This window comes from Candidatus Planktophila sp. (assembly GCF_036734405.1).
Taxonomy (GTDB): Bacteria; Actinomycetota; Actinomycetes; order Nanopelagicales; family Nanopelagicaceae; genus Planktophila.
Genome location: NZ_DAIMYR010000005.1, coordinates 1 through 57,671 on the forward strand (window position 1 = coordinate 1; position 57,671 = coordinate 57,671).

At 46.4% G+C, this 57,671-nt stretch carries 53 protein-coding genes, 1 tRNA gene, 1 other RNA gene and 1 pseudogene (1 of these 56 running past the window's edge); 31 read left to right on the forward strand and 25 right to left on the reverse strand.

Going from position 1 to position 57,671, the window contains the following annotated elements; translation table 11 throughout:
• From AC9UC2_RS06360 to AC9UC2_RS06370, 3 genes and pseudogenes are all read left to right on the forward strand, one after another.
• Positions 1–530, forward strand: a pseudogene (locus AC9UC2_RS06360) (translational GTPase TypA); the annotation flags it as partial.
• 161 nt (positions 531–691) lie between these two features.
• Positions 692–1,378, forward strand: coding sequence for a hypothetical protein (locus AC9UC2_RS06365; protein WP_509526599.1), 687 nt, complete (start codon positions 692–694; stop codon positions 1,376–1,378).
• Positions 1,378–1,836: a hypothetical protein gene (locus AC9UC2_RS06370; protein ID WP_509526601.1), complete on the forward strand. Its 459-nt coding sequence runs from the start codon at positions 1,378–1,380 to the stop codon at positions 1,834–1,836. The genes AC9UC2_RS06365 and AC9UC2_RS06370 overlap by 1 nt, the downstream gene beginning before the upstream one ends.
• 8 nt (positions 1,837–1,844) lie before the next feature.
• Here the strand turns inward: AC9UC2_RS06370 and AC9UC2_RS06375 are convergent, their stop codons facing one another.
• A complete protein-coding gene (locus AC9UC2_RS06375) occupies positions 1,845–2,948 on the reverse strand; it encodes a sensor histidine kinase (protein ID WP_509526603.1) in 1,104 nt (367 codons plus the stop codon).
• On the reverse strand, positions 2,948–3,613 hold the full coding sequence (locus tag AC9UC2_RS06380; protein ID WP_509526604.1) for a response regulator: 666 nt from the start codon (positions 3,611–3,613) through the stop codon (positions 2,948–2,950). The genes AC9UC2_RS06375 and AC9UC2_RS06380 overlap by 1 nt, the downstream gene beginning before the upstream one ends.
• Before the next feature lie 146 nt (positions 3,614–3,759).
• Here AC9UC2_RS06380 and AC9UC2_RS06385 point away from each other — a divergent pair, with 146 nt between their 5' ends.
• From AC9UC2_RS06385 to AC9UC2_RS06400, 4 genes are read left to right on the forward strand one after another with little or no spacing between them, the layout of a single operon-like run.
• Complete coding sequence (locus AC9UC2_RS06385) at positions 3,760–9,633, forward strand: leucine-rich repeat protein (RefSeq protein ID WP_509526606.1); 5,874 nt, start codon at positions 3,760–3,762, stop codon at positions 9,631–9,633.
• A gap of 29 nt (positions 9,634–9,662) precedes the next feature.
• Positions 9,663–10,094 carry a nuclear transport factor 2 family protein gene (locus AC9UC2_RS06390; RefSeq protein WP_509526861.1) on the forward strand — a complete coding sequence of 144 codons (432 nt, stop codon included), beginning with the start codon at positions 9,663–9,665 and terminating at the stop codon, positions 10,092–10,094.
• Positions 10,095–10,145: 51 nt separating this feature from the next.
• Complete coding sequence (locus tag AC9UC2_RS06395) at positions 10,146–13,250, forward strand: ATP-dependent helicase (protein ID WP_509526608.1); 3,105 nt, start codon at positions 10,146–10,148, stop codon at positions 13,248–13,250.
• On the forward strand, positions 13,247–16,483 hold the full coding sequence (locus AC9UC2_RS06400; RefSeq protein WP_509526610.1) for an ATP-dependent helicase: 3,237 nt from the start codon (positions 13,247–13,249) through the stop codon (positions 16,481–16,483). The genes AC9UC2_RS06395 and AC9UC2_RS06400 overlap by 4 nt, the downstream gene beginning before the upstream one ends.
• Before the next feature lie 39 nt (positions 16,484–16,522).
• Here AC9UC2_RS06400 and AC9UC2_RS06405 read toward each other — a convergent pair whose 3' ends face one another.
• Positions 16,523–17,362 carry an endonuclease/exonuclease/phosphatase family protein gene (locus tag AC9UC2_RS06405; protein ID WP_509526612.1) on the reverse strand — a complete coding sequence of 280 codons (840 nt, stop codon included), beginning with the start codon at positions 17,360–17,362 and terminating at the stop codon, positions 16,523–16,525.
• A gap of 27 nt (positions 17,363–17,389) precedes the next feature.
• Here AC9UC2_RS06405 and nudC point away from each other — a divergent pair, with 27 nt between their 5' ends.
• The 4 genes from nudC (at position 17,390) to AC9UC2_RS06425 (ending at position 20,829) form a co-directional block, all read left to right on the forward strand.
• A complete protein-coding gene (gene nudC / locus AC9UC2_RS06410; protein WP_509526614.1) occupies positions 17,390–18,373 on the forward strand; it encodes an NAD(+) diphosphatase in 984 nt (327 codons plus the stop codon).
• Complete coding sequence (locus tag AC9UC2_RS06415) at positions 18,361–20,040, forward strand: ATP-dependent helicase (protein WP_509526616.1); 1,680 nt, start codon at positions 18,361–18,363, stop codon at positions 20,038–20,040. The genes nudC and AC9UC2_RS06415 overlap by 13 nt, the downstream gene beginning before the upstream one ends.
• Positions 20,041–20,175: 135 nt before the next feature.
• Positions 20,176–20,334, forward strand: coding sequence for a hypothetical protein (locus AC9UC2_RS06420; RefSeq protein ID WP_509526618.1), 159 nt, complete (start codon positions 20,176–20,178; stop codon positions 20,332–20,334).
• A 96-nt stretch (positions 20,335–20,430) separates the two neighbouring features.
• Positions 20,431–20,829, forward strand: coding sequence for a WhiB family transcriptional regulator (locus AC9UC2_RS06425; protein ID WP_509526620.1), 399 nt, complete (start codon positions 20,431–20,433; stop codon positions 20,827–20,829).
• Here the strand turns inward: AC9UC2_RS06425 and AC9UC2_RS06430 are convergent.
• The 4 genes from AC9UC2_RS06430 to AC9UC2_RS06445 are packed head-to-tail and all read right to left on the reverse strand — an operon-like array spanning position 20,826 to position 23,864.
• Positions 20,826–21,638, reverse strand: a complete 813-nt coding sequence (locus AC9UC2_RS06430; protein WP_509526622.1) for a type II secretion system F family protein — start codon at positions 21,636–21,638, stop codon at positions 20,826–20,828. The genes AC9UC2_RS06425 and AC9UC2_RS06430 overlap by 4 nt on opposite strands.
• Positions 21,635–22,351, reverse strand: a complete 717-nt coding sequence (locus AC9UC2_RS06435; protein ID WP_509526624.1) for a type II secretion system F family protein — start codon at positions 22,349–22,351, stop codon at positions 21,635–21,637. Before AC9UC2_RS06435 ends, AC9UC2_RS06430 begins: the two co-directional genes overlap by 4 nt.
• Positions 22,348–23,388: a TadA family conjugal transfer-associated ATPase gene (locus tag AC9UC2_RS06440; RefSeq protein ID WP_509526626.1), complete on the reverse strand. Its 1,041-nt coding sequence runs from the start codon at positions 23,386–23,388 to the stop codon at positions 22,348–22,350. Before AC9UC2_RS06440 ends, AC9UC2_RS06435 begins: the two co-directional genes overlap by 4 nt.
• A gap of 29 nt (positions 23,389–23,417) precedes the next feature.
• The gene (locus tag AC9UC2_RS06445; RefSeq protein ID WP_509526628.1) at positions 23,418–23,864 is read right to left on the reverse strand and encodes a nucleotidyl cyclase domain-containing protein; all 447 of its coding nucleotides are present in this window, start codon (positions 23,862–23,864) and stop codon (positions 23,418–23,420) included.
• Between the two features lie 30 nt (positions 23,865–23,894).
• Here AC9UC2_RS06445 and AC9UC2_RS06450 point away from each other — a divergent pair, with 30 nt between their 5' ends.
• Entirely contained in the window at positions 23,895–24,272 is a 378-nt protein-coding gene (locus tag AC9UC2_RS06450; protein WP_509526630.1) for a hypothetical protein, read from the forward strand.
• 15 nt (positions 24,273–24,287) lie between these two features.
• On the opposite strand, the gene AC9UC2_RS06455 is transcribed toward AC9UC2_RS06450, so the two are convergent.
• A complete protein-coding gene (locus tag AC9UC2_RS06455) occupies positions 24,288–25,007 on the reverse strand; it encodes an SDR family NAD(P)-dependent oxidoreductase (RefSeq protein ID WP_509526632.1) in 720 nt (239 codons plus the stop codon).
• 145 nt (positions 25,008–25,152) lie between these two features.
• Between AC9UC2_RS06455 and AC9UC2_RS06460 the strand changes: the two genes are divergently transcribed.
• The gene (locus AC9UC2_RS06460; protein WP_509526634.1) at positions 25,153–28,902 is read left to right on the forward strand and encodes a multifunctional oxoglutarate decarboxylase/oxoglutarate dehydrogenase thiamine pyrophosphate-binding subunit/dihydrolipoyllysine-residue succinyltransferase subunit; all 3,750 of its coding nucleotides are present in this window, start codon (positions 25,153–25,155) and stop codon (positions 28,900–28,902) included.
• A 37-nt stretch (positions 28,903–28,939) separates the two neighbouring features.
• Here the strand turns inward: AC9UC2_RS06460 and AC9UC2_RS06465 are convergent, their stop codons facing one another.
• Positions 28,940–29,275, reverse strand: a complete 336-nt coding sequence (locus AC9UC2_RS06465) for a S26 family signal peptidase (protein WP_509526636.1) — start codon at positions 29,273–29,275, stop codon at positions 28,940–28,942.
• A gap of 55 nt (positions 29,276–29,330) precedes the next feature.
• On the opposite strand from AC9UC2_RS06465, the gene sodN reads away from it, so the two are divergent.
• Entirely contained in the window at positions 29,331–29,720 is a 390-nt protein-coding gene (gene sodN, locus AC9UC2_RS06470; protein ID WP_445822115.1) for a superoxide dismutase, Ni, read from the forward strand.
• Positions 29,721–29,765: 45 nt separating this feature from the next.
• Here sodN and AC9UC2_RS06475 read toward each other — a convergent pair whose 3' ends face one another.
• The 4 genes from AC9UC2_RS06475 to AC9UC2_RS06490 are packed head-to-tail and all read right to left on the reverse strand — an operon-like array spanning position 29,766 to position 32,000.
• Positions 29,766–30,179 carry a thioesterase family protein gene (locus tag AC9UC2_RS06475; RefSeq protein ID WP_509526638.1) on the reverse strand — a complete coding sequence of 138 codons (414 nt, stop codon included), beginning with the start codon at positions 30,177–30,179 and terminating at the stop codon, positions 29,766–29,768.
• 2 nt (positions 30,180–30,181) lie between these two features.
• Positions 30,182–30,637 (reverse strand): anti-sigma factor family protein, encoded by a 456-nt coding sequence (locus tag AC9UC2_RS06480; RefSeq protein ID WP_509526640.1) that lies wholly within the window; start codon positions 30,635–30,637, stop codon positions 30,182–30,184.
• Positions 30,634–31,239 carry a sigma-70 family RNA polymerase sigma factor gene (locus AC9UC2_RS06485; RefSeq protein ID WP_509526642.1) on the reverse strand — a complete coding sequence of 202 codons (606 nt, stop codon included), beginning with the start codon at positions 31,237–31,239 and terminating at the stop codon, positions 30,634–30,636. Before AC9UC2_RS06485 ends, AC9UC2_RS06480 begins: the two co-directional genes overlap by 4 nt.
• 17 nt (positions 31,240–31,256) lie before the next feature.
• Positions 31,257–32,000 carry an SOS response-associated peptidase gene (locus AC9UC2_RS06490; RefSeq protein WP_509526644.1) on the reverse strand — a complete coding sequence of 248 codons (744 nt, stop codon included), beginning with the start codon at positions 31,998–32,000 and terminating at the stop codon, positions 31,257–31,259.
• 44 nt (positions 32,001–32,044) lie between these two features.
• On the opposite strand from AC9UC2_RS06490, the gene aroA reads away from it, so the two are divergent.
• The 4 genes from aroA to AC9UC2_RS06510 are packed head-to-tail and all read left to right on the forward strand — an operon-like array spanning position 32,045 to position 37,515.
• The gene (aroA, locus tag AC9UC2_RS06495) at positions 32,045–33,346 is read left to right on the forward strand and encodes a 3-phosphoshikimate 1-carboxyvinyltransferase (RefSeq protein ID WP_509526646.1); all 1,302 of its coding nucleotides are present in this window, start codon (positions 32,045–32,047) and stop codon (positions 33,344–33,346) included.
• The gene (gene rsgA / locus AC9UC2_RS06500) at positions 33,343–34,362 is read left to right on the forward strand and encodes a ribosome small subunit-dependent GTPase A (RefSeq protein ID WP_509526648.1); all 1,020 of its coding nucleotides are present in this window, start codon (positions 33,343–33,345) and stop codon (positions 34,360–34,362) included. Before aroA ends, rsgA begins: the two co-directional genes overlap by 4 nt.
• 12 nt (positions 34,363–34,374) lie before the next feature.
• Entirely contained in the window at positions 34,375–35,172 is a 798-nt protein-coding gene (locus AC9UC2_RS06505) for an inositol monophosphatase family protein (RefSeq protein ID WP_509526650.1), read from the forward strand.
• 24 nt (positions 35,173–35,196) lie between these two features.
• Entirely contained in the window at positions 35,197–37,515 is a 2,319-nt protein-coding gene (locus tag AC9UC2_RS06510) for a heavy metal translocating P-type ATPase (RefSeq protein ID WP_509526652.1), read from the forward strand.
• 109 nt (positions 37,516–37,624) lie between these two features.
• On the opposite strand, the gene AC9UC2_RS06515 is transcribed toward AC9UC2_RS06510, so the two are convergent.
• From AC9UC2_RS06515 to AC9UC2_RS06530, 4 genes are all read right to left on the reverse strand, one after another.
• Positions 37,625–37,698: transfer RNA gene (locus AC9UC2_RS06515), tRNA-Met, on the reverse strand.
• 141 nt (positions 37,699–37,839) lie between these two features.
• The gene (locus tag AC9UC2_RS06520) at positions 37,840–40,695 is read right to left on the reverse strand and encodes a UPF0182 family membrane protein (protein ID WP_509526654.1); all 2,856 of its coding nucleotides are present in this window, start codon (positions 40,693–40,695) and stop codon (positions 37,840–37,842) included.
• Between the two features lie 132 nt (positions 40,696–40,827).
• Complete coding sequence (locus AC9UC2_RS06525) at positions 40,828–41,604, reverse strand: S16 family serine protease (protein ID WP_509526656.1); 777 nt, start codon at positions 41,602–41,604, stop codon at positions 40,828–40,830.
• 41 nt (positions 41,605–41,645) lie between these two features.
• On the reverse strand, positions 41,646–41,855 hold the full coding sequence (locus AC9UC2_RS06530) for a hypothetical protein (protein WP_509526658.1): 210 nt from the start codon (positions 41,853–41,855) through the stop codon (positions 41,646–41,648).
• A 100-nt stretch (positions 41,856–41,955) separates the two neighbouring features.
• Here AC9UC2_RS06530 and AC9UC2_RS06535 point away from each other — a divergent pair, with 100 nt between their 5' ends.
• The 13 genes from AC9UC2_RS06535 (at position 41,956) to ssrA (ending at position 52,011) form a co-directional block, all read left to right on the forward strand.
• Positions 41,956–43,275, forward strand: a complete 1,320-nt coding sequence (locus tag AC9UC2_RS06535; RefSeq protein WP_509526659.1) for a zinc-dependent metalloprotease — start codon at positions 41,956–41,958, stop codon at positions 43,273–43,275.
• Positions 43,276–43,557: 282 nt separating this feature from the next.
• On the forward strand, positions 43,558–44,214 hold the full coding sequence (locus AC9UC2_RS06540) for a M48 family metallopeptidase (RefSeq protein ID WP_509526661.1): 657 nt from the start codon (positions 43,558–43,560) through the stop codon (positions 44,212–44,214).
• Positions 44,215–44,315: 101 nt separating this feature from the next.
• A complete protein-coding gene (locus AC9UC2_RS06545) occupies positions 44,316–44,480 on the forward strand; it encodes a DUF5679 domain-containing protein (RefSeq protein ID WP_445821468.1) in 165 nt (54 codons plus the stop codon).
• 237 nt (positions 44,481–44,717) lie between these two features.
• A complete protein-coding gene (locus AC9UC2_RS06550) occupies positions 44,718–46,004 on the forward strand; it encodes a hypothetical protein (protein WP_509526663.1) in 1,287 nt (428 codons plus the stop codon).
• Positions 46,005–46,216: 212 nt separating this feature from the next.
• Positions 46,217–46,450 (forward strand): hypothetical protein, encoded by a 234-nt coding sequence (locus AC9UC2_RS06555; RefSeq protein ID WP_509526665.1) that lies wholly within the window; start codon positions 46,217–46,219, stop codon positions 46,448–46,450.
• Complete coding sequence (locus tag AC9UC2_RS06560) at positions 46,451–46,810, forward strand: hypothetical protein (RefSeq protein ID WP_509526667.1); 360 nt, start codon at positions 46,451–46,453, stop codon at positions 46,808–46,810.
• Positions 46,811–46,868: 58 nt separating this feature from the next.
• Positions 46,869–47,285, forward strand: coding sequence for a hypothetical protein (locus AC9UC2_RS06565; protein ID WP_509526669.1), 417 nt, complete (start codon positions 46,869–46,871; stop codon positions 47,283–47,285).
• Positions 47,254–47,856: a Tad domain-containing protein gene (locus AC9UC2_RS06570; protein WP_509526671.1), complete on the forward strand. Its 603-nt coding sequence runs from the start codon at positions 47,254–47,256 to the stop codon at positions 47,854–47,856. The genes AC9UC2_RS06565 and AC9UC2_RS06570 overlap by 32 nt, the downstream gene beginning before the upstream one ends.
• Before the next feature lie 107 nt (positions 47,857–47,963).
• Positions 47,964–49,058 (forward strand): peptide chain release factor 2, encoded by a 1,095-nt coding sequence (prfB, locus tag AC9UC2_RS06575; RefSeq protein ID WP_509526673.1) that lies wholly within the window; start codon positions 47,964–47,966, stop codon positions 49,056–49,058.
• 280 nt (positions 49,059–49,338) lie between these two features.
• Complete coding sequence (gene ftsE, locus AC9UC2_RS06580; RefSeq protein ID WP_509526675.1) at positions 49,339–50,028, forward strand: cell division ATP-binding protein FtsE; 690 nt, start codon at positions 49,339–49,341, stop codon at positions 50,026–50,028.
• Positions 50,029–50,045: 17 nt separating this feature from the next.
• The gene (gene ftsX, locus AC9UC2_RS06585; protein ID WP_509526677.1) at positions 50,046–50,948 is read left to right on the forward strand and encodes a permease-like cell division protein FtsX; all 903 of its coding nucleotides are present in this window, start codon (positions 50,046–50,048) and stop codon (positions 50,946–50,948) included.
• A 28-nt stretch (positions 50,949–50,976) separates the two neighbouring features.
• Positions 50,977–51,480, forward strand: a complete 504-nt coding sequence (smpB, locus tag AC9UC2_RS06590) for an SsrA-binding protein SmpB (RefSeq protein ID WP_509526679.1) — start codon at positions 50,977–50,979, stop codon at positions 51,478–51,480.
• A 160-nt stretch (positions 51,481–51,640) separates the two neighbouring features.
• Positions 51,641–52,011, forward strand: a transfer-messenger RNA (tmRNA) gene (gene ssrA / locus AC9UC2_RS06595).
• Between the two features lie 6 nt (positions 52,012–52,017).
• Here the strand turns inward: ssrA and AC9UC2_RS06600 are convergent.
• From AC9UC2_RS06600 to AC9UC2_RS06635, 8 genes are all read right to left on the reverse strand, one after another.
• Positions 52,018–52,413 (reverse strand): hypothetical protein, encoded by a 396-nt coding sequence (locus AC9UC2_RS06600; protein WP_509526681.1) that lies wholly within the window; start codon positions 52,411–52,413, stop codon positions 52,018–52,020.
• Positions 52,414–52,971: a GNAT family N-acetyltransferase gene (locus tag AC9UC2_RS06605; RefSeq protein WP_509526683.1), complete on the reverse strand. Its 558-nt coding sequence runs from the start codon at positions 52,969–52,971 to the stop codon at positions 52,414–52,416.
• A gap of 62 nt (positions 52,972–53,033) precedes the next feature.
• Positions 53,034–53,276: an HNH endonuclease signature motif containing protein gene (locus tag AC9UC2_RS06610; protein WP_509526863.1), complete on the reverse strand. Its 243-nt coding sequence runs from the start codon at positions 53,274–53,276 to the stop codon at positions 53,034–53,036.
• Positions 53,277–53,387: 111 nt separating this feature from the next.
• Positions 53,388–54,347, reverse strand: a complete 960-nt coding sequence (locus AC9UC2_RS06615) for a DUF222 domain-containing protein (RefSeq protein WP_509526685.1) — start codon at positions 54,345–54,347, stop codon at positions 53,388–53,390.
• Between the two features lie 86 nt (positions 54,348–54,433).
• Positions 54,434–55,513, reverse strand: coding sequence for a pirin family protein (locus AC9UC2_RS06620; protein ID WP_509526687.1), 1,080 nt, complete (start codon positions 55,511–55,513; stop codon positions 54,434–54,436).
• Positions 55,514–55,575: 62 nt separating this feature from the next.
• Complete coding sequence (locus tag AC9UC2_RS06625) at positions 55,576–56,967, reverse strand: NAD(P)(+) transhydrogenase (Re/Si-specific) subunit beta (RefSeq protein ID WP_509526689.1); 1,392 nt, start codon at positions 56,965–56,967, stop codon at positions 55,576–55,578.
• Positions 56,964–57,245: an NAD(P) transhydrogenase subunit alpha part 2 gene (locus tag AC9UC2_RS06630; protein ID WP_509526691.1), complete on the reverse strand. Its 282-nt coding sequence runs from the start codon at positions 57,243–57,245 to the stop codon at positions 56,964–56,966. The genes AC9UC2_RS06625 and AC9UC2_RS06630 overlap by 4 nt, the downstream gene beginning before the upstream one ends.
• Positions 57,245–57,671, reverse strand: the 3' portion of a protein-coding gene (locus AC9UC2_RS06635) for a Re/Si-specific NAD(P)(+) transhydrogenase subunit alpha (protein ID WP_509526693.1). The gene runs 695 nt beyond the window's last position; only the last 427 of its 1,122 coding nucleotides appear in the window; its start codon lies off the right edge, out of view; it ends in the stop codon at positions 57,245–57,247. Before AC9UC2_RS06635 ends, AC9UC2_RS06630 begins: the two co-directional genes overlap by 1 nt.

Genomic DNA, 57,671 nt, shown 5'->3' on the forward strand with positions numbered 1-57,671 from the left:
GGATCCGTCTTGATTACAAGGTTCCATCACGTGGACTTATTGGTTTCCGTACCGAGTTCTTAACTGAAACTCGCGGAACTGGTTTGCTACACCACGTCTTTGATGGTTACGAGCCATGGTTCGGAGACATTCGTACTCGTGCAACTGGATCACTTGTTTCAGACCGCATGGGAACAGTTACTTCATATGCTCTGTATGGAACACAAGATCGCGGAACTATTTTCGTAGAACCAGGCGATGAAGTGTACGAAGGTATGGTTATTGGCGAGAACTCTCGTAACGATGACATGGATGTTAACTGTGTCCGCGAAAAGAAGCTAACAAACATGCGTGCTTCAGGAACTGATGAATCAGAACGTTTGATTCCACCTAAGAAGCTCAACATGGAAGGTGCACTTGAATTCTGTCGCGAAGATGAATGCGTCGAAGTAACACCTGCAGTTGTTCGTATTCGTAAGGTTGTTCTAAACGGCGACGAGCGAGCACGTGCTACTTCTCGTGCAAAGAAGGCAAACCTCAACGTTAACTAACAGGTAATTCACAGAGAAAGCCCCGCACTGATAATTAGGTGCGGGGTTTTTTCACTGTTTGAGCATTCACAATTGTTCCCTGGTTCCAGGATCTTTCAGGGTTGATCCCTAATATCTAGTTCAAAGTACTTGATAATCAATTCGTGGAAAGAGATGAAAAAATGAAGAAGAAGCAACTTCTACCAGTCGCAATAGTCGCCGCAGTATTGGCTATTGGTGCAGGTGTAATCACCGCCGACACACTTATCTCTTCGCGGATCCAATCGCGCGTGTATCAACAACTGCCGGATGCAGCAGATGTATCTGTATCTATTCCGCTTCAAAATATTCCAAGTGATCTGACTTCAGATACGATCAAGTTAGCCAAAATCAATGTTGGACGTGGCGATACTGGAGATGCCAAGTTCAAGCCATCACTTTCGATTGCAGCCCGCAATATTGCGAAGAAACAACCAAACATTGTTGGTTCCCTTGAAGTTACCGCAACTATCCCTGCAGCCACGATTACACAGCAAGCCGAGTTTGAAAATGCTCAAATTGTCGGCAACACCTTACAAGTTTCAGTTGGATCAGGTGGTTTAGGTAGAGCCATATTAATGCCTAAGTTTTCAAATAATCAGTTGTACTTTGAACTCAAAAGCGTCTCGCTTTTTGGAAGCGAAATCCCAGCCTCTTCCTTACCTGCCGATGTGCAAGCACAGATCAAGAGCCAGAGTTTGCGAGAGCTCTCAATCCCTAAAGGTATGAAAGTAAAATCAGTCTCATTAAGCAGCAAGGGGCTTGCACTGAAGTTGTATGGAAACAATATTGAATTTGGTAATTTAGGAACAATCTTTAAGGAGAGCTAATGAAACTGGACATCAAGAAAGTTCTTCCAAAGGATCCATTTACATATCTCGGTCATAAATCTATTCGCATCATTACTGCTGTGTATCTGCTCATTGTTGTAATCCGCAGTTGTGTTCATCTATTTGCATCAGATGGTGGGGCAAATAGCATTGCAGGTATAGATGTTTCGGTGGAGGGTGGAGACAACATCATCGCCATCTTCCACCAATGGGGAGCTATTCAATTAATCCTTGCAGGCCTTCTTGTTGTGTTGTTTTTCCGCTACCCGGGATTAACCCCATTGGTTGTGTTGACCCTTGCGATTGATCCGATAATGCGCGCACTAGCTGGACAGATGATGTCTGTGACCTCACAAAGCACACCACCTGGTGAGGCTCTGAACTGGCCAGCCTTCTTCACCCTTGTGCTCTTATTTGCTGCCGCCATTGCGGAAAGAAGATCTTCTAAGGAGAGATAGTCAGATGACTATTGAGGAAACGCAACCTGTAGTCGATATCCGTGCCCCGGCACGGTATCGACCGTTTTTTTACCATTTAAAATTCCGACCCATGAATCAATTACAGCCGTACCAACGCCTGAATCAACAAAATCTAAATCAGTACCAGGACCATCATCTGAGATCAGAATCTCTGTCTGACTTGATGCGTTTGTTGTGACAGACACAAATGCATTCTTTGCCGGTCCATGAACAAAAGAATTAAGTAGCCCCTGTTCAATGATTCGGTAAGTACCTAACAAAAATAGAGAATCTAGTTGCTCGCTGCTTTCATCGATTTCAATCAAAACAGCCATACTTGATTCATACTGCACAACCAGAGATTCGATCGAACCCTTTAATCCACCAGTCTCAAAATTTGGCGACAGGACTTGAATAAGGTTCTTTAAATCTGCGCTACGTGTATTTTCTAGTCGCGCTAGGGCTCGGTCGATAACCTCATTTACTTCAGCAGATGAAGCGCCCTGAATAGATTTAAGTTTCATTCCAACAACCATGAGGTCGGATTGCACCCGATCATGAAGAAATGTCGAAGTCTGACGTCTAATCGCTTCATCAAGATTAACCAACTCTTCGCGGTCAGCTTTAAGTTGCTTTACTAAGCGATTTGCTTCCTGGAGACGATTTGCAATGCTTCGTTCGGCTCTATGCATCACATAAAGTGCGAAAAGACTTAACACCAAAGACCCAATGAATAAACCTGGAGTAAGAGTCAATGCTGGGGGGAAGTCATAATCAAAGCGCTCAACGAGAATTGGTCGGGTGATTGGGAAATATAGAAACTGGAATGACTGAGCGAAAGCAACTTCAAGAATGTATGCAATGAGGCTTTTACTGCTCCAAAAACGGTATCGGCCACACAGATAGGCCAAAATCGCAAAACTTAATGCAGGTGGTATTGAAAGTAAAAGGATGAAAAAAGCCGCCTCGTATCTAGCTATACCTTGTGGCTCTTCCAACATCAATGGTGCGAATCGAGAGAATTGAAGCGAGAAAAACAGGAGGAAGATCAGATACGGGTTATACGGATATGGACCGATCAGAGCCAGCAGCCGCTTGATTTTCAGGGACATTAATTCATTCTCATCAATTCCATATAGCGAAGCACAGCAGCTGTTTTTAAATCATCACTTGGAGCAGAGTCGGGTAATAACACAGCGTATGAACGTGACAACTCCTTACGGACATATGAATAACTGAGGTCTAACTGCAGAGCAATATCTTGTGCGCTTTTACCTTGGGCGCTCAGGGACATAATCGATCGTTGACGCGGAGTGAGTTGGAAGTAGATAGAGGATTTAACCTCTGCATTCTCAACTTCACCTGCCGATACTTGCTCCCAGTTTCCCTTACCTGATGAAGTTAACTTAATGATGTCCACATAATCTTGTAGGGCCATATCAGCAGACTTATCAAAAAAAGACCATCCACTGCGCATCGCTTTAGGAACGCGACCTACCATTTGCGAGACTGAGTACTGTGAGTAAATAACAATGCCGATGTACTCATTAATGTTTCGTAGTGCAATACCTAGCTCGATTCCATTCAGGCCATTTTGATCTAATGCAAAATCAATAAGTGCCACATCGGCTTTGCGAACCAAAGTTCTATTCAGTACCTCATCAGAATTTGAAAAAGAACCAATAATTTCTAAATCCTTCGATTGCCCAAGCATCTCACCCAAGATTCTGCGCAGCGCAGAGTCATTTTCTACGTAGAGCAGACGGGTTGATCTCATGTCTGATTTTCTCATAGCCGAAGTAAAGCAGAGCAAATGACTGTCACATTTGTTCTCTTTTCTAAATCAAGGTCACAGATGTATTGACTTGAATACCTTCCAAAGGCATTTTTTCGTGGGCCTAATTATTTATTTACGCTGTGTTTATGAGTATTCCAGCCAGCACCCGTCGTAAATACATAAGTAATTTCCTTGCAATTGTGTTAGCAGTAACTGGTTTACAAGCCATTGCAATTAGTTCTGCCCCGACTGCATCAGCTCTAACTTGGACAAATGTTACTGGTCTTACTGTGCGAGGGAACTTGAACCATATTAGAACAAGCAACGATGGCTCTGTTATTGGTGCCGTGTCAAAGGGGCAAAATAACTCAAATCTTGGAGATCTCTACTTGTCGCGAGATTCTGGTGCAAGTTGGACAACTACAACTTCGGATCGAACTACATCCAATGGGCTTTATAGGCTTGCAATTAGCGGAGATGGAAGCCTAGCTATCGCCGGCGATGATGCATACATTCTTCGAGCTTCTTACTCGGGCTCAACTTGGAGTTATTCCAACCGTACGTGGAGTAGCCCAACAGGTTCAGGGACAAATCAACGCTGTGCTGGATATGGCCCCAATTTTAACTCCTTTGCAACCAGTACTAATGGTTCAAAATGGGTTGCAGGTGCTCGCGATGAATCGTGTGTATATACATCGGATAACTCTGGTGTGGATTGGTCTAACTCAAATACCGGTGGAACCAACTTTGGATCTGCGATCAGCGCGGACGGCACAGTTAGGGTTACATCAAATTCAAATGGAAACCTGTATAGAAATTCCGGGTCCGGTTGGTCTGCGATTACTACTTCAGGTCTGCCAACATCAACAGGTTGGTCCGGTATAGCTTGCGATTCAACATGTACAAAAATGGCTATTTACACCTATGGCGGGAGGGTCTATACGACATCAAATTCAGGCGCAAACTGGAGCGCCGGGGGCTCTCCTAATCGGAATACTTCAGATCTCTCTATGAGTTCAGACGGAAGCGTAATTGTATCGACCGATGGCGCGGAAATATATATATCAAAAGATTTGGGCGCTACTTGGTCTAGCGAAGGGCAGACGGGTAAATCTTGGACTGGTGTGACAGTTAGTGGAGATGGCACGAAGATTTATGCCTCAGCACTTGATGGAACTATTCGTAAGGCTGATATTCCACCCACTATAAGCGTGGCGTGTAGTGGTGGTGGCTCATTTAGCATTGAGAACAATGTTGTCATGACAAGCACATTAGATTGTGCTGGTGCGGTAGTGATACCTGATGGGGTAACTTCTATTGCAACAAATGCATTCTCCAGATTTTCCAAATTGGATGATGACGAAAGAATTACTTCAGTTACTATTCCAAATACAGTAACCACAATCGGCGCTGGCGCTTTTCAGGATAACCGTAAAGTCTCCTCTCTCACTATTGGCTCTGCCGTTACTACGATTAGCAACGATGCCTTCAACAATCTTTATGCACTAACCACGCTAGTAATTCCAGGAAGTGTTCAAACTATCGGTGCTCGAGCATTCGCAAACGTTAACCTCACTTCCCTCACGCTCAACGAAGGTCTCGTCACAATTGGTAATTCTGCTTTCCTAGGCAATAAACTTGTAACTCTTGTAATTCCAAACTCTGTGACGACCATTTCATCCGAAGCTGCTTTTGCTGGTTATGGTCTTATTGAGACACTTACTCTGGGAAGTGGTCTAACGACAATTGGTAATAGAACTTTTGAAGGAGTAAGCAGACTGCAGTCACTAACGATTCCGCCAGGTGTCACGACTCTAGGCACAAATGCTTTTAGGGACTACGCACAATCAACTTACACATATTGTGGTACTTCGTTGACGGCAACAGTTCTAAATAGTGCGGGTTTGACTGGAAAAACAAAAACTTGCCAAGCAGCACAAACCATTACCCGCACCTCAACCTCACCGTCATCACCTGTTAAATCTGGCACCTACACACCAGCGGCAACTGCTAGTTCATCCCTAACTGTTGTAATCTCAATTGCAACTGGATCTGCAAGCGTCTGTTCGATCTCAGCAGGGGTTGTCACCTTTAACACCGTTGGAAGCTGCGTTATTCAATACAACCAGCCTGGAAATACAAGTTACTCGGCAGCAACGCAGGTGACTGAGACTTTAACTATCGGCAAAGCCACTCCAACATTTTCAACCTGGAGTGATGTTTCGAAGAACTTTGGAGATTCCCCATTCACGGTGACAGCACCAACTGTTACAGGTTCCTTAGGCGGCACATTCACATACTCATCTGCCACCACATCTGTCATTAGCGTCTCAGGCACAACACTTACCGTTGCCGGTGCTGGCAGCTCTGTCATCACAGCAACCTTTACCCCAGATGATTTGACCAACTACAACATCACAACGATCAATATGACGGTCACAGTTGGTAAAGGATCACCAACATTTTCAGCCTGGAGCAATGTTCCTAAGAACTATGGAGATTCCCCATTCACGGTGACAGCACCAACTGTTACAGGTTCCTTAGGCGGCACATTCACATACTCATCTGCCACCACATCTGTCATTAGCGTCTCAGGCACAACACTTACCGTTGCCGGTGCTGGCAGCTCTGTCATCACAGCAACCTTTACCCCAGATGATTTGACCAACTACAACACCGCAACGACCTTTATGACGGTCACAGTTGGTAAAGTGAATCAAGCTACCTTGTCAGTAGCAAATAAGTCATTATGGGCACACCAAACTGCGTCCCTCTCGTCATGGACAGCAACTGGAGGCTCAGGAACTGGAGACCTAACTTACTCAGTGACATCTGGACCTTGCACAATTTCATCAGGAGTACTCTATGGAAATCCAGAGGGTCCAAATGGCCGCAAGGTTTGTACTCTTACAGTGACTAAAGCGGCAGACACAAATTACAACGCGATCACATCAGCTTCATTCACCGTCACGATGGCATTTTCATTCAGTCAAAATAAATTGTCTTTACCGAGTGGTGTGACAACTGCAACGTATGGAACACAAGTTCAAATTACATCTGAATCTTTGAATGCAATTTCAGGCCAAGTCTCTTTCCTAGCGGGAGGACAACTGATAACTGGTTGTTCCAATATTTCTGTCACGGCTTCGCCATGGAAGGCTACGTGCAATTGGACACCGAGCATTTCTGGTTCGATTATCCTCACAACAGATTGGGTTCCTGAGGATACTAATACGTATGCAACTAGTCTTAACACGAATTCATATTCGGTGGTCGGTACGCAGTCAGCACTGACAATTAGCGTAGCTAAGATAGTCACGACAACTTCTCTCGCTCTGAGTACACCAACCTCTACTTATGGATCTATAAACACGATTACAGCGACAGTATCAGCGCCAGGAACTGTCACCTTTAAGAGTGGTGGAACAGATATTGCTGGATGTGAAAGCGTTGCCACCACTCTTGCCTCACCATACACAGCGACTTGTCCATGGATCCCAACGGGGGTTGCCTCATATTCACTCACTGCTGTTTTAACGCCGACTGATACGGTCGCATACTCAACTGCAACATCAACGGCGCTGACCCCAACATCTGTTAAGTCCCCTATAACAATTACTCCAACACCTGGCCTGACAAAGGTTTTTGGTGCACAAAATCCTCCGCTGACTTACTCAATATCTTCGGGTGCGCTTGTGCTCTCAGATACCTTGTCCGGAGAACTTGCCTATGTAGGTAGCGACGCTGGCTCTTATGCCATAAATTTAGGGACACTTACAAACGCCAACAATCCCATGTACGAAATTACTCTCGCCTCTGAAACTTTTACCATCACCAAGGCAACCCAGTCGGCAGTCAGCTTGTTATCGTTGAGTTCTGCCTACAACCCCAGCAATAAAACCGTCACGCTGACGGGCTCTGGCGGAACCAGCACAGGAAGTTATGAATACGCTCTGGATTCATCAATCAGCACTTCTGGATGCTCAGTTAACGGTTCAACACTTACTTATATAACGGCGGGAACATGCGTCATAGGGGTTACTCGAACTTCAGATACTAATTACCTTTCTCGAACCGATGCTGTTTCATTCTCGATTGGCATTGCTAGTCAGACCATTACTTTTGGGTCACTGTCGGAAAAGAATTACTCAGCTGAAACCTTCACAGTAAGTGCTACTTCTTCGGCTGGTCTGACTGTTGTCTTTACATCTGCCTCACAATCAGTTTGTACGACATCAGGCACATCTGGCAGCACAATTTCCCTGTTAGGTGTTGGAACATGTGTAATCAATGCGAACCAAATTGGAGACGCAAATGTCTCTCCTGCAAGTGAAGTGTCACAAATCTTTACGGTTAATCCCCGTGCGATCACGGTGACAGCAGATGCTAAGACAAAAGTCTATGGAACTGCAGACCCAAGCTTTACTTACACAATCACTTCAGGTTCACTCGTTTTGGGTGATGCAATCACTGGAGCACTTACAAGAGCAGCTGGAACGGATGTCGGTGCCTATCAAATCCAACAGGGAGCACTGATAACTGCAAACAATCCAAAATATGCAATTACTTTTGTGGCGGCAGATCTTTCTATCACTCGAGCCACACCAACACTTGTTCTGACCTATCCAAATTCAAATGTTGCAATCTTGCGACCAGGGGCTGTTAGCACACCAATAGTTACTACTAGCTCGAGCTCGGGCTCACTCACTTTTGCTACAAGTGCGGCAAGTTCAATCTGTACTATCAACACGACAACGGGTGTGATTTCACTCTTTGGTGCAGGAATTTGCCCTGTTGCAATGACTACTGCAATCACAACAAACTTCATCCAACACACAGAGACAACGACAGTAACTGTTGCACTCTTGAGTACATCCCTTGAAGGTATTAATCAGAGCGATTTAGTCAGCATGGGCCAGCCATTTTTTGCCCATGCCAGCGTTGATCAGGCTTACTCCTTTAGCAGTGGCAACAATGGCGCATCTGTGGCCATTCCTGCAGGAGCACTTGATCCACTTGTTCCAATTTCAATTCACCTTCTCACGGATTCAGCAGACCAGCGCGAAATGATTGGCGGCACCGGAACATCAGTTCTTTCCGTGGTGGTCTCATGGGTAGCACCAGATGGCTCAGTTCCAAATACCAATACAGGTAAAGCGATTTCGGTAACGTTGACAAATCCTGACATTAAGAAGGATGCCAAGATCTACAGCATTATCGGTAATCAGAGCAAACTTCTTGGAACTGCAACCGCTGATGGATCTGTGACAACGTTGATTACCGAAGATCCGGTGTTGTTGGTCATTAACCCAGTTGCGACCCCTCCAAGTTCGGGTAGCGGAGGCGGTGGGTCGACCTATGTAGATCCAACTCCAACCATTGATCCGTCAATTGCAGCTGCAGCCAAAGCGCTTGCAGATGCAAAGGCAGCAGAGGCTAAGGCAGCAGCAGATGCCAAGGCAGCAGCAGATGCTAAAGCCTTAGCTGAAAAGAAAGCTGCTGAAGAGGCTGAATTATTGGCAACACTGAAAGCAGCGCAAGAAAAGGCAGATGCCGAAGCATTAGCTGCTGCAAAGAAAGTTGCAGATGAGTTAGCAGCAGCTCAGTTAAAGGCTGAGGAAGAGCTAAAAGCTGCAGCTGCACTCAAGCTAGCCGAAGAGCAGAGAATCGCTGCAGAGCGAGTAGCTGCTGCAAAGAGGATCACGACCGTGTATTCAACTTCCGCAGCCTTCAAGCTCAATAAGACTTACACAAACCGCTTAAAAACCAACACAAAGAAGATTGCCACTGGCAGCACAGTGACCTGTATTGGATATGCCAAGAGTTCAAAGACTCTGACATATGCAAAGGCCAAGGTTATTGCTACTAAGCAAGCGAAGGCGTTGTGTTCATCAATGAAGAAGATCAACCCAACATTGAAGACAAAGAGCATTGTGCATCCAGCTAGCAAGGCTCCTGTGACCGCAGTGAACAAGAAGTGGATTCCAGTTAGCTATCGCGTTGACGCAGCAGTGAACTAATGATTATTTACAGTTCGATTGTGGAAAGCATGGTCCGCAAGTCATTTCAGGCTGTGCAAGATCATAATTATGATGAGCTTCTCAAAGGTGTTTCATCAAGGAACTTGACGCATCGCTTTGCCGGCGCAAACTCCTTAGGTGGCATACGACATGACAAAGTCGCCCTTGAAAAGTGGTTTAAACGTGTCGGGACTGTTCTGCCAGAGCTTAGATTTGAAATTAAAGATGTGCTTGTAAGTGGCGGTCCATGGAAAACCACCGTTGTTGCGCGCTGGGTAGCTAGATGCACCTTAGAAAATGGCGAACCATATACAAATCCTGGTGTACACATTATTAAATTGCGGTGGGGTAAGGCATATGACTTTGATGTCTACGAGGATACTTTTGCGGTCACAGCAGGACTTGAGAAACAAGCACAAGCAGGAATTACAGAGGCCGTCGCCCCTCAAATAGTGAGCTGATACTCCTTCTGCGAGACCGATTTGTCGGACTCTTCAGGCAAGATTCTCACTGTGAGTAAGCAGCCATTCAGCCTTGTACGACAGGTACTTAAGGCTGCCCCTGTTGCACTGGACGCGGAACAGTTGGTCGTTGTCGCACACCGTGGATCTCCACTTGTTGTTCAAGGCGGACCAGGTACCGGAAAGACAACTGTTTTAGTTGAAGCCGCCTTGGCTCGTATTGAAGAAGGGCAAAACCCAGATTCAATTTTGCTACTTACCTATGGACGCGAACGAGCATCAGAACTTCGCGATGCAATTGCGTTGCGCACAACCAAGACCATGTTTGAACCGTTAGCACGCACATTCCACTCTTTAGCTTTTTCGATTTTAAAGATGAAAGCAAAGTCAGATCCTGATCCAATTTTGCTCAGTGGTCCTGAACAAGAGAGCTATATCCGTGAATTACTACAAGGTGATATCCAAGATGGATACAAGGAATGGCCAGAAGATTTACATAAGGCGCTCACGACAAATGGTTTTGCCCGCGAACTTCGCGATTTGATTTTGCGTGCATCAGAACGTGGGATCGATGCTGATGAATTAGCAAAACTTGGAAAGCAAGAGGGCGAAAAGTATTGGCAAGCCGCAGCTGCCTTCTGGAAGCGGTATTCAAATTCGATGATCATGCGCGAAATCAGCGCCCAGGATGCCAAGCTACGTATCGATCCATCCGAACTAGTTTCGCGTGCATCGATTCATTTACGTAATAACCCAGACTTGCTAGATCAACTGCGCAATCGATTTACAATAATCATGGTTGATGAGTTCCAGGAAAGTGATCCGGCACAACGCGAACTATTGGCCTTGCTTGCTGGCAACGATGTAATCATTTGCGCAGATGCTGATAGCGCCGTTGGACGATTCCGCGGAGCAGATCCTGATGGTTTAGCCGCAGCTCTTGACCCGTATCGCGCGAATGAGATTGTTCTTTCTCATGTGTATCGCAACGCAAAGGCGGTCTTTGCAGTTGGGCATGAATATGTTCAGAGTTTCCGTGGGTCGCCAGTTACTCGCAAGCGCTACGAAGCCAATGAAAATCAAGGCTTTGTAGGGGTCCATCGCTTTAGAAGTACGGCCGAAGAAGCAGCCTTTATCGCCCATCAATTCCGCAGCGCACATTTGCGTCAAGGTATTTCATATAGCGACATGGCAGTTGTTTTGCGCACACCAGGAGTTCAAGCATCTGCTTTGCGCCGGGCATTTTCACAAGTTGGTATTCCAGTTGCTTCTGAACTTCAGGCATTAGCTGGCAATCCTGCAATTACTCCGTTCTTGCTGTTGGCACGGGTTGCAATTGGGGCACAACCACTCAATTTAGATACGGCCGAGCGTTTGCTACTTTCTGAATTTGGTGGCGCTGATTCAATTTCGCTTCGCCGCATGCGCAGAGCCATGATTACTGCGCGTCCTGAAGGCGATGAACGTTCCGGAACCCAGCTGTTACTAGATGCAATTCTTGATGGACAGTTATTTGTTGAAGGTGCAGACAGCGTTGTACGAGTTCATGAATTGCTCAAAGGTGCAAAAGCCATTGCGCGCAACAAAAGCGCGTTAGCCGATGATCTGTTGTGGTTTATCTGGGACAACGCACTAACAAGTGATGGGCAGAAGTTAGCAAACGCATGGCGCAACCAAGCGTTGCGTCCCGGAATCCGTGGAGCTGCTGCCGATCGAGATCTTGATGCGATGATGCAGTTGTTTGATTCTGCTGCGCGTTATTCAGAGCGCTTTCCATTGTCAGGCCCGGCAGCATTTATTGATGAAGTTGCGCAAGAAGAAATCGCCGGCGATGTCATCACCGCCAAAGGCATCCGCCCAGATTTCGTAGAAATTCTGACCGTGCACAGTGCAAAAGGTCGCCAGTGGGAAATAGTTGCAATCGCAGGTTTACAAGAAGGAACCTGGCCAAACCTGAAGCAGCGTTCTTCCTTGCTAGGTGCTGAACGTTTAGTAGAACGCAAGCGCAACCCTGATATTCCACGTGATCAACTAGATGTAATCGCGGCAAATGGCTTAATGCAGGATGAGCAACGCTTGTTCCATGTGGCTCTAACCCGTGCACAACAATCACTTTTTCTCACCGCTGTGCAACGCGAAGATGAAGAACCTTCGCAGTTCTTTGAAGCAATCGAAGTCATGGTCAATAAGACCGATGATGAGGATGAACATGTCATCACCGATGTTCCACGTCCAATTACCGCCCCAGCTTTGACGGCCGAACTTCGCGCTCAGTTAGCTGGACCGAAGGCAAAAGAGGCCGCAGCGTTGCTCAAGGCCATGAGTACCGAAGGAATTCATTTGGCTAACCCAGATAGTTGGATTGGTTCAGTTCCATTAAGTACTGATGCACCGGTTATTGATCCAGACAAAGAAGTTGTTGTTTCGCCATCGGGTGCAGAAAGTTTCGTCGAATGTGGCGTTAAGTGGTTCCTGCAAAACAATGGCGGATCAGATGGTGATAGCACCGCACAAGTCTTGGGTTCTGCGATTCACGCTTTTGCGGCAAAGATGGTGCAAGAGTCAGGAACAACCCGTGAACAGTTAATTGATTCGCTACGAAGTTCCTGGAAATTGATTGATCCAGAAAGTGGCTGGGTCAGTGCATCACATCTGGAATCTGCGGTCATAATGCTTGAAAAGTTTGCCGAATATCACAAAGAGACTAAGCGCGAAATTAAGGGTGCTGAAATTCGCTTTGATGTAAAGCTAGGGCGTGCTCGAATTATCGGAACCGTGGATCGACTTGAAGTTGAAGCTGATGGATCACTCTTCATCATTGATTTCAAAACTGGCAATACTGCAATTAGCAAAGAAGAAGCCAAGAAAAATCTGCAGCTTGCTAGTTATCAATTAGGTGTCCATGAAGGTGGATTTGTTGATGGAACCAAGAGTTCTGGTGCAGAACTGGTGTACTTAGGAACAAGCAGCGCCGGCGCATCTATCCGGCCGCAGCATTCAATTGATTTGGAAGAAACCAAAGCAACGATTGAAACAATCGGTGAAGGCATGGGAGCTGCAACTTTCTTTGCAACAGTTAACAAGCGCTGTAAAGGCTGCCCAGTAAGGAAATCCTGCCCAGTTCAAAGCGATGGCCGGGCGGTGATCGAGCAATGACAATTAACGAAAACATTGATCGATTGACGCCTAAGTACACACCCGAAGAAATCATCGCCAAGCTTCAGGCGCATCCAAAGTTTGGTTCACAGATCAAACCGATTACCAAGCATCAATCAGCGATTATCAGTAGTGGTCTAGAACCAGCTGTTGTTATCGCAGGTGCTGGTTCTGGCAAGACTGAAACTATGAGCAACCGTGTTTTGTACCTGGTCGCCAACGGTTTTGCCACACCTGATCAAATTTTAGGTCTTACCTTTACACGTAAAGCTGCCGGCGAATTATCAGTTCGTATTCGAAAGCGCTTGCGCCAATTGTCACAATTGCCAGAATTCAAACACATAACATCCAATAGCACCGCAGTGACTACGTATCATTCATATGCCGGTAAGTTGTTAAGCGAGCACGCAATCCGTTACGGAATCGATGCTGATGCCGAACCATTGGGCGAAGCTGCAATTTGGCAGATCGCATCTGATGTTGTGCGTAACTGGTCTGATGATTCATACCGCAATGACAGCGCGGTCAGTACTGTGATCAAAGATTTGCTGGGACTTTCTAAGTTCATGTTAGAGCATCAAGTAAAGGCCGCAGACATCGAAATAATTGGAAACGAGATGCTTGCGCAGTTGCAGTCACTTGCTGGTAGCACTAACGAAGATACCCGCGCAGTTGCTCGCGCGATGCGTCAACGTAATTCATTGCTACCCATGGTTGAAACCTTTATGGAACGCCGCAAGGCTGCAGGTGAATTATCATTTGATGATCAGATGTCGTTAGCTGCAGACATTGCGCAAAACTTTGAAGATGTGGGCACCCTGGAACGCGGCAAATACAAGATTGTCTTATTGGATGAATATCAAGATACTTCGCAATCTCAGGTGCGTATGTTGTCTTCGTTATATGGAAATTCTGTCCAAGAAACTGGCCACCCAGTAATGGCGGTGGGAGACCCATCGCAGGCTATTTATACCTGGCGCGGAGCATCAGCCGGCACCATGGCTTCCTTCCACAAATACTTTCCTAAGGCTCAAGGCCAAACCGGGGATGCACAGTTCTCGTTGCCAACAACTTTCCGTAATGATGCAATCATCTTGGCTGCAGCAAACACCATCAGCGCTGAAATAAAAGCTGCAGGTGGTCAGCAAGTTGTAGAACTAGAAGCTCGTGATGGTGCAGGTGCGGGTGAGCTTGCCTATGGTATTTATGAAACAGTAGAAACAGAATCACAAGCAATCGCCGAATACTTCAAGGCGTTGTGGAACCCCGAAAGTAACAAATCTTTTGCAGTATTGGTGCGAAAGCGCAGTCAAATTACTTCTATCGAAAACGCATTGCGCGAACAAGGTTTGCCGGTAGAAATTATTGGCATTGGAGGTTTGATTCATATTCCAGAGGTTGCAGATGTTGTTACTTTGATGAAGATCATCACCGATCCTGATGCTGGTTCCTCATTAATGCGCCACTTAACTGGAGCTCGTATCAATTTAGGCCCGCGAGATATTGCAGCACTCGGTGCATTCAGCCGTGAACGCGCTAAAGCGATGCATGCAGATTCCAAGAGTTTCATTAAAAAGATTGCAGCCGGTAACCCTGATCAATTAGAAGCAGATGATCAGTTCGCAGGATCCATCATTGACGCACTTGATGAGATTGCCTCTGCCAAAAAGAGCGGATTCAGTGATCTTGGATATCAGCGCCTTGTGACATTTGCACAGGATCTGCGTCGTTTGCGTGCTCGCGCAGGTGGGCAGATCACCGACTTAGTAACTGAAATTGAAAACTACTTAACCCTTGAATCAGAAATTACTTTGCGCGAAGGCTCACAGAGCGGACGTCGTCACTTAGATCGTTTCTTGGATGAAGCAGCAAAGTTTGAACGCAGCGGCGGATCGGTTTCAGCATTTTTGGATTGGCTAGATGTCGCATCAGATGAAGAGGGCGGCCTAAAGGTTGGAGCCCCTGAAGTACGCACAGATGTTGTCCAAATCCTTACCGTTCACATGGCAAAGGGCGCGGAATGGGATGTAGTTGCCGTCCCTGGTTTATCTGAAGGAACCTTCCCCGGAGTAAATCGCTCTGACCCAGATAACTGGTTAAAGAATGAAAAGCATGTTCCATTTGCCCTGCGCGGAGATGCACACGAGCTTCCACTTTTTTCTTTAGATGGCATTACTAAGAACAGCGACGCTTCCAAGGCGATTAAAGAGTTTGCTCGTCAATGTGTGGATCAAATCAAGATGCGAGAAGAAATGCGCCTTGCCTATGTTGCTGTTACTCGTGCTCGCACACATCTAATCTGCACAACTTCATGGTGGCGAGATGGTGCAAACTCAGTTTCTCCCTCAAATATTTTTACGTTAATTGCAGGAGCAGCAAGTGCCAATGGTGGTCGCTTGATTTCTGATGTGGCAGCACCTGATGATGATGCCGAGAACCCAACCCTTGAAAATCCACAGACAGCCGTTTGGCCACGAGATTACTTAGGGGATAAGCGCGCACAGTTTGATGCAGCTATGGAATTAGTTAATGCATCCGATGTTCATCCATTGCTTGATTCGAAAGATCCAGAAGTTAATTCTTGGATTATGGATGCGCACAGTTTGATTACAGAACAACGCAACCGTGCATCTGATGTTTTACACGTACCTTTGCCTACTCGATTATCAACCTCAACCTTGGTTGCTTTGCATGAAAATCCACAAGAGCTCGCGCTCAATATTCGCCGCCCAATGCCGCGCGGACAAGATCAATATTCACGTCGCGGAACCGCTTTCCACTTGTGGGTTGAACGCCAATTCACCGATGCCGCCACATTATTTGGTGATGAATACTTGGATTACTTGGATCCACTAGATGATGATTCAAAATTAGAAGATCTAAAGGCTGCTTGGCTCAAGAGCGAATTCGCTAATCGCACACCAGCACGAGTTGAAGTTCCCTTTGAAACCACTATCGCTGGCGTATTGATTCGAGGTCGAATCGACGCCATTTATGCATCTGGAGATGGCTTCCAGGTGGTGGATTGGAAGACTGGTTCCAAGCAGCTGGGTAAGTCTGCTCAGGTTCAATTAGCTATGTATCGCTTGGCATGGGCCAAGTTATCTGGCTGTGACATTTCCAAGATCTCTGCGGCTTTTCATTATGTTCCAACCGGAGTCACGGATAAGCCTTCAGATTTGTTAGATGAAGCTGCCTTGATTGCGCTGATTACTTCAGTTGATCAGGCTTAACCGCTGATGTTTTTAAGATCCCATTTCTAGAATAGGGATTTAGAGAATTCTTACTCGCACTGGCAAGTGATCACTTACCCCCGTCGCAACTGTCGGCAAAACTTCATATTGATCGGGCTTCAAGGTATCGCTCAAGATGTAATCAAACTGAACTTTGCCACCCCATGATGGATATGAGTTTTGCTCAACTAAAGAATTCCACCTTGAACCAACCGCGGGCAGACCCTTGGGCAGATTCATATCACCGATAATTAAAACTTGCGTTCCATACTGCGCGGACAAGCGAGCTGCCCACTTCTTGATTTTTCTCAATTGACGATAATTTACAAATGGAACAAATGAAAGGTGTGTATTAATTACTGTCCAGCCATTGTCTAGTGTGGCAGCTAGTGCAACTCGCGGCTCATCTGCAACATAGATGAATCGCACAGATTGTTTACCTTTTTTGTTTTCGGCCGGAATAACTAAGGGCATCCCAAAGGGAGAGTTACCTAATTCCAAACGATCCCAATGCTTAACCGGAACCTTGGATACCAATCCAATTCCATAACTACCTTCAGTGTGTGAGCTTTGGTTGGCTGCCAAATTTTCTTCATTAACGATTTTTAGGTCAAGTGAATCTAGCGTTCGCCATTTAGATCCTGGCTCGCCAATAATTACCGGAGCAAATGCCCAATGAGTAGTTCTCATTGCTTCTGCAACCAATCTGGCCTGCGAAACAACGCCTGACCTTGCCAAACCCTCATCAACCTCTTGAATTCCAATGACATCAGCGCCAACAGTTTGAATCGCTTCACCCAGCTTTTGCTGGTCGGCAGCAAAGTCATTGGTGGGCGGAATAGCCATTCCGTGCAGCAAATTCCATGAGGTTACGCGCATTGCCCAAGGCTAGTAGCGTTCACCCCTATGAGCGCGCGCAACCCTGAATCCATCCCGGCTTCGCTCTCGCCTATCAATCGCGAAAGCGAATTGCGCACAGATGCGGCCAAGTTAGCCCAGTTATGGCAAACCGCTCAGATCATTCACTTGGTTGATGCCCGTTTAAGCGCAGCCGATGATTCATTAACCTTTATTGATGCAGCTACAGTTTCAGCGCTAAGTGATGTTTTTGTCCAAGGTGATCGTTTCTTCTTAGGAATCGGCCGCGATGACAATCAGGCCTACTTTGCTTGGCACACGACGTGGATCAACAAACCAGAAGATGATGGCACTGAAGAGTTTGAAAAGCGAAAGTACGAAGGCTTTAAATCTTTGCGCGAACTTGGTGGCACTTTAGATGCCGATGAATTAGCACTTGCCATGCACGCAGTTGGTTTAGCAAACTGGCATGCAACCCATACGCATTGTGCGCGTTGCGGCGCGCTGACTAAAAGCGATCTTGGCGGAAGTGTTCGAGTCTGTCCTGAGGATTCAACACAACATCATCCGCGAACAGATCCTGCAGTGATTGTTCTAGTCAAAGATAAAGATGATCGAATCCTGTTAGGCCACCAACCAGTTTGGCCCGCCAAACGTTTTTCAACATTTGCAGGTTTTGTTGAAACCGGAGAATCTTTTGAAGAATGCGTATCCCGCGAAGTCTTTGAAGAAGCTGGTGTGTATGCATCAGAGATTAAATACTTAACCTCTCAGCCTTGGCCATTTCCTGCATCGATCATGATTGCCTTTGAAGCCATTACACATCGCCCAGAAGAAGCCCGTCCCGATGGTACTGAAATTACTGAAGTACGCTGGTTTTCCCGTGATGAAATGAAAAAAGCTGTTGCTGACAATGAAATCTTGTTGCCACCAACAATGTCAGTTGCACGTCGAATGATTCAAGCTTGGTACACACGCGTTGATGGATATACACGGGACCAATTGCGCGGTGGTGAATCGTGGAGACCGTAGGAAACCCACGCGCAGAAGAGATTATAGAAGCGCTAGATAATGAACAACGCGCAGTAGCACTTGCTACACGTGGCCCGGTCTGTGTAATTGCAGGAGCTGGAACAGGTAAGACCCGCGCAATCACACACCGCATTGCATATGCCGCAGCGATCGGAACAATGGATCCACACAAAGTTTTAGCCCTGACCTTTACTGCCCGTGCTGCCGGAGAAATGCGCACACGGTTGCGTTCATTGGGCGTTCCAGCTGTTGCTGCTCGCACAATCCACGCAGCTGCGCTGAAGCAATTAACCTTCTTCTGGCCCCAGGTTTTTGGTGGCCGAACACCAGATTTACTCACAACTAAGAGCGGATTTTTGACCGAAGCGATTAAACGCGCACAACTGCAAGGCGAATTATCAATTACATCCCGAGATCTACTGCGCGATATCGCAACAGAGATTGAATGGGCCAAGGTTTCACAGGTCGCACCTTCAGATTACTTAAGCGAATCACAAAAGCGCACCGTTAAGCCGCGCATTAATCCGGAACAATTGGCCAAGGTCTACACCGCCTATGAAAGTGTGAAGCACCAAGAGCGTGCAATCGACTTTGAAGATGTATTACTGCTGACAACTGCGATGATTGAAGAAGAACGTGAAGTTCGCGAACGTGTTCAGGATCAATACCGATTCTTTACGGTTGATGAATATCAGGATATTTCTCCGCTGCAGCAACGTTTAATCAACGCCTGGCTAGGTTCTAGACAAGAGCTGTGTGTTGTTGGCGATCCAGCTCAGACCATTTATTCATTTGCCGGGGCAACACCTGTTTTCTTAAACTCCTTTACGCAACGCTTTCCAGAGGCTGAAGTTGTGCGCCTAACTACTGGCTACCGATCAACGCCAGAAATTATCTTCACCGCAAATAGCATTCTGCGAAAAGGTGCCATGGGCAGTGAACTAGTTGCAATCAATGATCACGGTAGCAAGCCAACGATTAGTGCATACGGCGATGAATCAGCTGAAATCGCAGGAATCGTTAAAGACATCACCAAGTTGATCTCTGAAGGAACACCTGCACAAGAGATTGCAGTTCTGGCGCGCACTAATAACCAATTAAACGGTTTAGAAAAAGCAATGAACGCGGCAAACCTGCCGTACCAAGTTCGCAACACTGAAAGATTTTTCGAACGCAAAGAAGTCCGCGAATTCCTAAAGCAAGTTCGTACGGCATCGGTTATTCCTACTGAAGGTGTTATTTGGTTAGATGAACTGCGCACTCTTGCTCAACCATTTTTAACTGGGGGAGCAATTGATGGAATCGCAGCACTGCTTCACTTAGCGCGTGAATTAGATAGTGATAGCGGATTTACTCCAAAGAATTTACGAACCTACCTTCGCGAAGTTGAAGATCGAGTCCAGCAAAACAATCCACCAACAATGCCGGTCACAACCCTTGCGACTCTGCATGCGGCAAAAGGTTTGGAATGGGAACGCGTTTTCTTGATGGGCGTGAGCGATGGAATCTTGCCGCTTGAAAACAACAGCACCACAGGTGATCAAGCATCAATTGATGAGGAACGACGCTTGTTCTATGTTGGTATCACCCGTGCAAAATCAGATCTTCGACTGAGCTATCGCGGCAAAGCCTCACGATTCCTGGCTGAAGCAGGCCTAGCCAACTAGTTCTATCTCTTCTCAAATACCCTATTTACGCTCATTTATGCGGGGAATTAATTACCTTGCCAGTACCTCAACCCATGCTTTATCCTTAGGGCTTCAGCTTCATGGCGGAGTTGAAGATGATGGAAGGGAACGAATATGTCTAACGCATCATTCGTATCAGCAAACGCTTTGCGTTCTGCTGTGATTCCTTCTGCTCATACAACCAATAAGCCTTCTACTTGGCATGCAACAAAGCCAGCGTTTTACGCAGCTTTTTATGCCGGATACGAGGCCAATGGTGGTTCAATCGAATAATTCGATTTAGAACTAGAAGCCAAGGGCCTCGAATCCAAAAGGATTCGGAGCCCTTTTTGTTTTCCAAAAACATCTATAGAAAGAAGAGGTGAGAACATGAGCGTTCTCTTCAGCGAACTACTAGTACCAGGCTGGGCAGATGAGAAGATCGGTTTGGATGCCGTAACGGGCACTTACAGCGACGGGTCATCATTTAATTTGCCATGCCACACAGCAGATCCTGAGCTCTACTTTTCTGAGGATGAGATGCAAGTACAAGAGGCCAAGTCGCTCTGCGGCGGATGTCCCGTGCGTGCACAGTGCTTAGAAGGCGCGTTATCGCGCCAAGAGCCAGCAGGTGTGTGGGGCGGCGAACTATTTGAAGATGGTCGCATCATCGCCAAGAAGCGCAAAGCAGGACGACCTTCTTTGAAAGAGGTTGCTGCACGCAATGAGCAAGGCGAACTAATTGAACTCAATGTTGCAAAGGGTGAACGCGAGGAAAGCGCTGCTTAAGCTGCAAACATGTTCAGATTAGTTAGTGATGGCCACAATGCAAAGAGAATGGAGATCGGCAGGATAAGGAAGACAACTGGAATCATCATTGAAATTTCAGCCTTACCAGCCGCCCCCATGATTCGATTGCGCTGATTGCCTCGAGCTTCAACTGCGTGACGCGAGAGAACTTCTACAAGAGGTGCTCCCCGCAAGGTAGCCGTAACTAGCGCATCAACGAAACGACGAATCATTACTGATTTAACGCGCCGGCCCATTGCATCCAAACTCTCATGTAATGGTTGCCCGGAACGCACACCAGCAACAACAATTTGAAACTCTTTAGCAAGTGCCCCATCTGCACTGTTTGCAATTCGCAACATGGCACTTAACGGAGTCTCCCCAGCGGCTATAGCAAGAGTAAGTAGTTCAACAATGGCCGGAAACTCAGCCTCTATAAGCTCGCGTCTTTTCTTCACATCCTGGGTAAGTTGGCGATCAAACAATAGATAAACACTTGCTCCTGCAAGAACAGTTGCCAAAATCGAAAGAATTAAATTAGCGGACAGGGTCGTTATTAAAGCAAGTGCAATAGCGCCAGAACCGGCAGAGTATCCATACTGCTTGATTCGAAATTGTTCATAATCCAAATCAGTGGCTTTACCTAATTCCTCTAATCTGATTCGAAGTTGTGTTGTGTCAGAACTGGTACGGGCGCTTTTACGAGAAAAGTTCTTGGCTTCGGCTAGCGGATCTCGATGATCTCCCACAAGGATCAAAGCAGCTGCAGGAATCACGAGCAAGGCGGTGACAAATAATGTGGCAATCAACGTGAACCTCCAACAAACACTCGTGGTGTTTGGGGTAGACGACCAAGATAATTCATCCAAAGATAAGCAACAGCGGTCATTACTAACCCAACAATTAGCACTAATGCACCCGTTGTAGTCGAATACGCGATTGCGGTACTTGGTTGTGTTGATAGAAGTAGCAAAAGAATCCAGGGAGCTGCTGCCGAAATGTGGGCAGAGTTTTTAATCCAGACATGTTTAACATCGATCTCACGTCGTAGTGCTAAATCTTGACGAAGAAAATCCCCTAATGTGCGCAGAATCTGCAATAGCTCGCTACCGCCCAGACTCTTTGCAATCAAAAGCGCTTCAAAAATCTGATCACTACCGTGGTGCGAAAAAGTAGATTTCAGATCTTGAATTGCTTCGCCCAAATCTCCGCTACTAAACAAGGTTGCCTTAAATCGCAGAAACGAGGGCCGAAGAATCTCTGGACCTCGGGTGGCTAACCCTGCTAAAGATTCGGATAAAGAAAGTCCTGATTGGATTCCAGACATTAAGTGATCAATTACTTCAGGCCATGCTGCAACCAAAGCTGCCTCATTTAATGAACTTTTTGCTTTAACTGTTATGAAGGCAATCCCTGCGGCCAAAGTTCCAAAAGCAGTTGCAATCACTATTGATTGAGTCATTAGCAACACAACGGCTGTAGCAACTGATGCTGATATGCCTATACGAAGTGAAAGTCTCATGCATGCCACCAAGTGGATAAAGGCGCACCAATAATTTCAAACTTTTCAGGATGGGGCAGCGAACCAACCCCACGTATGTATTGCTGACCATCCCATTTCCAGAGTGTCTCAATCTCGGCGCGATCATTTTCGTATCGTCCGGTAACTGCAGCAACTTCATTAATCCTTCGAGCGCCAGATGCATCTAGAGTTGCATGAACAATGAGATCAATGACTGAAGCAACTGTTGGAGCTATGAATTTGTGTGAAATGTTTTCGCCAGCCAGCAGTGGCAGTGTCTGCAACTTAATGATTGCATCTCTTGGCGAGTTTGCATGAAGCGTGCCCATTCCCGGTAATCCGGAATTTAATGCAATCAAGAGATCTAAAGCTTCAGCTTCTCGAACTTCACCGACAATTATTCTTGTAGGGCGCATTCGTAAGGACTCTTTGATTAATCGACGAAGCGGAATTTCTCCTTCTCCTTGCAGATTAGGGCTTCTTGTTTGCATCTGAATAACATCCGGCAACTGGGGAGTAAGTTCAAATACCTCTTCAATCGTGATGACTCGCTCACTGCGAGGCACTGCACTGGCTAATGCATTTAGGACGGTGGTTTTTCCAGCCTGAGTTCCACCACACACCAAAATATTTAGCCCAGCTTGCACGCTTAAAACTAAAGCGGTGCCGATCTCCTTGCTCATGACTGAACGATCCACTAGATCGCTGACGGAAAGGTTTTTCATGAGGTGTTTGCGGATATTGACCGCCCAATGTGCAGCGGTTATTTCTGGAATAACAACATGCAATCGACTGCCGTCAGGCAATCGCGCATCAACAAATGGATGAGACAAATCCAACCTGCGCCCGCTCCACATCAATGCCCGCTCCACGATATTGCGTACCTCATCGGATGTCAGCAAGAGATTTGTTAATTCACTTCGACCATTGCGGGCAATAAAGATGCGCTCTGGTGAATTAATCCAAACCTCTTCAATTGTTGAATCTCTCATCAAAGGAGCAAGTGGTCCAAAGGTCACATCGATATCTAGTTCCATGCGGAAAAGGTAGAGCTGCGACCGACAAATTAACCTGCGCTGTGGATACTGCAAACCTCAGCACGATCGAGTCTGGCCAAAAGTGAAAGTGAGCCTTCGTTTTCTTCAGCAAGCACAAGAAAGAGCTTGATTTGTAATGTGTGATCGACCGTAAGTGATGTTGCCTGCAGCAAGCGCTGGACTAACTTTTCTGCATGAGATTTTCCATCTCTAACAATTATTACGACTTCGTTTATTCCTAGTCGACCCACACATTCCTCTTGTCGAGTTAATTGTGTTAGTTCATAAGCAAAGTGCAAAACGTCACGAGCCTGCACCTGATCGGATTCGGGATTGCTAAAAAGTATTTTGACCAGGGCGAGAGGTTTGTGAGTTCTTGCCGCAATTAAAATTTCACGCCGTAGTTGCTCGTAGAAATAGGAAGGGGAGGACAAATGTGTTTGGGAGTCATGAATTCCATCGTGCGAGAACAGCATTGTGAGTTCCTTTGAGTTAGCCTTATCCCTATGACTCAAGATCCTGCCAAAGCAGCCAAAGCTCGCGCACTAGTGGCATCCCTACTCTTTGTTGAGGCGGCGGTCATAGCAGGCTTGGCGTTATGGCTGATCGTGATGACATTTACTCACGACAATGTTGAGATTCTGCCGCTTCTAGGAGTTTTGCTTTTTGCACTGCTTGGATCAGCGGGATTAGCAGCAGCGGCTATTGGTTATCGACGAGGCAAATACTTCGGTAGGTCAGCTGCAGTATTTGCTAACTTAATCGCACTCGGCGTTGTTTCTTATCAAGTAGAAGCTCACTTGTGGTTTGTTGCAGGACCTTTAGCAGCACTTGCTGGTGCAACTCTTATTGCTGCGTTGCGCGCAATTCCAACTGATCTTTAGAAGTTAAAGCTGGCGTTACCACTCAACAATCTGGTTGTCTTCCCACAAAACACCGGTTACATCACCAGCATTAAACTCACGAGTTGCCAGCCACAGTGCACAGGCCGCACCTTCTTCAGCACTTCGAGGTGCATCTTCTCCGCCCATGTCTGTGCGTGAATGGTTTGGACAGACTGCATCTACCAACAGTCCGCGCGCACCTAAACCAGTTTCATGTGCAAGGTTTCTAACCATTGCATTAACTCCTGCTTTGCTAATTCGATAAGGTGCTAGCCCTCCGGCATTTCCAGGCCCTGACATTCTTCCAAGACATGCAGAATAAATAATTACTCGACCCTTGCGGGCATCTGCCATGGATGGAACTAAACCGTTGACCAGAATAAAAACTGAATCAAGATTGATCGCCACTACTCTGCGCCATTCTTCATCTGTGGTTCGCAATGTCTTTGACATTTTTTCGCTCATAACTCCATGGGCCAGAATCAGTACATCTGGAGCAGAGTGATCGGCTGCGATTTGAGTGACAGTTGCTCGGGTTGCAGTTAAGTCTTCAAGATCCACGGCATAAGTAGAAAAATTGCGATCTGGATATGTGGCTGACAAGGATTGCTGAGCTGTCGCCAATCGGCTTTGATCCTTTGCAACCATGACAATGTCATATCCACGTGCGGCTAACCCCTTGGCATTTTCAAAGCCCAAACCTCGGCTGGCACCTGTGACTATCGCTGTTGGCATGGGATAAGGGTGGACTAGATGCCAGCTCTTTGCAGGGCGAAATGAGTGTGGCCAATCTCGCCTAAACAGGCGGAAATCGAGTTTATTCATGCGGGCTTAGGCCGATAGGCTAGGCCGCGTAACCAATGCAAAAAGGAGTTTGCCAGTGTCGGCACAGGATTTTGGTGCAAATGATTGGCTCGTAGATGAAATGTACGAGCAATATCTACAGGATCCTTCTTCCGTAGACCCTGCATGGGTTGAGTACTTTAAAACTAATAAGCCAGGAACTCCTGCAACTTCTTCTGCAGCATCAACTTCTTCTGCAAGCAAGGGTGTTCCACCAATTCCAAAGGCGCAACAAAAAGCAGCTGCACCCGTTGCACCAGCTCCAGTTGCTGCAGCAGCGCCAGCACCGGTCGCACCAGTTGCAGCAGCACCAGCACCAGTTGCAGCAGCACCAGCACCAGTTGCAGCAGCGCCAGTGTCACAACCAATCGTTCGTGAATCTGCAACTGCGCAACCAACTCCTGCAGATCCAGTTGTAAAGCCAGCCCCAGTTTTGATCACACCAGGTGCATCGTCACTTGAACCAATTCGCGGAGTTAGCGCTCGCGTTGTTCAAGCAATGGAAGCATCGCTTTCTGTTCCAACTGCAACATCTGTTCGCGCAATTCCTGCGAAGTTAATGATTGATAATCGAATTGTTATTAACAATCACCTGACACGAGGTCGTGGTGGAAAAGTTTCATTTACTCACATCATCGCCTACGCAATGATCAAGGCTGTTCGTGCAATGCCTGAAATGAACGCCTTCTTCGGTGAAATTGATGGCAAGCCAGCAATTGGAAAGCCGGAACACATCAACCTTGGTGTTGCTATCGATTTAGCAAAAGAAGATGGTTCACGTCAGCTACTTGTCCCATCAGTCAAGGGTTGCGAAGATTTAGATTTTGCACAGTTCTGGAATGCCTACGAAGCACTAATTAAAAAAGCACGTGGCGGATCTCTAACTGTTGAAGATTTTGCAGGAACAACAATGTCGATCACCAACCCAGGAACAATCGGAACTGTTCACTCAGTGCCACGCCTGGTTCAGGGTCAAGGTTTGATTTTGGGCGTTGGAGCGATGGATTACCCAGCAGAGTTCCAAGGAGCCAGCGAAGAAACCCTCATAAACTCGGCTGTTAGCAAAGTAATTACTCTTACAAGCACATACGACCACCGCATTATTCAAGGTGCACAATCTGGTGATTTCTTGCGCCGTATGCACGAGTACTTGTTAGGCGCAGAAGGTTTCTACGATGAAATTTTCTCTGCCCTTCGCATCCCATACGAGCCAATTCGTTGGGCAAAAGATTTTGCATTTACACGCGATGAAGAAATCAACAAGACTGCTCGCGTTCAGCAGTTGATTCAGGCGTACCGAACATTTGGTCACTTGATGGCAGATGTTGATCCGCTGGAATACGTACAGCGCTCACACCCTGATCTAGATGTTGTTACACATGGTCTAACTCTGTGGGATCTTGATCGCGAATTTGCTACAGGTGGATTTGGTGGCAAGAAGTTCATGCCACTTCGTAAGATTCTTGGAATCCTTCGCGACTCTTACTGCCGTTCTGTTGGTGTCGAATACATGTACATCCAGGATCCAGTAGAGCGTCAATGGATTCAAAACAAGGTGGAAGTTGGTTACGCCAAGTTGCCTCGCGAAGAACAGCTGCGTGTTTTGCGCAAGCTCAACAGCGCAGAATCATTTGAATCGTTCTTGCACACAAAGTTTGTTGGACAAAAGCGTTTCTCGCTAGAAGGTGGCGAATCAGTAATTCCACTACTTGATGCAGTTGTATCTGCAGCCGCCGATAGCGGTCTTGATGAAGTTTGCATCGGCATGCCTCACCGCGGACGTTTAAATGTTCTTGCAAACGTTGCTGGAAAGTCTGCTGGACAGATCTTCCAAGAGTTCCAAGGACATTATGCAGAGAACCAAGTTCAAGGTTCTGGTGACGTTAAGTACCACTTGGGTACATCAGGAGTCTTCACATCTGAAACTGGCGCACAGACAAAGATTTATTTAGCGGCAAATCCTTCACACCTTGAAGCAGTTAACCCAGTTCTAGAAGGAATTGTGCGCGCTAAGCAGGATCGCATGAACGTTAAGAACGCCTTTTCTGTAATGCCTATTTTGCTTCACGGAGATGCTTCCTTTGCTGGCCAGGGCGTAAACGCTGAAGTTCTACAGCTTTCACAGCTTGGCGGATACCGCACAGGTGGAACTATTCACATTGTCATCAATAACCAAGTTGGTTTCACAACTTCACCACATGCATCACGCACATCGCAGTACTCAACTGATTTTGCAAAGATCATTCAAGCTCCTGTCTTCCACGTTAACGGCGATGACCCAGAAGCGTGTGTTCGTGTTGCACGTTGGGCTTATGAATATCGTCAAGAGTTCAACAAAGATGTAGTTGTTGACATGATCTGTTACCGCCGTCGTGGTCACAATGAAGGTGACGAGCCAAGCTTCACACAGCCATTGATGTACAAGTTGATTGATGCAAAGCGTTCAACACGTACTTTGTATACCGAAGCACTTGTTGGTCGTGGAGATATCACTCCTGAAGAAGCCGATGGAATCGCTCGCGATTACCAAGAGCAATTGGAATCAATCTTTGCTGCAGTCAATAATATCGAGCCAGAGCACGATGCGAATTTCAAAGTACCTGTGGCACCAAATGCAGAAGCAATAAATACGGCTATCTCTGAAAATGTTGCACGTGAAATTGCTGCAACACAATTGGCAGTTCCAGAAGGATTTACAGTTCATCCTAAGTTGACTCCACAGCTTGCAAAGCGCGTTGAATCACTAAACGATGCAACAATCGATTGGTCAACTGGTGAAATGTTGGCATTTGGATCATTGCTTCAAGAAGGTCACCCAATTCGCCTTGCAGGACAAGATGCGCGACGTGGAACTTTCTCTAACCGTCACGCAGTTATCGTTGACAAGGAAAACGGAAACGAGTGGACTCCACTGCGTGCATTGATCAAGGATGAAAATCAGTTCTTTGTGATCGACTCATTGCTTAGCGAATATGCAGCGATGGGCTTTGAATATGGCTACAGCCTTGAGCGCGAAGAAGCCCTAGTTCTATGGGAAGGCCAGTTCGGAGACTTTGCCAACGGCGCGCAAACAGTTGTTGATGAGTTTATTTCATCTGCTTTGCAGAAGTGGGGCGAGCGTTCATCCGTTGTTCTGCTTCTTCCACATGGATATGAAGGTCAAGGACCAGATCACTCTTCAGCACGAATTGAGCGTTACTTGCAGCTATGTGCCGAGCAGAACATGACTGTGGCACAACCTGCCAGTCCAGCAAATTATTTCCACTTGTTACGTTGGCACGCAAAGAATCCTGCGCGTCGCCCACTGATTGTCTTTACTCCAAAGTCAATGCTTCGTCTCAAGGCTGCAGCATCTGCGCTATCTGATTTCACTACTGGTCACTTCCGTCCAGTTATCGGTGATGATTCAGTACAGAACGCATCACGCGTTATCTTCTGTTCAGGAAAGATTTATCACGATCTAGTTGCTGAACGCACAAAGCTTGGCGAAAACGGAACCGCAATTGTTCGCGTTGAACTTTTGTATCCACTACCAATTGATGAAATGGTTGCCGAAGCTAACAAGCATCCAAATGCAAACTTGTTGTGGGTACAAGATGAACCTGCTAACCAGGGCCCATGGTCACACATTGCATTGCGCACTTCGCACGCACATGGTGGTCATGGATTTGGCGAACGCATCTTGCGTCGAATTTCTCGTCGAGCGACAGCGTCTCCAGCAACTGGAAGCCATCACTTGCACGAAGATGAGCAGAAGGCGTTATTGCTCGAAGCCTTTACTCGCTAATTGGTGAAATAAGAGCCAGGTAGTTTCCTACGAGCGCTTAATTGCGCTTTGTCTTGTTTCGGGTTTTCTTAATTCGCAGTAACGCGACGCCGACAATTTCATTGGCTGGAATCCATCCCCAGGTACGTGAATCCGTGCTTTCATCGTTATCGCCCTGAACCCAAAAATTGCCACCATGAGATTTCTGCAACCGCTTTACTAGAAAAATTCCTGGACGTTCTTCGCGCTCCACAACTACAACTTTTCCCAGGATGCGCTCTGCGACCAGCGGGGAAAGACCTGCAGGAAACCAAGAGACCAGAAGCCAGTCACCGTCATTAATGGTGGGTGCCATGGAAGATCCGGAGATCTTAACTGTGCCAAATTTGCTCACGGGCGGTAGTCTCGCACCATAAAGAGGCAATTCCGCGTTACTAAGGGGAGAAAAAATGTTTGCACCAAAGACAACTGTCTACGCACACTGCGATCTGCCATGTGGTGTTTATGACCCAGCACAGGCGAAGATCGAAGCGCTTTCAGTAAAGGCTTGCATGGAAAAGTACGCTGCAAATCCTGATGCTGATTTCCGTTCACGTTCAGTGGCGATCAAGGAAGAGCGTTCACATCAGGTTAAGGAGCACCTATGGGTGCTGTGGACTGATTACTTCAAGGCCCCACACTTCGAGGCGTACCCACAGTTGCACTCATTGTTTAATGAAGCAACAAAGCTTGCAGGAGCTGCAGGTACAAAGGGAACTCAAGATGTTGCAGTTGCAGATTCATTGATCAAAAAGATTGATGAGATTGCAGAAATTTTCTGGGCGACTAAGAAAGCTTAGCTTGTTTTTCTACTTGCTCAAGTAACAATTGAGTAAAGCAAGAATCTATTTATCGTTTTGAATTAAGTGAAGAGCAGCGGTGCGGGCGAGGAAAGATACTCGCTCCACCGCTGATCTTTTTACTAAAGCTGCAGCAATCTGTCGTTCATTTTCATAGACCTCGCATTCAAAGGTCAATTCTTTTCCTTTAATTTCAATAACACGAGATGTTGCTCGTAACGATGCACCGATCCCGGCCGGTGATAATGAAATGAATTCAACGCTAATTGGGATTGTGGTTTCACCTGGCTCTAGATAAAGATCCAACGACAAGATCGCAGCATGTTCCATTAAGTTAATAAGCAGTGATGGCGCAATGATCGGCAAGTCACCAATTCCAATTGCAACAGATGTATCACCAGGGCGAACCACCATTTCGGTAAATCCAACCGCTCCAAGTACCTCATCCTCAGGCAACATGTTTAGCGCCCCTGTCCATCATTGCCTTGAGTACGTGGATCGTTGGGATCTGTGCCATCTGTTAAAAATGTAATCTCTTCAGTGTGCTCAATTGTTACTTCGCGGTGCTCGATCTGGCCAAACTCATCGATTTCAATTGAAATTTCAGTCATGCTGTATTGCGTTACAACTTCAGTAAACGCTCCAGTCATTTGCCCATGAATCTGGCGATAAATCGCATCATGCAGGTCTTCTGGTGCCTTTTCATTACATGTTCGGCGTAGAGCATCTTGCATTAATTGACGCATCGCTTGCTCGTGTGCCAGTTCTGCCTCACATGCTGGACATGTAGCTATGTGTACTTCAATAAGAGAAATTTGCGCCTGCTCAATGCTTCCTTCTACCAAAAGAACAAAAGAGTTAAGCACTTCATTGCACGCTAGAGAATTTCTGCTGTTGTAGAACTCGTTGAAACTCATGATTTTGCCCCCGAATTCTTCTCGGTGGAGTAACCCAGTTCTTTTGCATACTCTGTTAACCGTTCGCGCAGTTGTTTTCTTCCGCGATGCAGACGGGACATAACTGTTCCAGCAGGAACGCCAACGATTTCTGCAATCTCTTTATATGAAAAGCCCTCAACATCGGCCAAATAAACGGCAATACGAAACTCTTCAGGAATTTCCTGCAAGGCACGCTTGATATCACTGTCAGGTAAATTCTCTAACGCTTCAACTTCTGCTGACTTACCTTGATCACTTGTATGCGAAGCAGCATTCGCTAACTGCCAGTCTTCAATTTCACCTGAACTTAGTTGTGGTCGGCGCTGATCTTTGCGATAAGTGTTGATAAATGTTGTGGTTAAAACTCGGTACAACCAGGCACGTAAATTTGTTCCAGGTTCAAATTGGTGAAAAGAAGCAAATGCTTTTAAATAAGTATCTTGAACTAGATCCTTTGCATCATGTGGATTCTTTGTGTATCGCAATGCCGCTGCGTACAATTGATCAGTGAATGCAAGTGCATCACGCTCGAAGCGAACAGCACGATCCGCTGAGCTCTCTTTAACTAGATCCGTTGACATCGCCTAAAACACTATCGCTAAAAGAGGGTTTCTGGCTCTCCCAAAGGCATTTCCACGATTAAACCTTTTCCATTATTTGCCACACTGTTGACCGCACTTGATACCGGATGCGCCTTTACGATTGATTCAGGGTTCTCAACAACCATTAAGGATTTCAATTCATTCACATCGGTATTTCGGGGATTGAGCCATGCATCCCAGCGATCATGCGGCATAAAGACAGGCATGCGGCTGTGAATACTTTCTAATTCGCCCTGAGCTTCTTGGGTAATAATCGACGCAGTTTCAATGACTCCACCATTTGGTGCCCGCCAACTGCTCCAGATTCCGGCAATCGGAAGTTGATTGCCATCCCGCGCAGAAATGTAGAAAGGTTGCTTGGGAGAGTACTTACCTAACGCAGTTGCCCACTCGTAGTAACCGGTTGCAGGAATCAAACAACGTGTGGCACGAAATGCATTTCTAAAGGTGGGCTTTTCGTGTATTGATTCGCTACGTGCGTTGATTGCGCGAGATTGCGAAGCACGAGCTTCTTGAAAGTCAGTCAGCCATGGCCCAATCAATCCCCACGAAACTATTGCCAACTCTTTTTGTTCTCCGGCATCAGAACCTGATTTGTCATTGGCTCGAACGATGTAAATGGGATTGGTTGGTGCGATATTCCAGTTAAGTGGCAATGTACTTTCGGGAGCGGTTCCGGTAACTGAAAACTGCTCCATAAGCTCGCGCATATCCGCCGTTTGCGCATAACGTCCACACATAATTAAAGGGTATCGCAGGTGCGCTCAGAGGTTAGACTTAGGCGATGACAAACAACGCCCACTGGCCCGCGATTTACCGCGGCGCAACACCAGTTGATATCAGCGTTGTCATTCCTGGATCTAAATCAGTTACCAATCGAGCTCTTATTTTGGCGGCACAAGCAAGCACTCCATCAACTTTGCGACGCCCGTTGGTTTCTCGCGACAGCGAATTGATGGTGGCGGGACTAAAAGCTTTAGGTGTTGGAATTGAAGAAAAGTCAGTTGTAGTAAATGGTCATGCAGAGTTGCAATGGGTAGTTACCCCGAGCCCTTTGCGTGGTGGAGTAAAGATCGATGTTGGTAATGCTGGAACGGTAATGCGCTTTTTGCCACCGCTTGCCGCGTTAGCTACAGGTGAAGTTGCATTTGATGGCGATCCTCGTTCATATGAAAGACCTTTGGGCCCTGTAATAAAGGCGTTAGAAGAGTTCGGAGTTTCAATTGAATACGATAATCGCTATAGCTTGCCATTAACTTTGCATGGAACCGGATCAATTCCGGGCGGTGCATTAACTATTGATGCCAGCGCATCCAGTCAGTTCTTATCTGCTCTGCTTTTAGTTGCACCAAGTTTTGACAAAGGAATCATTGCAACACATCAAGGGGGGTTGTTGCCTTCGATGCCGCATATCGAGATGACTGTAGATATGTTGCGTGATTTTGGAGCGACTGTAGAAATTGATTCAGCCAGCCAAAGTTGGCAGGTAAAGCCTGGTGCATTGCACGGAAAAGATTTAGTGATTGAACCTGATCTATCAAATGCTGCGCCATTTCTTTCACTTGCAATGGTTTGTGGCGGAAGTGTGACAATTGCAGATTGGCCTAAGACAACAACTCAACCTGGCGACCAGTTGCGATCAATTCTTACTGCAATGGGTGCAACTGTTTCATTCAGTGATGCCGGCTTAACTCTGACAGGCACCGGCACGATTCATGGCATAGATATTGATCTACATGATGTTGGCGAATTAACCCCATCTATTGCTGCCTTGGCTGCACTTGCTGATTCACCATCTAATTTACGGGGGATCGGGCACTTGCGTCTGCATGAAACCGATCGTCTTGCCGCGTTAACTCGCGAAATCAATGCTTTAGGTGGAAATGTTGTTGAAGAAGAAACCGCATTGCACATTAATCCAACACCGTTGCATGCTGGTGTTTTTCATACTTATGAAGATCACCGTTTAGCAACAGCTGGCGCGGTTCTTGGGCTAGTTGTTCCAGGTATTGAAGTAGAAAACATTGCAACAACTCGTAAGACGCTTCCTGATTTTCCAGGACTATGGAGCTCACTTTTAGTATGAGTCCACGCGAATACGATGAATCAGATGCGCGCGTTCGCCCATCTCGTAGCACCCGCCCGCGAAGCAAGGACCGTCCTTCACACAATGATGCAATTTCAGCTTTAGTAACAACGGTAGATCGTGGTCGCCAAACCTGTATTACAGAAGATGGCACCATTGTCACTGCGATGCGTGCGCGCGAATTAGGTCCAAAATCTGTTGTAACTGGTGACAACGTTTCATTAGTCGGAGATGTGTCCGGTGCTGAAGGATCTCTTGCACGAATCGTTGCTGTTCAGGAACGTCGCAATTCCTTAAGTCGAACTGTTGATGATGCAGCACAAGTTGAACGCACAATTGTTTCCAATATTGATCAATTAGTAATTGTTGTTGCTGCGGCTAATCCCGAACCGCGTCGGGGATTAATTGATCGCTTCTTGGTGTCAGCTTTTACTGAAGGAATTGTTCCAAAGATTGTTGTGACCAAAACCGACATAAGCAAAGTGCCAGCATTTCTTGCAGAGTATGCAGATTTGGATGTCGAGATTATTCATACCGCCATTAAAAGCCAATCACGTGAAAAAGATTTAGAAAAACTGCATCAAGTACTAGAGGGCAAAATTTCTGTTCTGGTAGGACATTCTGGTGTTGGTAAATCAACTTTGATTAATGCTTTGGTGCCTGAAAGCAATCGTGCAACTGGTGATGTAAATGAAGCAACTGGCCGCGGCCGCCACACATCTTCTAGTGCAATTGCGCTGCCATTGGTAGATAGCGATGGCTGGATCATTGACACGCCCGGCATTCGCGCATTTGGTTTATCTCATATCGATAATCAGCGAATTGTTGATGCTTTTAGCGATCTATCCGAAGTTGCAGCTAACTGTTTATCCAACTGTTCTCACGCTGAAAGCTCGTGCAAACTTGACGCGTGGGCAGCACCAGATGGGACCCCAAATCCCCACAGAGTTGCACGCCTGGCAAGCCTTCGCTCGCTGCTTGCCGTAAAGGACGCACCTATTACGCCTGTGGAATAGACTCACATCATTATGAGTACAAGCAATGATTCAGCGCAGATTCTTGATGATCTGGCCCTTGCCCACGCTTTAGCTGATCTTGCAGATGCAATTTCTTTGGACCGATACCAATCACAAGATTTAGTTGTTACTACAAAACCCGACAACACTCCTGTTACCGATGCAGATCGCGCAGTTGAAACTGCAATTCGAGAAGCGCTGAGCACTCATCGCACAGGTGATGGTTTAGTTGGAGAAGAGTTTGGAAGCGATAAAGGAAATTCAGGACGTTATTGGGTTATTGATCCAATCGATGGAACTAAAAACTTTATGCGCGGAGTTCCAACGTGGGCAACATTGATCGCACTGGTGCAAGTTGATGCAGCTGGTAATGAAGAAGTGATTGTCGGAATTGCAAGTGCGCCAGCTTTAGCTAGGCGTTGGGCAGCCGCCAAGGGACATGGCGCAACTGTGAATGAAAAGAAGATTTCTGTTTCAAAGGTTTCATCCCTTAACGATGCATCGATTTCGTATTCTGATTTTGTTGGCTGGGGAGATCGTTTAGAACCTTTCCAAAAGTTGCTTGCTGTTGCTTGGCGCACACGCGGTATCGGCGATTTCTGGTCACATATGTTGGTGGCAGAAGGCGCAGTAGATGTGGCAATTGAGCCAACTCTGGCATTGTGGGACATGGCCGCCCTAGACATTATTGTTCGAGAAGCTGGCGGAACATTTACAAATACTGCAGGTCATAGCGGACCTTTTGGTGGAAGTGGTGTTTCAACAAATGGCGTACTGCACAACGCAGTAATCAATGGCTTGAATCCGTAGTAGACACAGAAGAAGAGAGCGACAATGAGCACAGAGGCAGGCAAGACGCAGGCAAGCAATACATTGGCAAGCAATACACCGCTTGAACCAACAACTTTGTCGGTACAAGGAATGACCTGTTCTTCCTGCGTGAACTCTGTTGAAAAAGCGCTCAATAGTGTTGAAGGCGTCAGCGCAACGATCAACTTTGCAACTGAAACCGCGCACATTTTGGCGCCCGCTGAAATCACTGCCAAAGATTTAATCAAGATTGTAGAAAAGGCTGGATATTCAGCATCACTGTTGGTTGATGCGCAATCAGTAGCTTTGCACAGCAAGAAATCCGCCCGCGCCTTCTTCTTTGCAGCAATTTTTGCAATTCCAGCAGTTGCACTTTCTATGGTCATGAGTTGGCACCACCAAGTAGATATGTGGATTCATGATCTATTAGATACCGCTGGCTTGCCACATCCTTTGTATTCAGCAACTGCATGGCTAGTGATTGCTCTGAGCGCTCCAGTAGTTCTAATTGTTGCCTACCCAATTCACAGAGCTGCACTAAAAAATCTAAAACATCCAACTATGGATAACTTAATTTCAATGGGCTCGTTAGCAGCATTTGGTTGGTCGATTTATGCCAACTCAACTGGTGCAGGCGATGTTTATACTGAAGTTGCTGCAGGAGTTATTTTCTTTGTGATTCTTGGTCGCTACCTAGAAACTCGTGCCAAGGCCAAAGCCAGCAGCGCGCTATCTTCACTTCTTGCACTAGGTAGTAAAGAGGTAACGATTGTTCGTGGGGGATTCCCGCTGATTGTTCCAATTGAGCAGTTACAAATTGGTGATGAGTTTGAAGTTCGCCCAGGTGATCGAATTGCAACTGACGGAATCGTCGTAAAGGGTGAAAGCGCGGTTGATAATTCAATGCTTACCGGGGAAACCAAGCCGGTAGATGTTGGCCCAGGCTCTTCAGTCATCGGAGCATCCGTAAACCACAATGGTCGTTTGATTGTCCGAGCAACTCGTGTTGGTAGCGATACCGAACTTGCACGTATCACTGCAATGGTGATCAGCGCACAAGGTACTAAAGCACCAATTCAACGTCTTGCAGATCGAATCAGCGCAGTCTTTGTTCCAATCGTTACTGTTCTTGCAATTGCGACTTTTGTAGGTTGGTACTACACGGGATCAACACTTACTGAATCAATCTCTATCGCAATTACTGTTCTTGTTATCGCTTGCCCATGCGCACTTGGTTTAGCTACACCCGTTGCATTACTTGTCGCGTCCGGCAGAGGTGCAGCACGTGGAATTGTTCTACGCGAGCCACGTGTCCTTGAAGTTGCACGTAAAGTTGATGTCGTCGTTTTTGATAAGACTGGCACCCTTACAGAAGGCGTCATGCTTGTTCAGGAAGCAACTATCTCTACCGCTGCAGGCGCGGTTCTAGGTCGCTCCTTTGCCGACATTGTTACCTCTGAACACATTATTGCTTCTGCCCAAGCGATTGAATCTCTCAACAATCACCCAGTAGCACTTTCAATTACCAGATACGCACTTGCTCAGAGCGCATCAAAGTCTGCGATTCCAAATAGTGCCAGACCAACGTATGCAGTTTCAGACTTTTCTGTGACACCTGGTGCAGGTGCTGCAGGGCGTGTATCAATTCTGTCGCAATCTCCAGTTGTACTTATCGGTTCTCCTGCTGCTGTTGCACATAGCTCAACTGAATTTCATGCAGAGATTAAAGCTGCGGTCGAGCGGGGACAAGCTGCTGGTTTAACTGTTGCCGTGCTTGCTTGGGATGGCGTTGCAGTTGCAGTCTTTGCTGTTGGCGATCAACTCAAAAGTGATGCTGCGCAAACTGTTTCAGCACTTAGTGACATGGGAATCACACCTTGGCTGGTAACTGGTGATAGCTCTGAGGTTGCAGCTAATGTTGCAGCAACAGTTGGAATCGATGAAGCACACGTTGTTTCCCATGCTCTGCCTGAAACCAAACTTGAAATAGTAGAACGCTTAAAGAGTGAAGGTCACACCGTCTTAATGATTGGTGACGGCATCAATGATGCCGCAGCATTGACCGCTGCAAACCTTTCAATGGCAATGGGCACTGGAACTGATACAGCAATCAATAGTGCTGACATCACTTTGATGAATACTGGTTTAGGAAGCGTTGTCTCGGCACTGAAACTTTCCACGAAGACTCTAAAAATCATTCGTCTGAATATGGGGTGGGCCTTTGTCTACAACATCATTGGCTTACCGATCGCTGCAGCTGGCCTACTAACGCCGTTGTACGCCGCAGCAGCTATGGCCGCAAGTAGCGTGCTGGTTGTTACTAACTCACTTCGTATCAAGTAATTCTCACGCACTGTGTATTCCGATGCCCCTGTAATTTTTAGGCACGGTGACAAGCAAAAAGGACCCTCATAAAGAGGACCCTTTTTTACTTTTAACACTGTATTGCTAGTAGCGGGGGCAGGATTTGAACCTACGACCTCTGGGTTATGAGCCCAGCGAGCTACCGAGCTGCTCCACCCCGCGTCGGTAGCGCAATCTTATGCGCACCAATAGATAAAGACCAAATCCATGCGATTGCCCGCATGAACTTGGCCTTTATCTCAAAGAGTCAATAAATCAATCTTCACATTAAGTGTGAAGAATAAATTACTGGCTTAACTTCAACTACTTGTTTTGTGCATTGATCGCTGCATCAAGTGCAGACTTCAATCGCTTTTGTGCTCTGTCATATGCTGCAAAGTCTCCCTTTGCAAGGGCGGCAAGGCCATCTGCATATGCCTGCTTTGCACTAGCCAGAGAATTTGCAAGTGAAGAGTTTGTGGTTGTTCCACCAGTAGTTCCATCAGTAGTTCCACCAGTAGTTCCACCGGCAGCGGTTCCGGAGTTTCCACCGAATACCTGATCAAGTGCACCCTTTAATGTGTCGTCATATCCAATTTGATCTCCGAAGGAAACAAGCACCTTCTGAAGCAAAGGATAAGCAGCGGTATTTGAAGTCGCCCTTACATATACAGGTTGTACATACAAGAGACCTCCACCAACTGGAAGTGTCAGCAGATTTCCAAGTACAACATCAGAGCCACCGCGACGAAGCAGTGACAACGAGTTTGCAACTTCTGGTTTTGCTTCGAAGTTAGAAGCTACCTGTGAAGGGCCTGCAATATTTGTATTACGAGGTAACTGCAGAACAGTCATCTTTCCGTAATCAGGACCTGGATCTGAGTTAACAACTGCAAAGGCTGAAAGGTTCTCACGACCACCACGAGGAACAAATGGAGTAGTCAGTGAGAATGCAGGCTTCTGCGATCCTGGCATTTGAAGCGTTAGATAGTAAGGAGGTTGCGCAGATGCGTTAGCTCCAAATGTTGATGGATCGCGTGGTACGCGCCAGAAATCCTGTCCGCCGTAGAAAGCTTCTGCAGTCTTAACGTGATACGAGCTAAGGATGTCACGTTGAACTCTGAAGAGATCTTCTGGATAGCGGATGTGCTCTAGAAGTTGGGCTGAGATTTCGCTCTTTGGCTTAACAGAATTTGGGAATGCCTTAGACCAAGTCTTTAGAACTGGATCCTTTTCATCCCACTCGTACAAGGTGACGGTTCCATTGTATGCATCAACCGTTGCCTTAACTGAGTTACGGATGTAGTTAACTGTTCGATTTCGCTGAGTAGCGATAGTTGCAGAGTTTGTAATATCTGCAATTACATTTGAAAGAACGCTCTGGCGTGAATAAGGGTAGCCAGCACTTGTCGTGTAGCCATCGATAATCCACATGATCTTTCCATCAACTAAGGCTGGGTATGGATCTCCATCAAGGGTCAACCATGGTGCAACCTTTGCAACGCGATCACGAGGATTGCGCTCAAAGAGAATCTTTGAATCCTTGTTAATTAGATTAGAAAGAAGAATTCTCTGCTCTTGATACTTCAACGCGAAGATAGCTTTGTTGAGTAATGAACCAACTGGAACGCCACCAGAACCTGTGTAGGTGTAGTTACGCTGTCCATTTGGTGAAGTGTCATCTGGGTAATCAAACTCAACAGGTGTATCAGTCTTTACTCCACCAATGATTGAGTAATTTGGAACGTTTTCACCGAAGTAAACACGTGGTTCAAAATTACCAAGTGCTCCTGTTGGAGGAAGATTTCCAACTGTGAACTTTGGTTTTCCATCTACATCTCGGTCATTTCCGTATGCTGCAACAATTCCAAAACCATGTGTGTACACAAGGTGATCGTTAATCCAGTTACGTGATGGGTTTCCTTCAATATTCAGCTCGCGAACGGCAATGATTACATCGCGCTTTACGCCATCTACTGTGTAGCGATCAATATCCAGTGACTCTGGAAAGCTGTAGTACGGACGAATTTGTTGAAGTTGTCTAAATGTTGCTGACAAAACATTTGGATCCATAAGGCGAATATTGGCAATTGTTGCCGCATCATCTGCAAGCTGGCCGGTGTTTGTCGCAACTGTTGCTTGATAATCCTTAATGGTTACATCATCGATGCCGTATGCAGCGCGGGTAGCGTCAATGTTGCGCTGGATAAAAGGAGCTTCCTTTGAAGACTCACTTGGCTTTACCTGGAACTGTTGAATCGCACCTGGGTATAAGCCTGCGATCAGTACTGATGAAACCACTAATAACGCAGTTCCCGCTGCAGGTAGTACCCATGAGCGACGGACGATGTTTGCAAAAAATAGCAGTGAACAAACAATTGCGATTCCAGCAAGGATTGCCTTAGCAGGTAAAACGGCATTTACATCTGTAAATGTAAGCCCGGTAATCAAACGGCTTTCCTTTAGTGCAAGTGCGTAGCGATCAAACCAGTAAGCAACCGCCTTAAGCAGGACAACTAATCCAAGAAGTACTGAAAGTTGAACGCGAGCTGCAACTGTTGTGCGATCCTCTTGAACTTGTAGACGAATATCACCATAGAGATAGTGCACAGCAACTGAAGCAAGAATTGCAAGAATTAATGTTGAGATACCCCATGAAATCAATGTCTGCCAGAACGGTAAACGGAATGCGAAGAATGAAATATCCATGTTGAACTGTGGGTCTTTGACACCAAATGGAGTTGAGTTTCTAAACAACAACCAAGTGCTCCACATTTGCGATCCAGCAGTACCTGCAAAGTAGAACAACGCAATGCTTAAACCAATAATGATTGGGCGACGAATTGGTTCAACTTGTGAACGGTAACGTTCTAGGTTGTCTGCCTCTACTGTCATAGGTACATACAGCGGACGTCGCTTGTATGCCAACAGCACATTGAAAATCACAATGACAGATGTCAGCAAACCTGAAACAACAAAGAGCGTTGCCTTTGTTGTCAAAATTGTTGACCAGGTGTTTGTGAAGTTAACAGATTTAAACCACAACCAATCAGCGTAGAAGCCGCTCAGTGCCGTGAAGAGAACACCGATTCCAACAAGGATTGCAATCGTTATTGCCAGCGGGCTCTTGCGGCCTTTGATTTGGAAGGATGGGCGTTGAAACTGGGGGTTATTCGTCATGGGGCAAAGTTAGCGCAACGGGAATTACGCCACCAATTAGGCGTTGTCTTTAAGGGCTTGGAAAGGTGAATAATTCCTGAGAGCCAAATCTTTACTCTGTTTTTGGGTGGGATCGAGCAGGGCTTTCCTCCTTTAGCCCTTAGATCGCTCCAAATAGCTAATTGCTTGAGCCAATGTGGCAACAGTTACTACTTTGATGCCTTCAGGGACATTACTGATCTCTTCGGCATTATCCACGGGTGCAAAGAAAACTGTTGCTCCCACTTTTCGGGCAGACATAATCTTTTCGTTGATCCCACCAATTGGACCAACGATGCCTCGGGCCGTAATTGTTCCGGTGCCTGCGATGTGCCGTTTCTGAAGCAAGTCTTTTTCAGTTAACAATTCAACTAGACCAATTGAAAAAACAAGACCTCCACTTGGACCACCAGTTTCACCAGTCTTAAAAACAATCTTCTTCGTATCAAGTTGGTTTGCGCGGTCAACACCTTGTGATTTTGTGTCAGCCATAATTTGTGGATGTGATTGCAAGTAATTAACCGCAGCAACAATTGCTGTGTCTTGTGATTTAACCATGTCGGCCTTGGCTTGCTTGCTCTCTTCTTCTGTTGAAGTTCCAGGAGGATAGATAGCAGATTTCGGATACACAGAGCGATTACCACTTATCCATGAGTACACCAGTTCTGGTCCAAAAATCCAGGCATCGGGGTTTGTCACTCTGATCGACATTAAATCAATGCGACCAGATGCGGGATAGTTTGTTAAATCTTTAAATGTAATGACACCCTTGAAAATGTTTTGAGCTTCACCTGGCAAGACAATTGCAAAAGGCAAAGGCGCAAGAGTTGCTAGTGCAAAAAAGATTCCTAAAGTTGCCTTGGCTAATCGTGGAAGCCTTGAAAATCTCATCATTGTTGGGTCAATTAATTTCGCGCTAGATAGTGCTTTACCTAGTTAGAGGACTCTGAATCATTTTCAGCATCGCGGGCTTGGGAATCGCGGAGAGAATCCTGAAAGCGCTGAAACTGTCCAACAGAGCGCTGTGTTTCTTGCTGAAATTTCCCTTGAAACTTTGTAACCCATAGAACGTATCCGAGTGCACCAATTAGTCCAGCGGCAGGAACTACCCACCAGATTAAAGCAGCGAAAGCGTTGGACATGAGCCCAGCCTACTGGTTGCAACTGCCCTGCGCTGACCGGGAAAAACGCGTTGGAATAGAAAAGGGTGCGAAGTTGTTCTAACACTGGGAGGATTGATCCATGACACCTTTTGGCTTCACACCAGGAAATTCAGATGACTCTAACGAGCCAGTTGATTTTGCTGCGATGATGCAACAGATGCAACAGCAGATTCAAGAACAGTTCTCAAAGCTGGGAATAAATGCTTCAGGTTTTGGTGGTTCAACTGAAGCTTTACCGAAAAACCTTGTGCGCGATACCGCCAAGAAGTTTGCAACTGCTCAGGGCTCAGCACCTATTGGCGCTAATGATGTTGCCGAAGTTGAACAAGCAATCTCTATTGCAGAGCTGTGGCTTAACGATGCAACTTTTTTCCCGCAATCCCCAAACTCTGGAAGTGTTGCTTTAGCTCGCACTGATTGGGTTGACACGACGTTGGCGGGTTGGCAAACAACTGTTGAACCACTGGCAATTGGCTTGTCATCTGCAATTGGTGAATTGCTTAATCAAGCACAAGGCGAGAGCGTCTCACAGGACAATCCCTTTGGCGCTGATAATCCTTTTGGCCAAGGAAATATGCAGATCCCAATTGGAATGATCTCAGCGCTTCTAAACTCCTTTATTGGAACACTTGTTGCTACACAGCTTGGCCAAGCAATTGGTGGATTATCGGGCAAGGTCACGGGCGCTCACGATGTGGGTTTACCGCTAATTGATGGGGCTTATCCAACGCTTGTTCCACAAAACATTAAGGAATGGGCAACTGATCTTGATATTCCTATGGAAGAGATCCGCATATTTCACGCACTACGTGAAGCTGCAATTGCACGGTTGTTTGCCCACAATCCATGGCTAGTTTCATACATCCGCACCGCAATCACTGATTACGGCAAGGGAATCAATATTGATATGGAAGCGATTCAAGAGCAAGCACAGCAAGCACTTGAATCAGGCCATGGCTTTGATCCAACAAATCCAGAGAGTTTGAATATCGCGCTCAACGATGGAATTTTTACACCACAAGAAACGCCGGCACAGCGCGCAGCCCTTACAAAATTAGAAACTGCGCTTGCATTAATTGATGGCTGGAGCGAAGAAGTTGTTGCACTTGCTGCAGGGGATCGACTTCCGAATATTGGAGCGCTTCAAGAAACTCTACGCAGAGGTCGCGCAACATCTGCACCAGCACAACAACTCTTTTCATCACTATTTGGTTTGCAAGTTTCACCACGCCTTGCACGTGAAGCATCGGCATTCTGGAAGCAAGTTCGTGAAATCAAAGATGTTGAAGCCCGAGATCGAATTTGGAGTGGAATTCTTCCCACCGCCGATGATTTGTTAACACCTGAGAGCTTTCTGAAGAGTTTGGAAGTTCCAGATGATTTGTCAGGGTTGCTCTAGATTTCTTGATTCAAGGTTCAGCGATGAAACCTCATCAAACCTTACCTACAAACAGAAAAGCGAACTCCCCGGTCACTTGCTCTAAATCAGCCTTCCCCTTGCTGATGTAGAACTGTTATCCGAGGAGTTCGTAGTCGTAAAGTAAGTCTTTCTCGGAGGTTTATCAAATGAGAACCACGTTGACAAAGGGTGTTTTTCTCCGATATTGAAGATTGCTTGGCGCATCTTTCGAAAAAGAAATCGCGTCATCGATTACCCAATCTCTCAAGGTTTAGTTGAGAGATGACTTACTATTTTTCAATGACCAACCACCAAAGTTTTATGCCAGAAGGCCAGAGCGAAAACTCGCACGCCTTTGTGGAACAGACCTTGGAGGGCGAAACGTTGCCAGGAATCTCAGAAGGCGAGATTGTTGTAATTAGGTCAACTCGTCGAAAGAAAAACATCTCGGCTTATCGCCAAGGTGGCCGCATCGTGGTTTCGATTCCAGCCCGCATGAGCAAGGCTGATGAGCGAGAGATGGTTCCGCAAATGGTTGCCAAGATCCGCGCTCAAGAGGCTGCGGCCACAATGAGCGAGGAAAGCTTGCACATTCGAGTCGATGAGCTGCTGACCGAGCTTGCCCCTGAAATCTCGCTGCGCCCATCGGCCATCACGTGGCGCGGAATGCGCGAGCGCTGGGGCTCATGCACGGGCACGGACCGAACAATCAGGATCTCAGACCGGCTCAAAGGGGCTCCCGAGTATGTCGTGGACTATGTGCTTTTCCATGAGGCGATCCACCTGCAGTACTTCGACCATGGACCCGAATTCAAGGCCCTTTTGGCCAGATTCCCGCTCGAGGACCAGGCTGAGGCGTATTTGAGCGGGTATGAGGCGGCCGAGAACGCTCTGACCGCCCCAGAGGCTCTAAAAAAACTCCTAAATAAAGAGGGTTAGATAGGCGCGTTTGAGCGTGTTGGCGAGTAATCTCGTACACAACGCCTGCCCCATACGGGGAGCATCCCAATGGGATCGCACGCGTCGATAGGAGGAAAAGAATGACAGCAGAGACATACAAAGGTGACGCTTACTGCGTTAAGTGCAAAGAGAAGCGTGAATTCGAGGGAACCGTAAAGGTCTCAGACTCTGGTCGTCGCATGGCACAAGGCATCTGCCCAGTGTGTGGCACCAAGGTCAATCGCATCCTTGGCAAAGCACAGTAATTAAATTTCGTTTCGAGTAAGTGAGCTCGATTTCACTTTCGAACGTCTAGCGTTACAAAAGACCCTCGCACTATTTCGGTGCGGGGGTCTTTTGCTTTCCACCCAACTATTTCTCTAACTTTGCATTTCTCCTATCTGTGTATTTCCAAGATTTCACTCGGTAATCAAAGAGTGAAGTCCTCCACAGATTTGAAGCCCTCTGATCGCTAGTGCGCTCGCAATCACCACTGTTGGGCCATGACAACATTTATGGAAAATCAATCACAGACACCTGGGCTACTGGCACTAGAGCAAGAAAGCCCCCAGAACCAAGCAGTGCATACTGAGAAAACTCGTCGGAAGTACATACGCGGATCACGGCCAGCGCGGGTAACCAAAATTTCGATTGAGCAGTTCAACACTGAAATTGCGGCTGATCCTAAACCGCGGCTAAAAACGGGGGTACAAATTAGTGTCCCAATCGCTGAGATAGAAAAATCTTTGATCATTGCTACCGCTCATCGAGCGATAACAATTCATCATCCTGGTGCTCGTGCGATTATCGCAAAATTTGATGGAGAACATAGCGCTCTTCAAATCAGTGATGAAGTAAATGCTCCTATTGAAGTCGTTGAAAATGTAATTGTTGAATTGCTAGATGCCCAGTTAGTTGACATCAGTAAATCGAAAGTTAGATTGCATAATCGTTTTCAGTCTCACATCGCGCAAAGGGCAGCACACACTGAAGATCAAAGTAATGATGCTTCCTATCGACAACTTCAACAACGCATGGTTTCTGAACTAAGCCAAACCACGTGGGTCGAAGGTGTCATTGACGGTGGCGTAGAGCTCTTGTCTGCACGACAAAGTTTTGGTGTTGAAATTTATGGGAGCAATCGAGTTGCGACACTTATCTATAACGGTTTGCTTGCAAGTGGAGTAACAAACACTCGATTTTCAATCACTTCACGGCGCACACAGTCTTCAATTGGTGATTTAGATTTGGGAACTGGCATCCTTAGAACTACTGATTATGGATTGAATTATGTGGCTCGAATGGAGGAGTTAGCCCGTGAATGGTCGCTTTTCCCAACACCTTCAAAAAATGTAAAGGGAAGCATCGACGCTCTGATTCCCGAAAGAAATCTTCGTATCGTCATAGGCCAATATCCTGCTGAATTAATTGAACAACTCATGCGCGATGACATGGATCATTTCTTTGTTGGCCAGATTGTTGGTGGTGCGGCCTTATGTGGTCCCCTTGTTGTGCCGGCTAAAACTCCCTGCAAAAGCTGCATCGAGATTGGTGTTAGCGAACGGTATGGAATGGAAGATTTAGAACCAGTGAAATTTCACTGTGACGAGCTTCCGGTATCTGTTGGGTATCAAGTTGCTGGTGTCGCCACACAAGCAGTTCTTCAGTTAATCGACACAGGATGCAGCGAATTCATCGGGTCACAGTTGACCTTCGATTACTTGTCGCCAGCCCCTGGTGCCCTTACTCGATTCGCTCGTCATCCAAAGTGCCCATGCCAATGGAAATGAATGTGAAGTATCCACAGGCAAATCAAGTTCCAATAGTGAAATTTGTTTAGGAAAGAAAATATCAATTCCGTCACTAAGCACATCCGTCACTAAGTACATCCGTCACTAAGCACATCCGTCACTAAGTACATCCGTCACTAAGCACATCCGTCACTAAGTACATCCGTCACTAAGTACATCCGTCACTAGTCACTTTAAACGAAAGAGGAATAATGAGTAAATTACTGGAACGAGCATTTGTCGCTGAAATAACTTTTCGTCAAAAACTAATTACAATCCAGCAAAACTTTTTCGCACGCCTCAAAGATGATCGTGGGGATGTTCCAGGGTGGGTGCTTGTTGTTTTGATGACAACTGGACTTGTCACTGCAATTTGGACTATTGCAGCTCCACGTTTAACCGCTATTTTGAAAAACTCTCTTGATTCAATGAACGGCATTCGTTAAGTGTTTTCGCGCATTCGAGCCCATTGGCTACGTGAGGATGGAAATGTCGAAAGTGCCTTAGTTCTCATACCGGTGCTCTTTCTTTTCCTTATTGGAGCTCAAATAATTGCCGCAACAAATTTGCGCAATGCAGATTTAGCGATGGCCCAAGGTGATGCGGCAGAGCGCGCAATATCCCAACAATTTCATGCCGATGATGAAGTTATAGAGATCGGTGGTGGGATTGAAAAAATCCGTGTCCTAATCACCCATCGTTCGCACAGTGTTTTGCAGTTGGTTCCAGGACTCATTGAAATTTTTGGAGGAGCTCCCAAGACACAAGTTGTTGGCATCTCCGTGATCGAGCCAATCAATGAGTGATGGATCTAGTCATTCAATAAGTGGAAGATCGAGCCAATCAACGTGTCAGACGCCCTCTGTGTGGCAAAAGTTAGCAAGGCATGCACGCCGCGAAGATGGGGGAGCAATTGTCGAATTTGTCGCGTTAGCGATTCCGTTGTTTATTCCAATATTTATATATCTCAATAGTTTTTCATCCATTAGTGCAAATGAAGTGATTGCTCGTTCCATGGCTCGCGAAGTTCTTAGAGTGTATGTAATCAGCGAGAATGATGGTGCAGCACGGAATTTGTCTAGTAGCGCAACACAATTGTTGGCAAGGGAATGGAACCTAAGTCCGAGCGAAATGGCTAGTTTGCGCATTCATATGGATTGCTCGCACTTTCCATGCTTAACCGCAAATGGTCGAATCAAGTTAACAATTTCATTCATTGATGATCAAACCCAACGAGAGGTATCAGCAAGTGCGCAAGAGCACCTCAGTCCATGGCTTTAATCAAGTCCTTAAGAGCATCTCAGGCCTTGGCATTAATCTTAAAAAAAGATTCAAATCTGAAACCGGATCAATCTCGGTGATTGTGATTGGCCTATTCGTGATCACCGTTGCTTCCCTGATGGTGATGACCGATGTGTCATCAATAATTGTTGCTAAGCGTTCTCTTGTGCAGGCAACTGAAGCAGCCGCACAAAGAGGAGTTCACGCTCTCGATAAGAACAAGTATTACCAGGGCAAAGGAAATATGTTCACTGTGCCTTTGGCCATTGCAACGCAAAGAGCCCACCCCGTTATACCAATCGATTGCACGAGAGGAGGGATCGAAGTTTTACTTGAACTTAACTCATGGAGCAATGATGAGAGTGATATGAAGTGGCACCAATTAAAGGGAATTGAATTAACGAATTTTGATTGTGATGGCGCTTCTTTAGAAATAAGCACACGATCTGAGATGAAACTTCCTTTCCAGGTTCCATTCTCTAGAACTAATTCAGTGTTTTTGACCGCCTCAGCGGGTACAACAAACAAAGTTCAAGAGGGCTTCTACTTGTTTGGAATTCGGCTGAACTGACAAAAGATTTGCATGCGAACTGCGATGAATGAATCTCAGATTGCTTACTTTTCTCCCATAAAATTGCGGCATTCGCATGCGCATGCTTGGTTGGCTATCCTTAACCCATGGCCGCACGCGAATATCAATTAGAGATCGATGCGATTGATGCGACCCTTGTTTCGATTGAAAAGGTTTTGGACCTACCAAAGTTGCGCAAGCAGGCAGAAGAGCTAGAGGTAGAAGCGGGTGTTCCTAATCTTTGGGATGACCCAGAGGCGGCACAAAAGATCACAAGTCGCTTATCTCGCGTGCAATCAGAGATTGCAAAGTTATCGGGGCTGCGCCAGCGAGTAGAAGAGCTGCCGATCCTCTTTGAATTAGCCGCTGGTGAACCTGGTGGAATTCATGATGCTGAGAAAGAGTTGGATGCGGTTAAGAAATCCGTTAGCGAACTTGAAGTTCAAACCCTGTTAAACGGTGAATACGATGATCGTGATGCTTTGATAACTATTCGTTCAGAAGCCGGTGGCGTTGAAGCTGCGGACTGGGCCGAAATGATCATGCGCATGTATTTGCGTTACTGCGAACGTCACTCATTCAAGGTCGATGTTCTTGAAACTTCTTATGCAGAAGAAGCAGGAATCAAATCAACAACATTTAAGGTTTCAGCACCCTATGCCTATGGAACCTTGTCGGTAGAGCAGGGGACGCATCGATTGGTTCGCATTTCACCATTTGATAGCCAAAGCCGACGTCACACATCATTTGCTGGCGTTGAAGTAGTTCCAGTTGTTGAACAAAGTGATCACATTGAAATTGATGAAAAGGAAATTCGCGTTGATGTGTATCGCTCATCTGGTCCAGGTGGGCAAGGCGTAAATACAACTGACTCTGCGGTGCGTTTAACCCACATTCCAACGGGAATTGTGGTGTCTTGCCAAAATGAACGCTCACAAATTCAAAACAAAGCAACAGCTATGGCTGTATTGCAATCAAAGCTTCTAGAACGTCGTCGCCAAGAAGAGCAAGCCAAGATCAATGCATTGAAGGGCGATAACTCAGGTTCTTGGGGAAATCAGATGCGTTCATATGTTTTGGCCCCCTATCAAATGGTCAAGGATCTACGCACCGATTATGAAACAGGAAACACATCCGCAGTATTAAATGGTGAAATCGATGAGTTCATCGAAGCTGGAATTCGCTGGCGCCGTAGTTCGTAGCATTCAGCCGGACAGGGATTTTCGAAGGTAAGAATTCTAAGAAATCGTATCCTTGTCTCAATTGTTCGATTCCCGGAACATAAGAACTAATAGCCACGCTCAGGATTTCGAGGAATTGCTTAGCAAGAAAATTGCACTGCCGTCGGATTCGAGCAATCTCACACTTTTCTCACGCTTAAAGACCCGCGACATCCAAGGATTTCAGCCCCTCTTCCATAAACTAAGCGCAGGTCGAAGGTGGTTCCCCTAACTCCACCCCGCAGATGCAATGGGAGATTCAATGATTCGCTTTGAGAATGTCACCAAGATTTATCCAGGTCAGGAGCGCCCAGCTCTTGATTCTGTAAATCTTGAAATTGTTAAGGGCGAGTTTGTTTTCCTTGTCGGTCTTTCAGGTTCAGGTAAGTCAACTTTCTTACGTTTGGTACTTCGCGAAGAACGCCCAACATCTGGTGCAATCCATGTTGCCGGCAAAGATTTGGGAACATTGTCCAAGCACAAAGTCCCAGAGCTTCGCCGCTCAGTTGGAACTGTTTTCCAGGATTTCCGTTTACTACCAAACAAGACAATTTCAGAAAACGTTGCATTTACTTTGCATGTTCTTGGATATTCACAAAAAGAGATTAACCGCGAAGTTCCAGAGGTTTTAGAGCTAGTTGGTTTGGAAGATAAGGGCGATCGATTGCCGTCAGAGATTTCAGGTGGAGAACAACAGCGTGTGGCAATTGCTCGCGCATATGTAAGCCGCCCGCCAATTCTTATTGCAGATGAGCCAACTGGAAACCTTGACCCAGCAACTTCTGTGGGAATCATGAAATTACTTGATCGCATAAATCGCGAAGGCACAACAGTTTTGATGGCAACACACGATGCTGGCATCGTGGATCAGATGCGCAAGCGCGTTATCGAACTCGATGGTGGACATGTAATCCGCGATCAGGTTCGTGGTGTTTACGGGTACACGGGTTAAGGGCGGGGAGAGAGAACATGCGCGCACGGTTTCTTCTAAGTGAGGTTCGAATTGGACTTCGACGTAACTTAACTATGACCTTTGCTGTTGTTGTGACAACAGCGATCTCACTGTCATTGCTTGGTATAGGCCTTCTTTCAAACGCACAGGTCGGTGCGATGAAGGATTATTGGTATGACAAGATCGAAGTATCAGTATTCCTTTGCGGAAATCTTTCTGATTCATCATCATGTGCCGCAGGTGCGGTAACTGCCGATCAGCGCTTAGCAATTCAGCAGGATCTGCAGGAGATGAGTGTTGTAGATAGTGTCTTCTATGAATCACAATCACAAGCATTTGTTCGCTTCCAGGAGCGTTTCAAGGATTCAGCGATTGCACAAAATGTAACTGCCGATCAACTTCCGGAATCATTCCGAGTGAAGTTGAAGGATCCAGAACAATTTGCGGTAATTGTCAGTGCATTCAGCGGTCGCCCAGGTGTTGATGTTGTGCAAGATCAACGGGCAATTCTTGAGAAGTTCTTCCAGTTGTTAGCTGTGCTTCGAAATGGCGCGCTAGCAGTTGGTTTTGCTTCGGTTCTTACTGCAGCACTTTTGATTTCTAACACCTTACGTATCGCTGCCTTTAACCGCCGCCGCGAAACAGGTGTAATGAAACTTGTTGGTGCATCATCGTGGTCAATCCAGCTTCCATTCTTGCTCGAAGGTGTTATCTCGGCCGTGATCGGTTGGGGATTAGCAACGGGCTTGCTCGCTGGTTTAAAGACTGTTGTAGATTCAAATATTGCTCCGCTTCTGTCCTTCACTAACTTCTTTGGATGGCGCGAAGTCTGGGTTTCATCGGCGTACTTACTTGCAACAGGCTTGGTAGTTTCAATTCTGGCCTCTGTGATTACGCTTCGCCGCTACCTTAAGGTTTAATTAACTTATTGAGGGGTGGTGATGCGGCATGGTTAAAGAGATAGGCCGCAAGGTCATTGCTCAAAACAAGAAGGCCCGTCATGACTACGCAATCTCAGATGTTCTTGAGTGCGGATTAGTCTTAACCGGTACTGAAGTTAAATCACTTCGCGCAGGTCGCGCATCCCTAATTGATGGTTTTGCCATGATCAATGATGGCGAATTGTGGTTGATGGGTGTACATATTCCTGAATACACCGAAGGAACCTGGACGAATCACACGCCCCGTCGCGATCGCAAGCTACTTGTTCACAAACAAGAGCTGCGCAAACTCATGGGAAAACTCAAGGATTCAGGAACGACGTTGGTTCCGCTTCAACTGTATTTCAAGGATGGCAAAGCCAAGGTTGAAATCGCTGTCGCCAAGGGTAAAAGGGCACATGACAAGCGTGAAGCGATTAAAGAACGCGAGGCAGACCGTGAAGTTTCCCGTGTTGTTTCGCGGGGTATGAGCGGTAAAGCTTCTCGTGCTGCTTCCAAATACGGGGATTAACGCTTTCCTGCTTCTCTGATTTACACTTATCTCACCGCCGCTTCGATACCTCAATTTTTGAGGCACAGTCGCGACGGCGCAGAAAATTGACAATTAAATAGGGAAAAGAAATACGTTTCTTTTTCTCCAAGTAAGTAAGTGTGAAAGCACTTTAAATCTTGGGGGTGAACGGTCTCGACTTTGGATGTTGAGGCAGGGGAAGCGGGCCGAGGAAGCCGGAATGATCTCGTAAACCAATAATCCGTGCAAAAAATAACTGCAGACCTTAAAAAGTCTGATTTCGAACTAGCTGCATAAGCAGTTCAAATCCGTTAGCCCAGGTGCCGCTCTCGACCTGGAATCTAGCGTCGACTAGGGGGCTTTTCACTTCATTGGTGTTGCAAACAATGATGGAGAACAGTTTTGCAACTGAGTTCGTCGAAGATAGGTGTGTAAAAACTTCGGGACTGAGAAAGCGTTAATCACACTACGCCCGTAGAAGCCCTGTTTTAATACCGAAGGACCCGGGTTCGATTCCCGGCACCTCCACTTGTTTGTTTAGTGCTGGCCTTCTGGGCCATGACCATCATTACCCGATGAGCGACCATTTTTTCGAGATATACCAAATTTACTGAACAGGTTACTCATCATGAAGAACTCCGGAAAATACTCACGTCGCAATCCGATGTAACAGGTGACGACCGCGAAGAGTCCAATTAAACGTGGAATAAGTGGAAATCCTGTGATGAGTAAGAATTGAACACCTACCAAATTTCCACAAGCTATAAGAAGTAAGTGAATGAATTTTCTAAGTAGATTCAGTAGGACGATAGCTAGCGAAGCCTTTGTTTCTAGCCGAGACTTAACAAATTGTGAAGACAAAGCAATCGATAGGGGACCAGCAAGAACTGCGATTAAGAAGAGAATTGTGACAACAATCGCTAATGACTCCATTTATCTACCCCAATCAGTTCTAATTGCTGCGAATAGAACCATGTCTTCTCGAGTTCCATCATCTTGGCAACATGCATCTCTCAATATTCCTTCTTGCATATAGCCAGCATTCTTCAAAACTTTTAATGAAGGAACATTTGATGCAACTACTAGTGCTTCAATTCGATGAAAACCGATGCTCTCAAAACCATATTCAGTGAGTAAGCGTGTAGCAGAAGTGGCCACACCTTTACCGCGGACATCTGCTGTTAGCCAATAACCGATTTCAGCTTTTCCAGAATCCAGATCTAGTGTGTGAAATGAAAGTGCACCAGCAAACTTTCCGTCGTATTCAAGCGCCAATTGCAACTCAGTTCGCATTGTGAACCCGTTAGGAGAGCGCTCACGAACATAATGTTCAGCATTAGTCATTTGATAATTAGCTGGAATGCGCGTGAACTTCGGAATCAATGGATCTTGGACACCCTCATACAACGGAACAATGTCTCGTTCTTCAGGCTTGCGAAGTGTGATCAACCCATACTGCAGAGTTGGAACTTCAGTTGGCCACCAGATCATTGGTGAAGTATCGCAGGTAATAGATTTCAACAGTGCCCACGGGGAGTAGTGGTCAGGAAATCTCACACAGCTTCAAGGAATGGACGAGAAGGAACGAAAAAGGTTTTACCAGTGGGTGATTTCCATAGGCAAGAGCCATCAGGATTACTTTCAAGGCTCCAACCACCATGTGTTTTCATTCTATGGTGACGTCGGCAAAGTAATCCAAGATTTGCAGGATTTGTTTCGCCCCCTGTTTCCCAACTCTGCGCATGATCAATATCTGAACTCTGACCAGTTCGTCTACATCCAGGGAATCTGCAAATTCGATCACGCGCAAGTAGATAATCAACTAGTTCTTGGGGCGGTGTGTATTTCTCTCTTCCAAAATCTAGGAGATTTCCAGTAGTTGGATCGCTAACAAATCGTTGCCAATTTCAATCTGCCGCTAAACGCCTGGCAACGGAGGCGGGAATCGCTCCATATCCAGCAAGTTGTCCAGGATTTTCAGCTAACCCCAACAATGTTGGAAGATCAATTGCAACGCTAATTGTGATTGGACGTCGATGCGGCTGAACATCATTTGCTAATGAAGCTAATGCTTGTGAGGCGATAGCAGTTAATGCATCTGCCCGCTTCATGTCAGCAGAAAGTAAAGACCAATCAGCCGCGTCCTGCGCATCTTGCTTGAGAATGTAGGCCTCAATAGATTTCATGACGGTTTGAGCATCTTCTGCTGGCAAAATTGCGATAACTGTTGCCATTCCATCAGCTTCTGGATAGCAGGTTACGCGTCGTGAATCTCGCGCACGATCAACTAACTCCTCGAAATCCTCAGGTGCAAGCTTTGCAATTGTTGTCTTGACCTTTGATGCAACTTGTCCTGGGGTATGAAACTCTGCATGTGCAAGTGCAGTCTGTTCCACACGGAAAACTGACTCAGGGCTTAAACCATTTTTAATCGCGGTAGCGGTTTCTCGTGCAATCACAGTTGCATGAGCGACCGAGATCTCACCAGTAGAAAGCGCGGAAATAGTGTTGGGGAGATGTCCGATCAATACACGTGCTACATCAATTCGATTTTGCGCAGTCGTTGGTGATAACCGTAAAGCGGTAGCAACATCTTCTCGCTCTTCTTCATCAACGCATCCAAAAATTCCACCATCTTCATCAGCATATTCGCCAGCAATTGCCACCAACGCTTCTTGCTTCAGCGCACAGATCCAAGACTCTTGGCGATCAAGGGCGGATAAATAATCGATTCGACCAGAAGCACTCAAGGAACGTGGATGGATCTCAATTAATTCGCCCAATATTTTGTATCCGGGCTTTGCTTTGAGTAATTCGGCAACCTCAATATCGAGAATCTCTCGAGGAATACGAAGTGCGGTTGTCATGGATCGCACTATCGAGTGCGCTACCGACAAATTAAAAAGTTATTCACAACCCCGAATTCGAGGAACTGCTTTACAAGATTGAGCGTTTAACCCTCTTGTAAGTCAGTAGGTGCGCCGTGTACATCAAGAATTTGCTGCCCAGCAGGCTTGCCATCCCCACCTAACTTCGCACCTTCGCCACTGCGGTTAAGTGGTGCTTTTGGCTTGGCATCATCCTTGTAAATTGCTGGAATTGAGCCCAGTAAGCCCTTTTGGAAATCTTCAAAGGCCTGCAGAACTTCGCGCTTTGTATTCATAACAAAGGGCCCCATCCATGCGACAGGCTCTTTAATTGGTGCTCCACCAAGAATAAACAGTTCTAGCTCTGGAGAACGTGCTTCCTGCTGATTTGCAGCGCGAACAACAATGGTGTCGCCATCTGCAAAGACTGCTAGCTGTCCTGCTTGAACTGGGCGCGCTTCATCGCCAACAAATCCAAAGCCACTCATTGCATACACAAGTGCGTTGTAATCCTTGCGCCATGGCAAACGTAATTCGGCGCCAGGTGCAACTGTTGCATGCAACAAAGTAATTGGAGTTTGTGTTGACCCTGGACCAAAGTGACCATCAACTTCACCAGCAATAACGCGCAACAAAGTTCCACCATCGGCAGTGGTTAACAGTGCCACATCTTTTGCGCGAACATCTTGGTATGCAGGAGCTGACCACTTCTTTGCTGCAGGCAAGTTAACCCACAACTGGAATCCGTGGAACAAACCGCCGGACATAACCAAACTCTCTGGGGGAGTTTCAATGTGAAGAATTCCAGCACCTGCTGTCATCCATTGTGTGTCGCCATTTGAAATTGTTCCGCCGCCACCATTGTTATCTTGGTGATCAAAGATTCCATCAATAATGTAAGTAACTGTTTCAAAACCGCGGTGTGGGTGCCAAGGAGTTCCCTTTGGTTCACCTGGCGCGTACTCAACCTCGCCCATTTCATCTAAGTGAATGAATGGGTCAAGCTCTGCTAAATCAACACCGGCAAATGCGCGACGAACCGGGAAACCTTCACCTTCGAAACCTTGCGGCGCAGTCGTAATGCTCTTTACCTTGCGTGCACGTGCACCAGGAATTTCGCTGACGCGAGGCAATACGGTGATGTCGCTGACGGTTACTGCTGGCATTGGTCTCTCCTTAGTTCAGAGCCCAAGAGTAATTGAACTTTCAACTACCTGCAACCTGGAAATTACAAGGCTTTGAGCGCGGAAACGACCTTTGTTAACGAAGCTTTGGCATCGCCAAAGAGCAACATTGTCTTTGGATCGTAGAGAAGTTCATTCTCAATACCAGCAAAACCTGGGCGCATAGAGCGCTTCAAGAAGATGATGTTGGCGGCATTGTTAACTTCAAGAATTGGCATACCGTAAATTGGGCAACCCGGAGTTGTTTGTGCTGCTGGATTAACAACATCGTTTGCACCGATAACAATTGCAACATCTGTTTGACCAAAGGTTGGATTAACTTCATCCATTTCAGCCAGTTGATCGTAAGGAACATTGGCTTCGGCCAAAAGAACGTTCATGTGTCCTGGCATACGACCTGCAACTGGGTGAATTCCATATGCAACATCGATGCCCTTTGAAATCATTAAGTCAGCAAGTTCGCGAACAGTGTGCTGTGCTTGTGCAACAGCTAGACCAAATCCTGGAACGATCACAACGCGACGGGCGTAGTTAAGCAAGATGGCAACATCATCTGGCGAACCAGAACGAACTGGACGTTCTTCGCCAGCTGCTGCAACATCTTGTGGCTTTGCAGTAAAGGCACCGAACAAAGTTCCAAACAATGAACGACCCATTGCCTCTGCCATCAAGCGAGTCAAGATAGTTCCTGATGCACCAACAAGAGTTCCGGCAATGATCAATAAGGTTGAATCAAGAACGTAACCACTAGCCGCAACAGTTAACCCTGTAAATGCGTTGAGCAATGAGATAACAATTGGAACATCCGCCCCGCCAACTGGAAGCACAAACAAAATTCCGAATAGCAGAGATAGACCGGCAAGAATTAGTAGTGGAGTTGTGCCAAGTGAGGTAACAACCCAACCACCAACGCCAAGGACTGAAACCAGCGTTGCAGCAATAACAAAGCGGCCCGCTGGGAAAATTACGGGGCGAGTAGTCATCAACTCTTGCAGCTTCATGAAAGTAATAATTGATCCGCTGAAGGAAACACAGCCAACGATTACGGTAAATACGGTGAAGATAACGACCGCTGTTGTGGCCTTATCGCCCAAGTTTAAGTATTCAACAATGGCTACTAGCGCTGCTGCGCCGCCACCCACACCATTAAATAGTGCAACAAGTTGTGGCATCTGCGTCATCTGAACCTTGCGTGCTGCAGGAACTCCAATGATTAGACCAACTGCGATTGCACCAAGAATCCAACCAAGGTTGTTTAGTGGAAGTGATGAGCCCTCGTTGGAGTAAAAGAAGACAACTAATGTGGCAAGACCGGCACCAAAGGCACCGATTAGATTGCCGCGGCGCGCAGTCTTTGGATGTGAAAGTCCCTTCAACGCAAGAATGAACGCGATACCTGCGGCAAGACCAATCAGGTCATAAACGGTACGGCTCATTTCTTATTTCCTTTGAACATCTCAAGCATTCGGTCGGTAACTACAAAACCGCCCACCATGTTGATAGTTGCCAGAATAATCGCAGCAACTGAAAGGCCAAGTTCTAAATTAGTTTTACTGTGATCGGCAACAATGATCGCACCAACCAAGATAACTCCGTGGATCGCATTAGCTCCTGACATCAACGGAGTGTGCAATGTAGAAGACACCTTAGATACAACTTCGAAACCAACAAAGACTGACAGCACGAAGATCGAAACAATTGCCATTGGTTCCATTACTTTGCTCCTCTTCGCGCACCAGCGTGCGTTACCGCAGCACCATTGATGATTTCATCCTCGAAATCTAAGTTAAATGCCACCTTTTGATCATCCTTGGCCGGTGTTGTAAACAAGGACAAGAGATTGACGACATTTCGTGAGTACAAGAATGATGCGTGGAATGGCAGCTGACTTGGCACATCTTTTCCGCCCCAAATGCGAACTCCACCTGATGTTTCAACTATTTCGCCCGGCTTCGATCCTTCAACATTGCCGCCAGTTTCTGCAGCTAGGTCAACGATGATTGTTCCTGGCGCCATTGCATCAACCATTTGCTGCGTCATTAAACGTGGAGCTTGTCGCCCAGGCACTGCAGCAGTTGTAATAACAACATGAGATTTTGCGATGTACGGCGTCAAAAGCTCGCGTTGCTTTGCGGCACGA

Coding starts and splice junctions, on each gene's coding strand:
- ftsE (WP_509526675.1), top strand. CDS start 49,339: ATGATTCGCTTTGAGAATGTCACCAAGATTTATCCAGGTCAGGAGCGC.
- AC9UC2_RS06425 (WP_509526620.1), top strand. CDS start 20,431: ATGAGCGTTCTCTTCAGCGAACTACTAGTACCAGGCTGGGCAGATGAG.
- AC9UC2_RS06600 (WP_509526681.1), bottom strand. CDS start 52,413: ATGGAGTCATTAGCGATTGTTGTCACAATTCTCTTCTTAATCGCAGTT.
- AC9UC2_RS06490 (WP_509526644.1), bottom strand. CDS start 32,000: ATGTGTGGACGTTATGCGCAAACGGCGGATATGCGCGAGCTTATGGAG.
- AC9UC2_RS06405 (WP_509526612.1), bottom strand. CDS start 17,362: ATGCGCGTAACCTCATGGAATTTGCTGCACGGAATGGCTATTCCGCCC.
- AC9UC2_RS06480 (WP_509526640.1), bottom strand. CDS start 30,637: ATGAGTTTCAACGAGTTCTACAACAGCAGAAATTCTCTAGCGTGCAAT.
- AC9UC2_RS06545 (WP_445821468.1), top strand. CDS start 44,316: ATGACAGCAGAGACATACAAAGGTGACGCTTACTGCGTTAAGTGCAAA.
- aroA (WP_509526646.1), top strand. CDS start 32,045: ATGACAAACAACGCCCACTGGCCCGCGATTTACCGCGGCGCAACACCA.
- AC9UC2_RS06540 (WP_509526661.1), top strand. CDS start 43,558: ATGACTTACTATTTTTCAATGACCAACCACCAAAGTTTTATGCCAGAA.
- AC9UC2_RS06440 (WP_509526626.1), bottom strand. CDS start 23,388: ATGGAACTAGATATCGATGTGACCTTTGGACCACTTGCTCCTTTGATG.
- AC9UC2_RS06385 (WP_509526606.1), top strand. CDS start 3,760: ATGAGTATTCCAGCCAGCACCCGTCGTAAATACATAAGTAATTTCCTT.
- rsgA (WP_509526648.1), top strand. CDS start 33,343: ATGAGTCCACGCGAATACGATGAATCAGATGCGCGCGTTCGCCCATCT.
- AC9UC2_RS06475 (WP_509526638.1), bottom strand. CDS start 30,179: ATGTTGCCTGAGGATGAGGTACTTGGAGCGGTTGGATTTACCGAAATG.
- AC9UC2_RS06380 (WP_509526604.1), bottom strand. CDS start 3,613: ATGAGATCAACCCGTCTGCTCTACGTAGAAAATGACTCTGCGCTGCGC.
- AC9UC2_RS06420 (WP_509526618.1), top strand. CDS start 20,176: ATGTCTAACGCATCATTCGTATCAGCAAACGCTTTGCGTTCTGCTGTG.
- prfB (WP_509526673.1), top strand. CDS start 47,964: ATGGCCGCACGCGAATATCAATTAGAGATCGATGCGATTGATGCGACC.
- AC9UC2_RS06375 (WP_509526603.1), bottom strand. CDS start 2,948: ATGTCCCTGAAAATCAAGCGGCTGCTGGCTCTGATCGGTCCATATCCG.
- AC9UC2_RS06605 (WP_509526683.1), bottom strand. CDS start 52,971: ATGATCTGGTGGCCAACTGAAGTTCCAACTCTGCAGTATGGGTTGATC.
- AC9UC2_RS06510 (WP_509526652.1), top strand. CDS start 35,197: ATGAGCACAGAGGCAGGCAAGACGCAGGCAAGCAATACATTGGCAAGC.
- AC9UC2_RS06390 (WP_509526861.1), top strand. CDS start 9,663: ATGGTCCGCAAGTCATTTCAGGCTGTGCAAGATCATAATTATGATGAG.
- AC9UC2_RS06505 (WP_509526650.1), top strand. CDS start 34,375: ATGAGTACAAGCAATGATTCAGCGCAGATTCTTGATGATCTGGCCCTT.
- AC9UC2_RS06555 (WP_509526665.1), top strand. CDS start 46,217: ATGAGTAAATTACTGGAACGAGCATTTGTCGCTGAAATAACTTTTCGT.
- ftsX (WP_509526677.1), top strand. CDS start 50,046: ATGCGCGCACGGTTTCTTCTAAGTGAGGTTCGAATTGGACTTCGACGT.
- AC9UC2_RS06525 (WP_509526656.1), bottom strand. CDS start 41,604: ATGAGATTTTCAAGGCTTCCACGATTAGCCAAGGCAACTTTAGGAATC.
- AC9UC2_RS06535 (WP_509526659.1), top strand. CDS start 41,956: ATGACACCTTTTGGCTTCACACCAGGAAATTCAGATGACTCTAACGAG.
- AC9UC2_RS06435 (WP_509526624.1), bottom strand. CDS start 22,351: ATGAGACTTTCACTTCGTATAGGCATATCAGCATCAGTTGCTACAGCC.
- AC9UC2_RS06365 (WP_509526599.1), top strand. CDS start 692: ATGAAGAAGAAGCAACTTCTACCAGTCGCAATAGTCGCCGCAGTATTG.
- AC9UC2_RS06370 (WP_509526601.1), top strand. CDS start 1,378: ATGAAACTGGACATCAAGAAAGTTCTTCCAAAGGATCCATTTACATAT.
- AC9UC2_RS06630 (WP_509526691.1), bottom strand. CDS start 57,245: ATGGAACCAATGGCAATTGTTTCGATCTTCGTGCTGTCAGTCTTTGTT.
- AC9UC2_RS06550 (WP_509526663.1), top strand. CDS start 44,718: ATGACAACATTTATGGAAAATCAATCACAGACACCTGGGCTACTGGCA.
- AC9UC2_RS06485 (WP_509526642.1), bottom strand. CDS start 31,239: ATGTCAACGGATCTAGTTAAAGAGAGCTCAGCGGATCGTGCTGTTCGC.
- smpB (WP_509526679.1), top strand. CDS start 50,977: ATGGTTAAAGAGATAGGCCGCAAGGTCATTGCTCAAAACAAGAAGGCC.
- AC9UC2_RS06455 (WP_509526632.1), bottom strand. CDS start 25,007: ATGCCAACAGCGATAGTCACAGGTGCCAGCCGAGGTTTGGGCTTTGAA.
- sodN (WP_445822115.1), top strand. CDS start 29,331: ATGTTTGCACCAAAGACAACTGTCTACGCACACTGCGATCTGCCATGT.
- AC9UC2_RS06530 (WP_509526658.1), bottom strand. CDS start 41,855: ATGTCCAACGCTTTCGCTGCTTTAATCTGGTGGGTAGTTCCTGCCGCT.
- AC9UC2_RS06620 (WP_509526687.1), bottom strand. CDS start 55,513: ATGCCAGCAGTAACCGTCAGCGACATCACCGTATTGCCTCGCGTCAGC.
- AC9UC2_RS06450 (WP_509526630.1), top strand. CDS start 23,895: ATGACTCAAGATCCTGCCAAAGCAGCCAAAGCTCGCGCACTAGTGGCA.
- AC9UC2_RS06520 (WP_509526654.1), bottom strand. CDS start 40,695: ATGACGAATAACCCCCAGTTTCAACGCCCATCCTTCCAAATCAAAGGC.
- AC9UC2_RS06445 (WP_509526628.1), bottom strand. CDS start 23,864: ATGCTGTTCTCGCACGATGGAATTCATGACTCCCAAACACATTTGTCC.
- nudC (WP_509526614.1), top strand. CDS start 17,390: ATGAGCGCGCGCAACCCTGAATCCATCCCGGCTTCGCTCTCGCCTATC.
- AC9UC2_RS06615 (WP_509526685.1), bottom strand. CDS start 54,347: ATGACAACCGCACTTCGTATTCCTCGAGAGATTCTCGATATTGAGGTT.
- AC9UC2_RS06625 (WP_509526689.1), bottom strand. CDS start 56,967: ATGAGCCGTACCGTTTATGACCTGATTGGTCTTGCCGCAGGTATCGCG.
- AC9UC2_RS06400 (WP_509526610.1), top strand. CDS start 13,247: ATGACAATTAACGAAAACATTGATCGATTGACGCCTAAGTACACACCC.